This window comes from Sphingomonas sp. SDUR79 (genome assembly GCF_056821745.1).
Map to the genome: position 1 here is coordinate 1,969,483 of NZ_JBPDIN010000001.1, position 54,943 is coordinate 2,024,425.

Here is a 54,943-nt window from a genome sequence, read left to right on the forward strand (position 1 = left end):
CTTCAATTGCAGCCGCTGGCCAAGCGCGAACTCCGCGCCGGTTTCCTCACCGACCAGCCGTTGCCCGGCCTCGTCATAGCGGAAATATTCGCGGCCCAAATCGCGCGCCGGGACCAACCCGTCGCCGCCGATCCCATCGACCGTCGCGAAGAACCCGAACGACTGCACCCCGGTGATCCGCGCATCGAGCACCTCGCCGACATGGCTCGCCAGATATGCGGCGACATAGCGGTCGATCGTGTCGCGCTCCGCCTCCATCGCACGGCGCTCGAGCTTGCTGATCAGCTCGCCGGTCCGCTCCATGTCCTTGTCCGCCGGCAACTCGCCGCCCGGCCCGAGCTTGAACGCCTCGGTCAGCGCGCGGTGGACGATGAGATCGGCATAGCGGCGGATCGGCGAGGTGAAGTGCGCATAGCTGCCCAGCGCCAGCCCGAAATGCCCGGCATTTTGCGGACCATAATAGGCCTGGGTCTGCGTGCGCAGCACCTGGGTCATCACCTCGGCGTGAAAATCCGCCTCCTTGGTCCGCGCGATGACATGGTTGAATGTCTTGGGCCGGATCACCTGCCCAAGCGCGAATTCGACATCGAGCGTCTTGAGATACTCCTTGAGCGCAACCAGCTTTTCGCGGCTCGGCGGCTCGTGGATGCGGTACATCACCGGCGCCTTCTTCTTCTCCAGCGCCTTGGCCGCCGCGACGTTCGCGGCGATCATATAATCCTCGATCAGCTTGTGCGCGTCCAGCCGCTCACGCGGCGCAACCGACAGGATGCGCCCCTTTTCGTCGAGCACGATCCGCCGTTCGGGCAGGTCGAGGTCGAGCGGCTCGCGCTTCGCCCGCGCCTTGTTGAGCGCGGCCCAGCAGTCCCACAGGGGGAGGAGCGCGGGGAGCAAATCCCCCTCCCGCTTGCGGGAGGGGTTAGGGGAGGGCATGTCCAAATCGGATTCCGGTGAAGGTGACAGGCCCTCCCCCGACCCCTCCCGCTCTGCGGGCGGGGAGTCCGCGCCATCAATCGCCGCCTGCGCATCCTCATACGCAATGTTCGCCGCCAGCTTCACCACCGCGCGGCTGAACCGCCAGTCCTTGATCTCACCATCGGCGGAAATCCGCATATGGCAGGCGAGCGCCGCGCGCTCGACGCCTTCCTTCAGCGAACACACATCCGCCGACAGCACTTCCGGCAACATCGGCACCACCCGGTCGGGGAAATAGACGCTGTTGCCGCGTTTGCGCGCCTCACGGTCGAGCAAAGAACCGGGGCGAACATAGAAGCTGACATCGGCAATCGCGACGATCGCCTTCCACCCGCCTTCGTTGGTCGGATCATCGTCCGGCGTCGCCCAGACCGCATCGTCATGGTCGCGCGCATCTGCGGGATCGATCGCGACGATCGGCAGGTCGCGCAGGTCTTCGCGCCCCTCACCCAATGGCTGCTTCGCCACGCGCTCCGCCTCGGCCAGCAACTCTTCGGAGAAGATGTGCGGGATTTCATGCTTGTGGATCGCGATCAGTGAGAAGCTGCGCGGCGCGAAAGGGTCGCCGAGGATTTCGCTGACCTTGGCGAACAGCCGCGGCCCCTTGCCCGTAACCTCCGCCATCACCAGGTCGCCCGGCTCGGCACCGTTGCGGTCGGAGATGACGGGGCTGGTGCGCTCCTTCTTGTCGAGCCCCTGCAGATACAGCCGCCCGCCCTCTTCATGGACGACGCCCAGCACCGCTGCGTCACCCTTGGCGAGCTTCTTCATCGGGTGGGCGATCCAGCCCTTTCCGGCCTCTTCGGTGCGCGCAAGGATGCGGTCGCCGACACCCAGCGCGCCACCCGGCCCGCGCTTCTCCCGCACGCGCAGCCGCGGCACCGGAATGCCCTCCGCCTCCCAGCGCTCGGGCACGGCCCAGACCGTGTCGCCATCGGCCTCGACGATGCGCAGCACCGTCACCTTGGGCACGCCGCCCATCTTGTGAAAGGCACGACCGGGGGCGACGTCGATCAGCCCCTCGTCGCTCATGTCCTTGAGCAGCGCCTTGAGCGCGATCTTTTCCTGCGCCGACAGGCCAAAGGCGCGCGCGATTTCACGCTTGCCTGCCGCTTGCTCCGACGAAGTGATGAAATCGATGATCTGTTGGCGGGTCGGCAGGCCCGGAACGGGCTTCGACTTTGCGTTTTTCTGTTTTGCCATTGGCGGCCAACATAGTCCTTCGCCGCCGCAAAACCAAATGCGTCGCAGAAAATACCCGCCCGCCGCGACCTGCGCAGGCGCGGCGCTCCTATGATCGGATCAGTCCCTTTCCGCCCCCGGGAGCCATGCCGATGCGCCTCAATCGCCGCCATTTGTTCGCCGCTGTCGCCGCCGGCGGTGCTGCGCTTGCCACCCGCCCGCTGATCGCGTCCGAGGGCGGACATGCCGCGTCGACAGTCACCCCGGAAACCGCGCTCGCGACGCTCAAAAAGGGCAATCAGGCCTTCACCATGGGCCGCGCGTTCAACTACGGCCTCAATGACGGCCAGCGCCGCGCGTTCCTTGCCGGGCAGCGGCCCTTTGCGACGATCGTCTGCTGCTCCGACAGCCGCGCCGCGCCCGAACAGATTTTCGAGACCGGCGTCGGCCAGCTGTTCGTCGTGCGCAATGCGGGCAGCACCGTCGCCAACGCCCAGGCGATGGGCAGCATCGAATATTCGATCGTCCATCTCGGCGTGCCGCTGATCGTCGTGCTCGGCCATTCATCGTGCGGCGCGGTCAAGGCCGCGATCGAGGTGGTGGACAAGAACGCGAAATTGCCCGGCAGCCTCGGCGCAATGGTCGAACCGATCGTCCCGGCGGTCCATACCGCGCACAATGCCCCGGGCGATCTGGTCGAAAATTCGATCCGCGAGAATGTCCGCCACGTCGTGCACGACCTGCGCGCGCCAAGCCAGCGCCTGATCGCGGCACCGCGGCGCGACGGGAAGCTCAAGATCGTGGGCGCGGAATACCACCTGGCGTCGGGCATCGTCGAGTTTTTCGACGTCGAATAGGCGTCAGAAGCGCGGCGGCGGCCCGCCCGCCCGGTAACGGGCAAGCAGGCCGCGCACCCGCGTGGCGGCCTGCACCCGCCCTGCCGCCCGCAGTGCGGCCTGATGCTCCGCGCCCAGCGCCACCAGCCCCGCGTCGCCGCGCCAGCTCTGCACCACCAGCCGGTCTAGCAGCGCGCGCTGCATCGCAATGCCCTCGGCCAGCTTGGCCCCGCCCTGGGCGCTGAGTGCGCCGACAAGTCCACGGATCGCACGCACCTGCTGCGCCGTGGCAATCAGCGGGGTTCCCATCCGCGCCAGCAGCGCGCGGTACGCGGCTTCCGCCGCGAGCGCCTCGCCAGCGGCCAGCGCAGCATCGGCGGCGCGCCATTCCCGCTCGGGCACGAATGGCTCCTGCGCCGCGACAAAGCTCGCCCGAACGAACGCCAACGCCCGGCTGCGCTGCATCCTGAACCGCGCTATATCCTGCGCTTGCATGTCGCCTGCGCCGCGCGCGAACCGGAACGCCGTCGCGGTGCGATAGCTCGCCCGCGCCAGTTCCACCGCCTCGCTCCCCCGCCCCAGCGCCAGCAGCATTTCTGCGGTCGTATCGAGATAGCTCGTCCCGCCGCGCGCGGTCATCATCTCTGCGCCGCCGCCGTCGACCGCGATCGTCCGCCGTTGTCGGTCCACCGCAATCGCCCAGCGCTCCCGCACCAGCGCGTCGCTCGGCCCCGACTGGCGTTCGCGGATCGCGGCCATCGCATCGGCACCAAAGCGCAGCACCCCGCGCGCCTCATTGCCCATCGCACCCTCTTCCTGCAGCGCGGCCATCGCTTTGGCGATTTCCTCGATCCCCTCGCCCGCGCGCCCCTGCTTCTCCAGCACCTCGGCCAGTTCGACGGCACAAGTCACCCGGTCGAGGCTCAAACATTCGTAATCCGGATTGTCCGCCATCCGCGCGCGGATCGCCCGTTCCTGCGCGCGCAGGTCGTCGGGCACCTGCACGGGGGCGAGGGCGAGCAGGATCGACAGGCCAAATCCCATGCCGCCATCGTCTCTGCTCCAGCAGCGTGGGTCAACCGTCGAAACCGGTCGCCCCGCCGCACGCGAGCGATTAGGCTGGCGGGGTGACCCATGACCTCCTCATCATCGGCGGCGGCATCAACGGCTGTGCCATTGCGCGCGAGGCCGCGTTGCTCGGGCTGCGCGTACTGCTGGTCGAACGCGACAACCTCGCCGCGCATACGTCCTCCGCGTCGAGCAAGTTGATCCATGGCGGGCTGCGCTATCTCGAAACCTATGAGTTCCGCCTGGTGCGCGAGGCGCTGATCGAGCGCGAGCGGATGCTGGCGACGGCGCCGCATCTGATCCGCCCGATGGCGTTCGTCCTGCCGCATGCCCATGCCGTGCGCCCACGCTGGATGGTGCGGGCGGGGCTGTATCTCTACGACCTGCTCGGCCTCGGCTCCTCGCTCCCGCGCTCCCGGTCGTTGCGCCGCGACGACCCTCGCCTCGCCCCGCTGACCCCGGACAGCGACGGATTCCTCTATTGGGACGCGCAGGTCGACGACGCCGCTCTGGTCCGCGCCAATGCCAAGGATGCGGCTGCGAACGGGGCGGAGATCGTCACCGGCGTTACGGTGACCAGCGCGCAACGCGACGCCGAGGGCTGGACTGCCGCGCTCTCGGACGGGCGGACGTTCAACGCCCGCGCGATCGTCAACGCCGCCGGCCCATGGGTTCGCGACTTGCTCGACACGCTCGGCGTCGCCACGACCAGCGGCCTGCGCCTGATCAAGGGCAGCCATATCACCGTCCCGGCGCTGTGGGAGGGTGACCATGCCTATATCCTGCAACAGCCCGACCGCCGCGTGGTCTTCGCCGCGCCGTGGCGGGGGGAAACGATGATCGGCACTACCGATGTGCCCGTCGCGCATCCCGGCGATGCGGGCATCGACCCGGAGGAGATCGCCTATCTCTGCGCCGCTGCGAACCGCTATTTCCAGCGCCAGATCGCTCCCACAAAGGTGACCGGCACCTGGTCCGGCATCCGTGCGCTCTACGACAATGGCGCGGACGAGGCACGGACGGTGACCCGCGACTACCACCTCGACCTCGACACGCAGAGCGCCCCGATCCTGTCGGTGTTCGGCGGCAAGATCACCACCGCCCGCGCACTCGCCGAACATGCGCTACGGTTGCTCGCGCCGCAGTTCGGCATCGCGGCCCGCCCGGTGACGCGTGACCGACGCCTTCCCTGACCACGGACCTTTTCGGCGCTTGAAGCGCTTAATGTCAGTAACTTGGCAATCAGGAGACCGACAATGAGCATCGAAGGAAAAGCAAAGGAAGCCGCCGGCTACGTCAAGGAAGAGCTCAACGAGCATCGCGATTCGCCCGAGGGCCAGAAGGCAGCTCAGGAAGGCCGCGACCTGCGCAATGAAGGTCGGATGGAAGACGGCAAGCCGCCGAAGACGACCGAGCCCGGCACCGGCGCCGAATAAGCTTCAACTGCCCCCGCTCCGGCGGGGGCAGTCATTTCTGCCTCAATATGCCCGCGCGACCAGGATCCGCTCCACCGCAGGCTTGCCGGTGAACACGCATGCCCCGTCCGCCGGAGCCGCGCCCAGCGGCACGTTACGGAAGGTCAGCTTGAGCGCCTTGATCCGCTCGACCACCGCATCCAGCTCCGCGCCCTCGGGCTTGCTCCACTGCACCTCGACCCAGCCCGGATACTTCCCAGACCCCTCGAAATGCGCTTTGAGCGCGTCGAAGCTCTCGACGCCCCGCACGATGTTCGCATCCAGCCGCGCGCGCGCATCGGCGTGCAGCCCGGACTGGATTTCCTCCAGCAGCGCCGCCGCACCCGCGACGAACGCGTCCTTCGCGACCACCGCGCTGTCGAGCTTGCCGTCCTCGCGATACAGCCGGTCGCGGCGGATGACGGAGACATTGCCGCCCGCCATGTCACGCCCGCCGACCTCGATCACCACCGGCGCACCCTTCTTGACCCAGCCCCAGCGCTTGGTCGCCGCCTTGACCGCCTTGAGGTCGAGCAGCGCGCGCACCGGCTCGCCCAGCGCGCTCTGCTTGGCCAGCTCGGCCTGCAGCCCCTTGCAATAATCGATCAGCGCGGCGTCCTCGTCTGTGTCGCGCAGCATCGGCACGATCACGATCTGCCACGGCGCGATGCGCGGCGGTACGCGCAGGCCGTCATCGTCGCCATGCACCATGATCACGCCGCCGATCATGCGCGTCGACACGCCCCAGCTGGTCGTCTGCGCCAGCTCCTGCACGCCTTCGGCATTCTGATACTTGATACCCTGCGCGCTGGAGAAGGTGGTGCCGAGGAAGTGGCTGGTGCCGGCCTGCAGCGCCTTGCCGTCCTGCATCATCGCCTCGATGCTGTAGGTCGCAACCGCGCCGGGGAAGCGCTCATTCTCCGGCTTCTCGCCCGCGACGACCGGCATGGCGAGGCAGGTCTCGGCGAATTCGCGATAGACCTCCAGCATCTTCATCGTCTCTTCGCGCGCCTCGTCGACCGTGGCGTGGGCGGTATGCCCCTCCTGCCACAGGAACTCCGCGGTGCGCAGGAACATGCGGGTCCGCATTTCCCAGCGCACGACATTGGCCCACTGGTTGATCAGCACGGGCAGGTCGCGCCACGACTGGACCCAGCGCGCCATCGCGGCACCAATCACCGTTTCCGATGTCGGGCGGACGACCAGCGGCTCCTCCAGCTTCGCATCGGGATCGGGCACCAGCCGCCCGTCCTTCTGCACCAGCCGGTGATGCGTGACGACCGCCATCTCCTTGGCAAAGCCGTCGACATGCTCGGCCTCTTTCTCGAAATAGCTCAAGGGGATGAACAGCGGGAAATAGCAATTCTCGTGCCCCGTCGCCTTGATGCGATCGTCGAGCAGCCGCTGGATCCGCTCCCAGATGCCATAGCCCCATGGCCGGATGACCATGCACCCGCGCACGCCGCTTTCCTCGGCCATATCGGCTTCGGTGATAACGGCCTGATACCAGGCGGCGAAATCCGCTTCGCGGGTGACGTTGAGTGCGCGTTTGATCATGGCTGCGCGATTAGCGCGCGATTTGGGGCGCGTCACGCCCCTTCGCGCCTTGCCGCACCGCAACGTCGTCTCTAGGCAGGCGCGGTGCATCGTGATCGCGTCCTTACCGGCCTTGGCCTGCGCCTGCTCGCCATCCTGATGCTCTCGACCATGGGCGCGCTGATCAAGCTGGCGGAGCAAGGCGGCGCCAATCTGGCCGAGATCATGTTGTTTCGTCAGCTGTTCGCGATCCCGTTCATCCTCGCCTGGATCGCCGCCGGCCCCGGGATGCGGTCGATCCGCACGCGGCGGTTCGGGTTGCACATCAACCGCACCGTGATCGGGCTGACCGGCATGGTGTTCAATTTCGGCGCGGTGCTGCTGCTCCCGCTGGCCGAGGCGACGACCTTCTCCTTCACCGCTCCGATCTTTGCCACGATCCTCGGCGCGCTGGTGCTGCGTGAAACAACCGGGTGGCGGCGCTGGGCGGCGGTGATTGCGGGGTTCGTCGGCGTGGTGCTGGTCGCGCAGCCGGGCGACGGGCATATCCCGCTCACCGGCGCGCTGGTCGGGCTGACCGCGGCCTTCTTCGTCGCGCTGATCGCGATCCAGCTGCGCCAGATGGCCAAGACCGAACGGCCCGCGACGACCGTCTTCTGGTTCTCGACCCTGTCGGTGCCGCCGCTCGCGATCGCCTACCCCTTCTTCGCGCAGATGCACGACTGGCAGACCTTTGCGATCCTGATCGGCATCGGCCTGGTCGGCGGCGCGGGCCAGCTCGCGCTCACCGCCGCGCTGCGCTTCGCCCCGGTCTCGGCGGTGGTGCCGATGGATTATTCCAGCCTGATCTGGGCGACGCTCTATGGCTATGTGCTATTCGGCGTGCTGCCCAGCCAATGGACCTGGATCGGCGCCCCGATCATCGTCGCCAGCGGCCTCTACATCGCCTGGCGCGAGCAACGGCTGGGACTGGCGCGGCGGGCGGGGCCGGTTGAGGCGGTTGCAGATGTGGAGGACGACTGAAGGGCGCGCTGGCGCGGGGTATTGCGGCGTCTGATTTCGGGATTTCGAGGTCTGTTCGGTAGTGGCTGCAAATGGGTGGAAGCGGTCATTGCTGTATCCAGCCTATTCGGGCACACTCAGAACATGGCCGCAAATGTGAATATCGAGCATGTGCGATGGGCGCTTGAAGAGCTGTCCGACGAGCGTGAACAGGTCCGGCTATGGCTCTCGGATGGCAGCGCTGGAAAGGAAGTCTCGTCGTTCGTCGAAGCGCGGTGCATTCTTTTCGACGACAGCGGTCTTGGCTATGCCTTAGAAAGAAATTCGACCGGGCTTGGCGAGCAAATCGATAATCAACTCGTTTTGATCGGAACGTTGCTGCGCCGGATAGATTCCAGCAGAGCTCCGCAAGACATCATTGCTGACCCGCTCATGAGCCGTGTGCGGGCCGCGGCCGCAGAAGCTCTCCAAGCCTTGCAGTCCTGACGCTTCTATGTCCGCAATGGGTCGTTAGCCGAAAGGCAGCTAACGAACCGAACCCGCGCTAACCCGTAGCTGCGACCCGCAACGTTACCTTACGCGCCACCACCCCTGCGATACACCAACATCAGATTGTTCGCCGGCATCACCACCCGCCCGGTGCGCGCGAAGCCACAGTCCTCTGCAAGCCGGTCCAACTCCGCAACATCGCGCAGGCCCCACGCCGGATTGCGTGCCTTCAACGATTCATCGAACGCCAGATTGGACTCCGCCGTTTCCACCCCCGCCTCGCGATACGGGCCGTAGAGGATCAGCGGGCCGCCCGACGGCAACAGCGCGGCGCACGCGCGGAACAGCCCGACCGTCGCCGCCCACGGGCTGATATGCACCATGTTGATGCACAGCACCGCATCGGCGGCGGCGATCGGCCACTCCCCCGCCGCCGCATCGATCGCCAGCGGCGGGGCGACATTGGCTAGCCCTGCGCACCATGACGCGATCGACGCCCGCGCCGCCGCGTCGGGATCGCTGGGCACGAAGGTCAGCGCGGGGAAGCGCTCGGCAAAGAACGCGGCATGCTCCCCGCTGCCGCTCGCGACCTCCAGCACCGTGCCGTGCGCTGGCAACAGCACCGCCAGCTCCGCCGCAATCGCCTCCCGGTTGCGCAGCGTGGCGGGCGCATGCTTGCGCACCGCGCCGCTATCCTCCGCGACGATCCACGGCGTCGGATCGCTCATTTCGGCGCGCAGGCCGAGCGGTCGCCCGCCTTGCACCGCGCGACCTGTGCCTCCCACTCGGCCCGCACGCGCGCGGCTTCGGCCTCACGCCGCGCTACGTCGGCCCGCCACGCGGCCATCTTCGCCTCATGCTCGGCCTTTTGCCGCGCCAGATAGAGTTCGTAATCGGTCTTGCGCTCCAGCGTGATCCGGGCGATGCGATCCGCCTCGGCCTGATCGCGCTGGCGCTGGGCGTCATACATGCGCTGCGCTTCGATCCGGTCCGCGTCCTGCTCAGCCTGCGGGATGCGCGGATCCTGCACCGCCATTGCCGGTGCCGCCATCAACATTGCCACGATCAAAGCCATTGCGCCGCGCATCATCTTCGCCTCCCCAAAACCAAAACGGGCGGCGGCACGAAGCCGCCGCCCGCCCGGGAGCCGGGTTAGACCGAAATCCAACCCGGTTAAACAGACGAAAAATGTTACTCGGCCGCCTGGGCCTGGGCCGGCTCCTTCCACACCAGCACCGGCTTGCGCGCGGCCAGCGTCTCGTCGAGGCGGCGGCGCGGCGCGAAGTGCGGCGCGGTCTTGAGCGCAGCATCGCCCGCCTTGGCGCGCTGTGCGACCGAACGGAACGCGCCGATGAACTGATCCAGCGCCGCCTTGCTCTCGGTCTCGGTCGGCTCGACCAGCATCGCGCCATGGACGACCAGCGGGAAATAGACCGTCATCGGGTGGAAGCCCTCGTCGATCAGCCCCTTGGCGATGTCGAGCGTCGAGAAGCCCTCGGCCAAGCCACGGTCGCTGAAGATCGCCTCATGCATGCACGGCCCACTCGCGGCGAAGGGCGCGTCGAGCACATCCTCCAGGCTGCGCAGGACATAGTTGGCGTTGAGGACGCTGTCCTCCGCCACTTGGCGAAGCCCGTCCGCGCCGTGCGAGAGGATATAGGTCAGCGCGCGGGTGAACATGCCCATCTGACCGTGGAACGAGACCATGCGGCCAAAGCTGGAGCCGTGATGCTCGCCTGCGGTTTCCTCTTCAACCAGCACGAATCGGCCATCCTGTTCCTCGACGAACGGCAGCGGTGCGAACGGTGCCAGCGCCTCCGACAGCACCACCGGCCCCGAACCCGGCCCACCACCACCATGCGGGGTCGAGAAGGTCTTGTGCAGGTTGATGTGCATCGCATCGACGCCGAGGTCGCCCGGGCGCACCTTGCCGACGATCGCGTTGAAGTTCGCGCCGTCGCAATAGACGTAACCGCCCGCTGCGTGCACCGCGTCGCTGATCGTCTTCAGGTCACGCTCGAACAGGCCGCAGGTATTGGGGTTGGTGATCATCACCGCCGCCACGTCCGGTCCCAGCCGCGCGGTGAGCGCCGCGACATCGACGCGCCCGTCCGGGGTCGCCGGAATATCCTCGACCGTGAAGCCCGCAAACGCCGCCGTCGCCGGGTTGGTGCCGTGCGCGCTTTCGGGGACCAGCACCACGCGGCGATCCTCGCCCCGTGCTTCCAGCGCCGCCTTGATCGCCAGGATACCGCACAGCTCGCCATGCGCGCCCGCCTTGGGCGACATCGCCACGGCCTTCATGCCGGTCAGCGTGACCAGCCAGTGCGCCAGCTGGTCGATCACTTCCAGCGCGCCCTGCACCGTGTCGATCGGCTGGAGCGGATGGATGTCGGCAAAGCCGGGAAGCCGCGCCATCCGCTCATTCAGGCGCGGATTATGCTTCATCGTGCAGCTGCCCAGCGGGAAGAAGCCGAGGTCGATCCCATAGTTCTGGCGCGACAGGCGGGTGTAATGGCGGACCGCCTCCGGCTCGCTCAGGCCCGGCAGGCCGATGTCGCGATGCCGCTCCAGCCCGCCCAGTCGCGACGCCGCCTTGGGCGCTTCGGCAAAATCGACGCCGGTCGTGTCGAGCGAGCCGATCTCGAAGATCAGCGCCTCTTCGAGCATCAGCGCGCGGTTGCCGGTGAAGGTGGCGGCAGCCTCACCCTCGACCGCGTTCATCTGCGGACGCCAGCCGCTCTGGTTGATCGTGCTCATGCCAGCACCTCCTGAAGAGCGGCGGCAAGGGTTTCGACATCCTCCGCCGTGGTGGTTTCGGTGACCGCGACGACGAGGCCGTTCTCCAACGCCCCCTCGCCCGGATAGAGACGGCCGAGCGACACGCCGGCGAGGATGCCCTTGTCGGCGAGTTCGCGCACGACCGGGCGTGCTTCCTTGGGCAGCTTCAGCGTGAATTCGTTGAAGAAAGTCGGCGTCACCAGCTCGACGCCCGGCACCTGCGCCAGCCGGTCCGCCGCCGCGCTCGCGCCCGCATGGTTGAGCATCGCGAGCTGCCGCAGCCCCTTCTCACCCAGCAACGTCATGTGCACCGACCAGGCGAGCGCGCACAGCACCGAGCTGGTGCAGATGTTCGACGTCGCCTTTTCGCGGCGGATATGCTGCTCGCGCGTCGAGAGCGTCAGCACGAAGCCGCGCTTGCCCTCGGCATCCACCGTCTCACCCGTCAGGCGGCCGGGCATCTGTCGGACGTATTTTTCCTTGCAGCCGAACAGGCCGACATAGGGGCCGCCGAACTGCAGGCCGACGCCGATCGACTGGCCTTCGCCGACGACGATGTCCGCGCCCATCTCACCGGGCGACTTGATCGCCCCCAGCGCCACCGGCTCGGTCACCACCGCGACCAGCAGCGCCTTCTTCGCCTGGCACGCAGCAGCGAGGTCGGACAGGTCGGCAATGCGGCCGAGAATGTCGGGATATTGCACCACGACGCACGAGGTTTCGTCGTCGATCAAGTCGATCAGCTTCGCCGTGTCCGGCTCGGCCGTCAGCTCCGGCACCGCGGTGACCAGCGTGTCGCCGGTATATTTGGCCATGGTGTTGGCGACCGAGACATAATGCGGATGCAGCCCGCCCGACAGGATCGCCTTGGCGCGCTTGGTGATGCGCCGCGCCATGCCGATCGCCTCCCAGCACGCGGTCGACCCGTCATACATCGACGCATTGGCGACATCGGTGCCCAGCAGGCGCGCGACCTGGGTCTGGAACTCGAACATCACCTGCAGCGTGCCCTGCGCGATTTCCGGCTGATAGGGCGTGTAGGCGGTCAGAAACTCGCCGCGCTGGATGATGTGATCGACGCTCGCCGGGACATGGTGGCGATAGGCGCCACAGCCGAGGAAAAAGGGCGCGCTCCCCGCCGACAGGTTTTTCGCCGCCAGTTTCGACATGTGCCGCTCGACCGCCAGCTCGCTGGCATGCATCGGCAGGCCCGGCACCGGCCCAGACAGCCGCGCGCTTTCGGGGACGTCGGCGAACAGATCATCGATCGTCGCGGCATTGACCGCAGCGAGCATCGCCTGCCGGTCGGACGGGGTAAGGGGAAGGTAGCGCATTGGAATTCCCGTCGCCCCGGCGGAGGCCGGGGCCGCTATCGGTAAAGCGCATGCTCCGCCACGGAGCGGCCCCGGCCTCCGCCGGGGCGACGCGCGATTAGAGCTTGCTCACGAAATCCGCGTACGCGCTCTCGTTCATCAGCCCGTCGAGCTCGCTGGTGTCGCTCAGCGTCATCTTGAAGAACCAGCCATCGCCTTCGGGGTCTTCGTTGACCAGCGCGGGGCTGTCTTCCAGTGCCGGGTTGCCCTCGACCACCGTTCCGCTGACCGGCGCATAGACGTCGCTCGCCGCCTTGACGCTCTCGACCACTGCGGCGTCATCGCCCTTGGCGACTTCCTTGCCTTCCTCGGGCACCTCGACGAACACGATGTCGCCCAGCTGGCTCTGCGCATAGTCGGTGATGCCGACGGTCGCGATCTCGCCGTCGAGTTCGATCCATTCATGATCTTCGGTGAAGTAACGGCTCATGTTCAGGCTCCCTGTCGGACATAGCGGTGGGGGACGAAGGGCATTGGCACCACTTCGCCATGATGGATCTTGCCGCGCTGGCTCAGCGTTACGCGCGTGCCGATTTGCGCCATCGCGGTTGGGACGTAGGCCATCGCGATCGGCTTCTGCACGGTCGGGGCAAAGCCGCCGCTGGTGACGCGGCCGACTTCGTTGCCCTGTCCGTCCAGCACCAGCGCGCCTTCACGCACCGGCTGACGCCCCTCGACGATCAGGCCGACGCGGCGCTGGATCGGGCCATTCTCGCGCTCGTGCAGGATGCGTGTCGCACCGGGGAAATTGGCTTCCTCACGCCGCCGCTTGCTCGCCACCGCGAAGTTCAGCGCCGCCATGATCGGCGTCGTCTCGGGATCGAGGTCATGCCCATAGAGCGGCAAGTCCGCCTCGAGCCGCAGCGAATCGCGCGCGCCAAGGCCGATCGGCTTCACCTCAGGCTCGCCGCACAGCAGGTCGGCGACCTTCGCCGCCTGATCGGCGGGGATCGAGATTTCGAACCCATCCTCGCCGGTATAGCCCGAACGGCTGATATAGGCGGGAACCCCGGCGATCTCGAACTTGCCGCCCTTCATGAACACCAGCGCGTCAAGCGGGTATTCGCCCGTCGCATGGCGGTTCAGCGCATCGAACGCCTTCGGACCCTGCAGCGCCAGCAGTGCATGCTCGTCCATGTGATTGATCTCGATCGAATCGGGCAGATGCTCGCGCAGATGGGCGATATCGTCCCATTTGCACGCGCCGTTGACGACCATGTAGATGCCACCCGGCCAGCGGCTGAACATCAAATCGTCGAGGATGCCGCCATTCTCGGCCAGCAGCAGCGAATATTTCTGCTGCCCCACCGCGACGCCCGCGACATCGGCGGGGATCAGCTTCTCCAGCTCGGCGTCGAGGGCTTCGCCCGACAGCAACAGCTGGCCCATATGCGACACGTCGAACAGGCCGGCAGATTCGCGCACCCACAGATGCTCGGCCATGATGCCTTCATACTGGACCGGCATTTCATAGCCCGCGAACGGCACCATCCGTCCGCCGCGCGCCCGATGCCACGCGTCGAGCGGCAGCAGCATCAGTTCTTCGACGAATTCGGGCTCGCCCGTAAGGGAATCAGGGCTGTCGGTCACGCGCGTGCTCCAGAATTGACGACGGAATGCCGCACAGCGCGGCCATTCATCCGTCGCCCCCTCTGTCACGGGAACCTGAGAGCTTTGATCCCGGAGCGTGTCCGGGACTTACCCCTTCGGTGGCTCACACCTGACGGAGCGAGCGCTTTCCAGAGTGTCGTGGCCCGCGCGGTCCCTGGTGCCTGAGAGATTCCGGGGCGGTTGCTCCTTCGGCGTTCCGGGTCCGGGGACCCGCAAACTCTCCCGCGCGTGCCTTCACCGGTTGCCCGATGCCGACGCCATGGGAATGCTGCGCCGCACAGTCCGAGTCAATCGCGAAGTTGGGAATTCATCCGGGCCTGCCTTCAATCCTCCCCCGCCAGGGGGAGGTGGCACGCGCAGCGTGACGGAGGGGGAGGAAGGGGTTCGGTCTGAACCGAAGGGACACACCCGTCCTCCCCCTCCGTCGCCTTTGGCGACACCTCCCGCTGGCGGGGGAGGATTGGTTTGAGTCCGCCGTCTTAACGCGTCGCGTTATACTTCAGCTGCGCGTCGGTGAGCTGGAATCCGACCAGCGCCTCGAACGTAGCGCGCAACACGGCCTGGCGCACTTCGGGGCGCGCCAGCGGGTCGAGCGCCGCGGTCTCGTCCCCCGCCTTGCGCTTCGCCAGGATCTGGCGGCGGATATCGTCGGGCAGCGTCGCGGCAGCGCGAGAGACATAGGCGTTGGCAGTACCGCTCGCCTGCGCGCGCGCCTGACCCGGTTCGAATCGCAGCGTCACTTGCGCCACGCGCTTCGACACGACCGCGGTGCCGCCCTGAACGACGGTAACGAAATAGGGCAAGGTCACCTCGCGCGCGCCCTCGGTCGAGCGGCGGCTGGCCTGCACCTCGAACGCGATGTCGCTGCGGATCATCTCGCCGCTGTCGTCGCAACTCGACGTGACGTTGGTCATCGTCGCGGTCACGTCGATCGCGCTCGCCGCCGTGCTGTCGGCGGGATTGAACAGGGTGATGTCGCCGGTCCCGGCCGGCACGCCGACGCGTGGGCAGGCGGAGCGAACCGCGGTGATGCCGCCCTCGGCAATGTCGCCCTCACGGGAGCAGGCGGCAAGCGCCAGCGGAATCGATGCGGCAAGCGCGAGTTTGCGAACGTTCAACTGGGGCACCTTTCCCGAACAAGACATGCCCGCCTCCCCCATCTCTGGCGGACCCGGCGCGGCGGCGGGCACCATAGGCAGCGCTTTGCCTTCCCGCAACGGCCATCCCGCGCCTTTCCCGCCGCGCGCGGATCGCGTAAGGCGACTGCGATGACCGACACCCAAAAGCCCGTCCTCGAACTCCTCATCGCCGCGCCGCGCGGCTTTTGCGCCGGAGTCGACCGCGCGATCCAGATCGTCGAACGCGCGATCGAACTGCACGGTGCGCCGGTCTATGTCCGCCATGAAATCGTCCACAATAAATATGTCGTGGACACGCTGCGCGCGAAGGGCGCGATCTTCGTCGATGAGCTCGATCAGGTACCGGACGGGGTGCATGTCGTCTTCTCCGCACATGGCGTCCCCAAATCGGTCCCCGCCGCCGCGCAGGATCGCGGCCTGTCCTATTTCGATGCCACCTGCCCGCTGGTGTCCAAGGTGCATCGCCAGGCCGAACGGCTGGTCGCCGCCGGCCGCCACATCCTGTTCATCGGCCATACCGGTCACCCCGAGGTGATCGGCACCTTTGGTCAGGTGCCCGACGGCGCAATGACGCTGATCGAAACCGAAGAGGATGCCGAAACGATCGCGCCGGCCGAGCCGGGTAACCTCGCCTTCCTCACCCAGACGACATTGTCGGTCGACGACACCGCGTCGATCCTGGGCATTCTTCAGCGGCGCTTCCCCGATATCGTTGCGCCCAAGGCAGACGATATCTGCTACGCCACATCGAACCGGCAGGCGGCAGTGCGTGCCATCGCCGGGTCGTGCGATCTGGTGCTGGTGATCGGCGCGCCCAACTCGTCCAACTCGCTGCGCCTTGCCGAAGTGGCCGAGCGCGAGGGGACGACGTCGAAGCTGATCCAGCGCGCCGACGATCTCGATTTCGACTGGCTGGCGGGGATCGGCACGCTTGGCATTACTGCCGGCGCTTCGGCGCCCGAAGTGCTGGTGCGCGAAGTGATCGACCGCATCGCCACCCGCTATGCCGTGACCGAACGCATGGTCGAGACGGCGCAGGAAACGATCACGTTCAAGCTGCCCAAGGGGCTCGAGGCGGCGTAGTCCACCATCCGTTTGCCCTGAGCTTGTCGAAGGGCCGTCTTTTCCTTTAGCGGCACGGCACGCGCTTCGACAGGCTCAGCGCGAACGGAGGAATGGTGGCAGTCTACACACAGGTCCCGGCCGAATCGCTCGCCGCGTTCCTCGCCCGCTATGACGTCGGCGACCTGGTCTCGGCCAAGGGCATTGCCGAGGGCGTGGAGAACAGCAATTATCTGGTCGACACGACCAAGGGCCGCTTCATCCTGACGCTCTACGAAAAGCGCGTCGATGCGGGCGACCTGCCCTATTTCATGGACCTGCTCGCGCATCTCGATGCCAAGGGGCTGAAGGTGCCGCCCGCGATCCGCGACCGCGACGGCATGGCGATCCAGACGCTCGAAGGCCGCCCAGCGTGCTTGATCAAGTTCCTGTCGGGCGTGTCCGTGTCCCACCCGACCCCGGCTCAGGCGTTTGCGGCAGGCAGCGCGCTCGGACAGATGCACCGCGCAGTCGAGGATTTCCCCTTGGACCGGGTGAATTCGATGGGCGCGCAGACTTGGGCAGCCCTGTTCGAGCGATGCGGGCGCCACCTCGACCAGATCGAGCCAGGTCTCTACGATCGCGTAAGCGAGGCGCTGGAAAGCGTGCTGTCGCGCTGGCCCGAAAATTTGCCCACCAGCGCCATTCATGCGGATTTGTTTCCCGACAATGTGCTGATGCTGGGCGACGAGGTCACGGGTCTGATCGATTTCTATTTCGCGAGCACCGATATCCGCGCCTATGATCTGGCGGTCATGCATGGCGCTTGGGCATTCGACGCATCCGGCACGGAGTTCATGCCAGCAGTCGGCAAAGCGCTTATCGATGGTTACGACCGCTCGTTTGGATTGAGCGATGCCGAACGCGCCGCCCTGCCAGTTCTGGCGCAGGGTGCGGCACTCCGTTTTCTGTTAAGCCGCGCTTGGGACTGGCTGAATACACCCGCAGGGGCGATGGTCACGCGAAAGGACCCGCTCGCCTACCTAAAGCGCTACGACTATTATCGAACCTTTGACCCGGCTGTGACCTTCATCGTCGGCGAATCGAGCACAGCGGATCCCTTCTCAAAATGACCGAACTCCCCCTCGTCGAAATCGCCACCGATGGCGCGTGCAAGGGTAATCCCGGGCGCGGCGGTTGGGGCGTGCTGCTGCGCGCGGGGACGGTCGAGAAGGAATTGTCGGGCGGAGAGGCGCACACCACCAACAACCGCATGGAGCTGATGGCGGCGATTCAGGGGCTGAAGGCGCTCAACAAGCCATGCCGCGTCAAGCTGTCGACCGACAGCCGCTATGTGATGGACGGCCTGACCAAGTGGATCAAAGGCTGGCAGCGCAACGGCTGGAAGACCGCCGACCGCAAGCCGGTCAAGAACAGCGACCTGTGGATCGAACTGCTCGACGCCGCCAAACCGCACCGCATCGAATGGCTATGGGTCAAGGGCCATGCCGGCCACCCCGACAATGAACGCGCGGACCAGCTGGCGAGCGACGCGGCGCTGCGGGCCTGAGGCGCGCCGGTCAACCGAGTCCAGGAGCCCACCGCTGCCGCGTCATGCGGGCCAGCGACAACCAGAAGATCGCGAACAGCACCACGCTGAATCCGCCCGACCAGGCGAGCTTTTCCCAGCTTGGGTTCTTCAGATTGAAATAGCCGAGCTGGAAGATGTTGAGCGCGACGATGCCGCGCAGCATCCATTCGACGTTGAGCTTATGCAGGATGTAGCTGCCGAACGGCGCCATGAACAACACCACCGGATAGGCACACAGCCAGGTGCGTACCTGATAATCGTTGATGTCGCCGTCCCAGAAGAAGCGATAGGCGTAACCCAGGATGCTGATCGCCGCCATGACCATGATGCTCATGTGCGTCGCCACCTTCTCGTCCATGCGAAAGCGCGTGACCAGCATCGTGTACAGCACGATATCGGCCCCGGTCCCGAACAGGCTCGCGCACATGCCGCCCGCGATGAGGACGCCGACCAGCAGCGCATGATCGCCAACGCCGCTTGGCTGGAGCACCAGCCGGTCGCCGCGATGCGTGCTGGACACATAGGCCAGCGCGAAGGTCATGATCAGGCTGAGGAACAAGGCCTGGATGATGAACACCGGGATCGTCTGCAACAGCGCCATGCCGAGCACGAAGCCCAGGAAGCTGACTGGAATCATCCACAGCAAGGGGCGATAGGTCGCCAGCCGACGGCCCTTGCGCGACAGGATCCAGATGCTCGCGCTGGTCATCCCGACCGACTGGATCATCAGGCTGAAGTCGCGCGCCATTTCGCGCTTGATGTCGAAAAATACGCTGAGGACGGGGAACGCCACAGCGCCCCCGCCCTCCGGCGTCAGACCCGCGACAAAGGCGCCCAGCACCATGATCGCCGGATAATGCCAATGGTCAAGCAGGAACGGGATCGAGCTGAGCGTGGCGAACAATAGCAGCCACAACAACATCATGCCGGCATACCAGCCGCGGAATATCCGGCTTTCGAAAAACATCCCCGCCCCTTATGCCGCGCCAGCCATCGTATCGCGCTACATCACTGTCGCAGCATTATTCGGCCCGCAATGTCAGTCCTCGATCGGCGCGCCCGGACCGTTCTTCAGGATCGATTCGATCGCATTCTTCGCCGACGCCTTGCTCGAATAGCCCTCGGTCCAGAAGATGATCTCGTTGTTATACTTGAACTTGGCGACATATTCGCCGGCCTTGTTCTGCTCGATCACGAACTTGTGGGCCATCTTCTGCTCCTTCGTTGCGAAGTCCGAACGATAGCAAAGCCGCGCCGCCCGTCCAGCGATTCAGCCGCGAAACCGGCGGATCGAATAGCGTTCGGGGTCGAGATGCGCGACCATCGGGTCGAGCGCGCTACCCAGCAGCATCGCCGCCGCAAGCTTCGAGGCGGCGGGTGCGGTCTGGATGCCGAAACCGCCCTGCCCGGCGCACCAGAACAGCCCCGGCACGGCGGGATCAAAGCCATAGACCGGCTTGCGGTCGGGCGCGAAGGTGCGCAGGCCCGCCCAGCGCCGCTCCAGCGCCGCGACGCGCCAGTCCACCGCGCTGGCCAGCTTGTCGATCGCGATCGCAACATCGATCTCTTCCGGCGCGGCGTCGCACGGGTCGGTCGGGATTTCGTCGTGCGGCGACAGCCAGATGCGCCCGCCGGACTCGGGCTTGAAGTAAAACCGCTCATGCGCGTCACGCACCAGCGGCAGGTTCATCGGTGCGGGCGGATCGACGCGCAGCTGCACCATCGTGCGGCGCAGCGGGGCAATTCCCGTCGGCGGCGCGCCGGCCAGCAGCCCGATTGGCTCGGCCCAGGCCCCGGCGGCGTTGACCAGCACATCGGCGGCAAATACCCCCGCGCGCGTCTCGATGCGCCAGGCCCCGTCGCGCGACAGTGCGGTGACCGCAGCATCGCACACCAGTTCCGCCCCATCGCGCCGCGCCGCCGCGAGATAGGCACCGTGGAGTGCTGCCACATCGATGTCGCAACAGCTGACATCGTACAGCGCCTCGGTCCATTCGGGCCGGATGCCAGGGCAATATTGCGCGGGATCGACATCGTCGAGCACCACGCCCGCCTCGGCAAAGGCGGCAACGAAACCATCGAGGACGTGACGATCTTCCCGTCGCGCGATGAACAACTCGCCGCGCGGAGACAGGAAGCTGTGCGACCCCATCCGCTCCGGCGGATGGTGCAGGAAGTCGCCCGACGCCGTCACCAGCGGCTGGATATTCGGCCCGCCATAGGTTTCGGACCAGAATGCCGCCGACCGCCCGGTGGCGTGATAGCCGGGCTGTGCCTCCGCCTCGAGGATGAGGACGCTGGCGTGCGGTGCGATCTCGGCGGCAAGACCTGCCCCGGCGATGCCTGCGCCGACCACCGCCACATCATAATGCTTCATCCGCGCCGCGCCCGGGCTTCCAGGAACAGGTCGATCTCACCGATCGCGCGGTTCCGCACCTTGTCCGCCTCGCGCAGGATCTCATGCGCGCTTTCCTTGCCGAAACGCACCACCCGCGCGTCGGGCAGCTTGGCAACCTGCGCCAGCGCCGCCTTGGCATCGACCAGCCCGTCATGTTCGGCGATCAGCGCCAGCACCGGCACGTCCATCCGCTTGAGCGCCGGATTGGTGCGCAGTTCGCGCGTCGACCGGAACGCCTCGATCACCCATTTCCAGCTCGGCGGACCGGTGACGTTGCCGGGATTGGCCTGCTGCCACCAGATTTCGTCCTGATAGCGATCGGTGTCGTGGGTCAGCAGCGATTCGCGCGTGTCGGTGGTGTAGGGCCGCTCGTTCGATTTCCATGCAGGGCGCGCCGAATTCCCAACGCCGCCCAGCAATCGCGCCAGCCGCTCGCCCAGCGCCGCGCCGAACGGCCCCTTCAGCCCCAGCATCGGCGCGATCAGCACGGCGGCGTCGGGCCGCGCCGCGCCCTCGACCAGCCCGCGCAGCACCAGATGCCCGCCCATCGAATGGCCCATGATGACATGCGGCCCGGGCGTCGCCGCCATCCATTCGCTCACGAAATCGCGGAAATCGGCGATATATTGGGCGAAATCCTCGATATGCCCGCAATTGCCGGCATCGGTCAGCCGCCCCGATCCGCCCTGCCCGCGCCAGTCGAACGAGGTGATCGTCCAGCCGCGCTCCTGCCAATGGGCAAAACTCTCCAGATATTTCTCGAACACATCGCCGCGCCCGCCCTGGAATAGGATCGACCCGCGCGGCGTGCCGCTGGCTGGCCAGGCGAAGCAGCGCAGCACCCATCCGTCACGGGCGGTCCAGTTGGTGACGCTGGCGCCGGCGGGGATCCCGCGGCGATCGATCTGGGAAACGGTCATGGGCGCTGGTTACGGTTTGGAAAGCCCTCCCGTCTAGGACTGTAATTGCGATGGGGGAATTTGCGCCTGTAATTCTGCTGGGCCTGCTGGTCCTGATCCTGGTTTCGGCCGGGATCGAGGATGCACGCATCCGCGAAATCTCGAACTGGAAGAATGCGGCGATCGCGCTGCTGGCGCTGCCGTGGTGGTTCGCGATGGGGCTCAGCCCCTGGCCCGACATGGCGATCCAGCTGGGCGTTGCCCTCGGCGTGTTCGCGCTGTTCGCTGCGGCATTCCAGTTCGGCATGATGGGCGGTGGCGACGTCAAGATGATTGCCGCCATCGCTCTATGGTTCCCGTTCGACAAGCTGGTCAGCCTGATCGTGATCATGTCGCTGGCCGGGGGCGCGATCACATTGGTCATGCTGGTCGAAAAATGGATCCGCAGGCGCAGCGAACAACCCGAGATTCCGTATGGCATCGCCATCGCCATCGCCGCGCTGCTCACACTTCGCGAACCGATTTTTAACCCCTTCTTGTGATGCTTAACGCCGGTGCAACCCGGTCGGACATTGAAAAGGCCTGAGACGTCATGGATGGACGGAAGATCATATTGCTGGTCGGCGCGCTGATCGTCGCGGCGATCACCGCGTTCATGGCGCGCAGCCTGATGACGGGATCGCCCGCGCCGATCGCCGGTGCGGCACCTGTTCCGGGTCAGCCCGCGCCGGTCGACGCCGTCGAAGTGCTGGTGGCGACCAAGGCACTGCCCGTCGGCACCATCCTCGGCCCCGATTCGATTAAGTTCGTCGCCTGGCCCAAGGATCTGGTCGAGGGTGCCTATTTCAAGAAAGAGGACACCGACCTCGGCAAGCTTCAGGGCACCGTAGTCCGCTTCGCGATTCCCGCCGGTCAGCCGCTGACCCAGGGCGCGGTAGTCAAACCGGGCGACCGTGGTTTCCTCGCCGCCGCACTCGCACCGGGCATGCGCGCGGTGACCGTGCCGGTTTCGGCGCAGGCCGCCGTTGCCGGCTTCATTTTCCCGGGCGACCGGGTCGACCTCATCCTGACCCAGACGGTTGCAGGCGGCGGCGATGGCCCGCCACTCAAGGCGTCGGAAACGGTGCTGCGCAATCTGCGCGTGCTCGCCACCGACCAGCGCACCGACAAGCAGCAGGACGATCAGGGCAAGACCGTCGTCGCCACCTATTCGACCGTGACGGTCGAAGCGACGCCGCGGATCGCGGAAAAGATCGCGGTTGCACAGACGCTTGGCACGCTGTCGCTGTCGCTGCGCTCGATCGCGGACAATAGCAGCGAGCTGGAACAGGCAATCGCCTCGGGCGAGATCACGATGCCCGAAGGCAATGATCCCAAAGCGGAAAAGGCGATGATCGCGCGGCTCGCGTCGCGCCCGGCCGAGGGTGGATCGACCTTCTCGACCGGTGCCGATGTCTCGCGCTTCCAGCGCAGCACGGTGCCCGGAAAGGCGCGCGATGACGATGCGCTGCCGGGCGCACCCGCGCCTGTAGCAGGAGGCACCTATCCGGGCGCGGCAGCAGCCGGTCAGGGACCGGTGGTCAAGATTTCACGGGGCAATTCGGTCACGGTCGTCCCGGTTGGGGGGAAGAATTGAGATGCGTGTGAGGGGAAACAAGCTCGGCGGAGCGCTCGCGGCAGTTGCCGTGCTGGCGATGCCGGCGGCAACGCTTCCGGCGCCGGTGCTGGCGCAGACGGTCCATGCCGCACCGCGCGAGACGGTTCAGATCGCGACCGGCCGCGGGCGTCTGGTCACGCTCACCGCGCCCATGTCCGACATCTTCGTCGCCGACTCGAACGTCGCCGACGTTCAGGTGCGCTCGCCGACCCAGCTGTGGGTGTTCGGCAAAAAGGCGGGTGAGACGACCGTCTATGCGACGACCAAGACGGGCAAGGTGATCTATTCATCGACCATCCGCGTCGGCAACAATTTCGACAGCGTGCAGGGGATGCTCGAAACGGCAATGCCCGAATCGGACATCACCGCGACAACGATGAACGGCTTCGTGCTGCTCACCGGCACCGTCGCCGCGCCGCAGGACGCCGCCGAAGCCGAGCGGCTGGCGCAGGCCTTTGTCGGCGATGAAACCAAGGTGCTGTCGCGCCTCAAGACCGCAACCCCGCTGCAGGTGAACCTTCAGGTCCGCATTTCGGAAGTGAGCCGCAGCTTCGCCAAGAATATCGGCAGCAACTTCACCACGCTCGACGGGACGGGCGGGTTCAAGTTCGGCATCGGCAGCGGGCGTCAGCCCGCGACGACCTGGACTAACGATCCCCGCCTTCCGCTCGGTGTGGGAGGCACGGTCACCGGTTACACGATCGACCCGATCACCGGCACGCTAGTTCAGGCGCCGGGCACGGCGGTCACGCCGGGACCGGGACGCACCACGATCGGCGGGCTCGGCAAGCTGTTCGGGCTCGACATCCTCGGCGCGCTCGACCTTGGCGAAACCAATGGTCAGGTGTCGACGCTGGCCAATCCGAACCTGACCGCCCTGTCGGGCGAGACCGGATCGTTCCTCGCCGGCGGCGAAATCCCGATTCCGGTGAGCCAGGGGCTCGGCGCAGTCTCGGTCGAATATAAGCAATATGGCGTTAGCCTGGCTTACACCCCGACCGTGCTGGCCGATGGCCGCATCTCGCTGCGCGTCCGCCCGGAAGTGTCGCAGCTGTCGGCGGCAGGATCGGTGACCATCGGCGGGGTGCAGATCCCGGCGCTCACCACCCGCCGCGCGGAAACGACGGTCGAGCTGGGGTCGGGCCAGAGCCTGATGATCGCCGGCCTGCTCCAGAATTCGCACGACAATTCGATCGACCAGACCCCGGGGCTGGGCAACGTGCCCGTACTCGGCGCGCTGTTCCGCTCGAACGGGTTCAAGCGTAACGAGACCGAATTGGTGATCGTGATCACCCCCTATTTGGTCAAGCCGGTCGACGGCAATCAGATCGCGCTGCCGACCGACGGCTATAAAGCGCCCGACGATGCCGAACGCGTGTTGCTCGGCCGTCTCGGCGGATCGAACCGGGACGGCAAGCGCCCGACGCCGCAAATGGCCCCGCCGGTGGGTGCGGAGCCGGCGCTCGGAGCAACCACGCCCGTCCAGCCCGGCCCACAACCACGTCCGGAACCGGTCCAGCCGATCGCTACCCCGGCGCAGCAGCCGGCACCCAAGGGCGACAGCAAAGACAGCTCAAAAGATAGGCGCAAGCGTGGTGCGGCCCCCGCACCGGGTTTCGGATTCAATTGATCGCGGCGAGGAACGACCATGTCGAAGCGTAATACGATCCTCTTTCTGACCGCTGCGGCCAGCCTGTTGTCCGCATGCGGCGCAGGCAGCGCACCGGGCCTCGAATCGGCCAACCAGCCGGTCGTCGCCCGAACCGATTATGTGTTCGATGCGGCCACCGATGGCAGCTATCTGGCATCGGGTGAGCAGGCGCGGGTCGCCGGCTGGCTCGCTTCGCTGCGGCTTGGCTATGGCGACCGCGTCTATGTCGACGATCCCGGCAACACCGGTGCGTCGCGGCAGGTGGCGAGCGAAGCGGCGCGCTATGGCGTGCTGCTGTCCGGGCCCGCCCCGGTCACCGCCGGTGCGGTCCAGCCCGGCATGGTCCGCGTGATTGTCAGCCGAATGAAGGCCAGCGTCCCCGGCTGCCCCGATCGCCGCGACACCGGCGAAGGCAGCTTTGCGGGCAAGACCAGCTCGGGCTATGGCTGCGCGGTCAACGGCAACCTCGCCGCAATGGTCGCGCGGCCCGAGGATCTGGTGCGGGGTGAGCCCGGCTCTCCCACCGCCGATCCGGCCCAGATTACCAAATCGATCAAGGCACTGCGCGAGGCCGCTCCGACGGGCACCGGTGGTACCACGGTCAAATCCGAAGGCACGGGGGGAGGCGGACAGTGAACGCGCCCTTCAACCCCCAGCGCGCCGCCCATCGCGAGCCATTTGTCGCGTTCGTGTGCGACGAGACCACCGCCGAGGCGATCCGCCCGATCGCGATCGAACAGGGCTGGAACCCCGACAAGGTCAACAAGGGCGGCCTGCGCAACGCCGTGCAGACGCTGTCGGTCTCGGCCAGCCCGAACATCCTGTTCGTCGACCTGTCCGAAAGCGGCGATCCGCTCAACGACATCAACGCGCTTGCCGAAGTGTGCGAGCCGGGCACCGTCGTGATCGCGTCGGGCCAGGTCAATGACGTGCGCCTGTACCGCGACCTCGTCGCATCGGGCATTCAGGATTATCTGCTCAAGCCGCTCAACCCCGATGTGATGCGCGAAGCCTTCGTCCATGCGCAGGCGATGCTCAGCGCGCCAAAGCATGTCGATGCGTCGTCCGACCGTCCGCATTGCGCCGTCGCCGTGATCGGGACGCGCGGCGGCGTCGGTGCCTCCACATTGGCGACCTCGCTCGCCTGGTTGATGAGCGAGAAGAGCGACCGCACGACCGCGCTGCTCGACCTCGACGTGCATTTCGGCACCGGCGCACTGACGCTCGACCTGGAGCCCGGCCGCGGCCTGACCGACGCGATCGAAAACCCCAGCCGCATCGACGGACTGTTCATCGAACGCGCGATGGTCAAGGCGTCGGACAAGCTGTCGGTCCTGTCGGCCGAGGCCCCGATCAACTCGCCGGTGATGACCGATGGCGCGGCATTCTTCCAGTTGCAGGAAGAGATTCGCAGCGCGTTCGAATGCACGGTCGTCGATCTGCCGCGTTCGATGCTCGTCAACTACCCGCACCTCATCTCCGACGTGCAGGTGGCGGTGCTGGTGAGCGAACTGACCCTCGCCGCCGCGCGCGACGCGATCCGCATCATCAGCTGGTTCAAGTCGAACGCGCCGCACACGCAATTGATCATCGTCGCCAACCGCGTCCCCACGGGCGCGCTCGAGATCAGCCGCAAGGACTTTGAGGGCTCGATCGAGCGCAAGATCGACTATCTGATCCCGCTCGACACCAAGACCGCGGTGCAGGCCGCCAAGCTCGGCAAGCCGCTTGCTGAGGCGGGCAAGAACGTCAAGGCGCTCGCCCCGCTCGCCGAAATCGCCGCGCGCGTGATCGCAATCACCGACGCGGGTGAGGAAGGCCGCAGCGACAAGGCGAAGGGCAAGTCCAGCAAGGGCGGCTCGCTGCTCGGCAAGCTGACCAGTTCGATGAAGCTCGCCCGCAAGGCGAAGGCATAACCGGCGCCGGCTGCGGCCGGTGCCTAGTTCCGGAGGCGTAAAAGGGTGGAATTGCTCCCGATGATGATGCTGGCGGGCGGCACCTTCACGGTGCTGGCGCTGCTCATCCTCGCCTTTTCCGGGCCATCGGCAAAGAACGCCGGCGCGCGCCGGCTGACCTCGCTGCGCGACCGCCATGCCGGTGTCGTCGGCGCGGGCGCGGTCGAGGCGCAGCTGCGCCGCATCTCCACCGGTCGCGCGACCCGGATGGACAATGCGGCGGCGCGTCTGCTGCCCAACCCTGCCCAGCTCGGCAAACGACTGGCCATGACCGGCAAGAACTGGTCGGTCGGGCAATATGGGATGGCATCGGTTGGTATCGCCGTCGTGATCGCCGGTGCGCTGATGGTCCAGGGACTGCCCGTCGCACTCGCACTGCTGATCGGCGTCGTCGTCGGCGGCGGCGTCCCGCACATGGCAGTCGGCTTTCTGATCAGCCGCCGCATCGCCAAATTTACCGCCAAATTCCCCGACGCGATCGAACTGCTCGTGCGCGGCCTGCGCTCAGGCCTGCCGATCACCGAGACGATCGGCGTCGTCGGTGCCGAAGTCGATGGCCCGGTCGGCGAAGAATTCCGCTCGATCAGCGACAAGATGAAGATCGGCCGCACGCTCGATCAGGCGCTGCAGGAGACCGCCGATCGGCTCGGTACGCCCGAATTCCAGTTTTTCTGCATCACGATCGCGATCCAGCGTGAGACCGGCGGCAACCTCGCCGAAACGCTCGCCAACCTTGCCGAGGTGCTACGCAAGCGCAGCCAGATGAAGCTGAAGATCAAGGCGATGTCGTCCGAATCCAAGGCGTCGGCCTATATCATCGGCGCCCTGCCCTTCATCGTGTTCGGCATGATCTGGACGATCAATGACACCTATATGCAGGGCTTCTTCATCGATCCGCGGCTGATGGTCGCGGGTGGCGGCGGGATCATCTGGATGGGCATCGGGGCCTTCATCATGGCCAAGATGATCAATTTCGAGATCTGATGATATGATCACCACCCCCACCGGCCCCACTCTGCTCGGCGTCGACGTGTTCTACGTCGCGACGATCCTGGCCGGCATCGCCGCGTTCAGTGTGCTGCTCGCCATCTATGCTGCGGCATCGGTGCGCGACCCGATGGCCAAGCGCGTCAAGGCGCTCAACGAACGCCGCGAACAGTTAAAGGCCGGCATCACCGCGTCGACCAGCAAGCGCCGCGCCAAGCTGGTGCAGAAAAACGCGACGACCGACCGCATTCGCGACTTCCTGTCCTCGCTCAAGGTGCTGCAGGATTCGCAGGTCAAGACCGCACAGATCAAGCTGATGCAGGCCGGCATCCGGTCCAAGGACTATGCCGTCGCGGTCATTTTCGGCCGCCTGGTCCTGCCGATCGTGATCGGCGGGACGATGGTGTTCCTCGTCTACGGCACCGAAATGTTCTCGGACTGGACCCCGCTCAAGGCCTATGGCCTCGTCGCGGGCAGCGCGATCCTGAGCTACAAGGCGCCGGATATCTACCTCAAGAACAAGATCCAGAAGCGGTCCAGCGCGATTCGCAAGGGCATTCCGGACGCGCTCGACCTGCTGGTGATCTGTGCCGAAGCGGGACTCACCGTCGACGCCGCATTCGGCCGCGTCGCGCGCGAACTGGGCAAAGCCTATCCCGAACTTGGCGAGGAATTTTCGCTCACCGCGATCGAACTCGGCTTCCTCACCGATCGCCGCCAGGCCTTTGAAAATCTGGCGACGCGCATCGACCTCGATTCGGTCCGCGGGGTCGTCACGACGATGATCCAGACCGAGAAATACGGCACCCCGCTCGCCTCGGCGCTGCGCGTGCTGTCGGCGGAGTTCCGCAACGAACGCATGATGCGCGCCGAGGAAAAGGCCGCGCGCCTGCCCGCGATCATGACCGTGCCGCTGATTCTGTTCATTCTGCCGGTGCTGTTCGTCGTCATTCTGGGGCCCGCCGCCTGCTCGATCAACGACGCGTTGTTGACGGGTTGAACTTCCCGACGTCCGCCGATTCGGCGGGTGGCATTGAGCTTCCGCTTTGGTTAACCTGTTTCGAACGCGAAACGGGGAGACGCAACCATGTTGTTCACCACGCCCACGGAATGGGCGGCGCTCGGCTTTACGCTGATCGCCGGTTGGCTCTTTGGACTGGCCAGCAGTTCGGGCGGCAAGAAATGGAAACGCCAGCTTGAGGAAGCCGAGCTGAACTATGCCAGCGCACGCGACCGCGATGAGGGCGAATTGTGGAACGCCCAGATTCGCATCCGCGACCTTGAGCGCGAACTGCGCGACTCGCGGCCCGCGCCATCGGCTGCGCCGGTGGTCGCCGCCGCCGCCACAGCTGCCGCCGCGCCCACGCTGATCGAACGCGCGCACGAAGCCGCCGAGCAAAAGGCCGCCGCCGAACCCGCTCCCGCTCCGGAGCCCGAAGCCAGCTGGATCCCCGAAGGTCCGCCCCCGCCCCCGCTGCCGATGGGCACGGTCGAAGCGCAGCCGGTCGATCCCACCCCAGCGCCTGCCCCCGTGCAGGAGGAGGTCGCCCCGGCTTCACCCGTGGCCACCTTTCCAGCGGCAGAGAGCCCAGCGCCGGCAGCTGCGGGCGGAGCGGATTCAGCTGCGCCGGGAACGCATGATCAAGGCGAGCCAGCAGGAAGCGTGAGCGAAGCGCAGCCCAGCAATGACTGGCTGCCGCCGCATGTCCGGGCCGACCCGCGACCGCACGACTGAGGCGAAGGGTCAGTTTCCGCCCAGCAACACCTGCTGATAATGCTCGACCACGGCGGCGAGGGGGCGCCCCTCGCCGTCGAGGACGATGGCGCGATGGCGCAGGACGACGCCGCCTGGCGGCACCCGGCCGGGGCGCAGCTTCCAGGTCGAATAAGTCTCGCGCCGCGGCGATAATGGCAAAATCACGCGGCCGAACGGCACGTCGCTGCCATCGAGCGCCGCGTTCATCTCCGGCGTCAACCGGCTCGCGACATACCAATTGACCGCTTCCGACAGGACATGCGTCCCGCACATCAACCGCACGCGGCGATAGCCGAGCATCTCACCCTTGCCGACCTTCAGCCGCGTCCGCGCGGGCGAGGCGCTGGCGACCACGCGCCCGCGTTTCACCTCGGCCCGCACGCGCGGCGGATCGGCAAGGCCGAGCGCGGCGCAGCGCGCCTCCAGCACGCCGGTGGCAGTGCGGGCAGCCAACAGCTCGGCATTAAGGCGCTCGACCGGCGTCATCTGCGCGGCGGCGACGGCCTCGATCAGGATCGCGGCCAGCGCCATTGCACTCACCGCGCCCGCAACGCCGCCTGCGCCGCCGCCAGCCGCGCGATCGGCACGCGATAGGGCGAGGCGGAGACGTAATCGAGCCCGGTTTCCTCACAGAACGCAATCGAAGCGGGATCCCCGCCATGCTCGCCACAAATGCCGAGCTTGATATCTGGCCGGGTCGCCCGCCCACGTTCGGCGGCAATGCTGATCAGCTCGCCCACGCCCTCGACATCCAGGCTGACGAACGGATCGCGGGCGTAGATGCCCTTCTCCACATAAGTGGTCAGGAACCGCCCGGCATCGTCACGGCTGACGCCCAGCGTCGTTTGCGTAAGGTCATTGGTGCCGAAGCTGAAGAACTCACCGACCTCGGCAATGTCCCCGGCGCGCAATGCGGCGCGGGGCAGCTCGATCATCGTGCCGACGAGATAGTCGATCGTCCGCCCCTGTTCGGCGAACACCGCCTGCGCGGCGCGATCGACGACGGTCTTCATCAGCTCCAGCTCGCGCTTGGTGCCGACCAGCGGGATCATCACCTCCGGCACCGGTGCCGCGCCGGACTTCTCCGCGACGACGCACGCCGCCTCAAAGATCGCGCGCGCCTGCATCTCGTAGATTTCGGGATAGGTGACGCCGAGGCGACAGCCGCGATGGCCGAGCATCGGGTTGAACTCGTGCAGTTCGGCGGCGCGGCGGCGCAGCGTTTCGACATCGAGCCCGGCGGCCTTGGCCACTTCCTCGAACTCCGATTCCTCGTGCGGCAGGAATTCGTGCAGCGGCGGATCGAGCAGGCGGATGGTGCAGGGCAGCCCGACCATCACCTCGAAAATCTCTATGAAGTCGCTGCGCTGCTCGGGCAGCAATTTGTCGAGCGCGGCGCGGCGCCCGGCTTCGTCGCTCGCCAGGATCATCTGGCGCACTGCAGTGATGCGCGCCGCGTCGAAGAACATATGCTCCGTCCGGCACAGGCCAATGCCCTCCGCACCGAACTCACGCGCGGTGCGGCAGTCGAGCGGCGTTTCGGCGTTGGTGCGGACCTTCAGGCGACGGACCTCATCCGCCCACACCATCAGCGTGCCGAAATCCCCGGCCAGTTCGGGCTGGATCGTCGGGACGGCGCCCAGCATCACCTCGCCGGTCGAACCGTCGATCGTCAGCACCTCGCCCTCGCGCACCTCACGCGACCCGATGCGCATCACGCCCTCGGACGCCTTGATCGACAGCGTGCCAGCGCCGGAGACGCAGGGGCGGCCCATGCCGCGCGCGACCACCGCGGCATGGCTGGTCATGCCGCCACGCGCGGTCAGGATGCCCTTGGCCGCGTGCATGCCGTGAATGTCTTCCGGACTGGTCTCGACGCGGACGAGGATCACCGCCTCGCCATTGGCAGCGCGCTTCTCGGCCGTATCGCTGTCGAACACCGCGATGCCCGATGCTGCGCCGGGCGAAGCCGGAAGCCCCTTGGTCAGCACGTCGCGCGGCGCATTGGGGTCGAGCGTCGGGTGGAGCAACTGATCGAGCGCCGAGGGATCGACGCGCAGGATCGCCTCGTCACGGGTGATCAGCCCTTCATTGGCCATGTCGACCGCGATCTTCAGCGCCGCCTTCGCGGTGCGCTTGCCCGAGCGGGTCTGGAGCATCCACAATTTGCCGCGCTCGACCGTGAACTCGATATCCTGCATGTCGCGATAATGGCGCTCGAGCTGGTCGAACACGCGCGCCAGCTCGGCATAGGCCTCCGGCATCGCCTCTTCCATCGACAGCGGCTTGGCCCCGGCCCGCTCACGCGCCGCCCGTGTCAGATATTGCGGCGTACGGATGCCGGCGACGACGTCCTCGCCCTGCGCGTTGATCAGGAACTCGCCATAATAGGCGTTCTCGCCGGTCGCGGGGTCGCGGGTGAAGGCGACGCCGGTGGCCGAGGTGTCGCCCATATTGCCGAACACCATCGCCTGGACGTTGACCGCCGTGCCCCAGTCGCCGGGAATGTCGTTGAGGCGGCGATAGACCTTCGCGCGCTCCGACTGCCACGATCCGAACACCGCGCCGATCGCGCCCCATAGCTGGTCGTGCACATCCTGCGGGAACGGCTTGCCCCATAGTTCGACGACGATCGCCTTGTACTCCTCGACCAGCGTCTGCCAGTCGGCGGCGGTCATCTCGGTATCGAGGGTGTAGCCGCGATCCTCCTTGGCGATCTCCAGCGCTTCCTCGAACCGGCCATGATCGAGTTCGAGCACCACGTCGGAATACATCTGGATGAAGCGGCGATAGCTGTCCCACGCAAAGCGCGCGTCGCCGCTGATCGTCGCAAGGCCAACCACGGTGTCGTCATTGAGGCCAAGGTTGAGGACGGTGTCCATCATCCCCGGCATCGACACCCGCGCGCCCGAGCGGACCGAGACGAGCAGCGGGTCCGCCGCATCGCCGAAGATCTTGTCGGTCACCCCCTCGATATGGGTGATGCCGGTCGCGACCTCCGCCTTCAGGCTGTCGGGAAAGCTCTCGCCATTGTCGTAATAAAGCGCGCAGACCGGGGTCGAGATGGTGAAGCCGGGAGGGACCGGGAGGCCGATCGACGCCATCCCATCGAGGTTCGCGCCCTTGCCGCCGAGCAGGTTCTTGTCCCCCTGGCCGCCGTCGGAAACATTCCCGCCGAAGCGGTACACATAGCGAGTCATTCAAACCCCTTCCGTGACTTGGGCCGCGCCTACCGCAGGTGCGAACAAGGGGGAAGGGCTTGTCCCCCGTTGTCAGGGGGAAGAAATGCTACAGCGGTGTGAAATTTGCGGGTGGGGGGAGCGGAGTTTCGCAATCCTCCCCCGCCAGGGGGAGGTGGCACGCGCAGCGTGACGGAGGGGGAGGAAGGGTTGCCGCATGAGCGGAAAGGACGCAGCCGCCCTCCCCCTCCGTCGCCTTCGGCGCCACCTCCCCCTTGCGGGGGAGCATTATGTTGTCCCTACCCCTCGATCCTCCCGAAATCCGCCACGCGATGCACCGCATCCCGCATCCGCGCGAGCAACGCCAGCCGCGCGGTGCGCTTGTCGGGATCACTGTCGTTGACGGTCACATCGGTGAAGAACGCATCAATCGGCGCACGCAGCGTCGCGAGCGCCGCCATCGCGCCTGCAAACGCCTCCGCCTCGACCGCAGCCGCCGCCTTCGGCTCGGCAACGTCGAGCGCGGCGATCAGCGCAGCTTCGGCGGGTTCGGGCGTGTAGGACAGTGGAGCCGTCGCCCCGGCGAAGGCCGGGGCCGCCAGGGGCTCCTGCGTCGCGCCATTGCTGGCGGCCCCGGCCTGCGCCGGGGCGACGAAACCTTCCTTCTTCAGGATATTCGCCGCACGCTTGTACCCGGCGAGCAGGTTCGCCCCATCCTCGGTCGCCATGAACGCCTGCAGCGCATGGACGCGCGCGAGCAAGCGGACGAGGTCATCCTCCCCGCCCAGCGCGAACACTGCGTCGATCAGGTCGTGACGGACGCCGGCTTCGCGCTGCTGGACCTTGAGGCGGTCGGCGAGGAAGCTGAGCAACCCACTATACTGCACGTTTTGCTCGTCCGACAGTCGACCAGGTGAGAACGCTTTGAACAGCGAAAAGAATGGGAGACGAGCCGCGTTTTTGGAAAGCAAACCTAGCACAGCGATGCCCGCCCGTCGAAGCGCGAACGGATCCTTCGAGCCCGTCGGGAACTCTCCAATTTCGAAGAAGCTAACGATCGTATCCAGCTTATCCGCCAACGAGACCGCCACCGTGACCGGCGCGGTGGGCACTTGGTCGCCCTGCCCGACCGGCTTGTAATGGTCGCGGATCGCGGTGGCGACGGCCGGGTCTTCGCCCTGTGCGGCAGCGTAATAGCCGCCCATCAGGCCCTGCAGCTCGGGGAATTCGCCGACCATGCCGGTGACGAGGTCGGCCTTGGCCAGCCGCGCGGCGCGTTCGGCGAGGTCCGGGTCCGCCTTGACGATCCCTTCCTCGGCCAACCACCGCGCGAGTTTCGCGACGCGGTCGACCTTGTCGGCGACGGTGCCGAGCTTTTCATGGAAGACGATCTTTTCGAGCTTCGGATGCAGGTCATCCAGCTTCGTCTTGCGATCGGTTTCGTAGAAGAAGCGCGCATCGCTCAGCCGTGCGGCGAGCACCTTCTGGTTGCCCGCGACGATCCGCTCGCCACCATCTGCCGCGTCGATATTCGCGGTGCAGATGAAGGCGTTGGCGAGCTTGCCATCGGCATTTGTGCAGACAAAATATTTCTGGTTCACGCGCGCGGTGAGCTGGATCACCTCGGGCGGGACGTCGAGAAACGCTTCGTCGAAGCGGCCGAGCAGCGGCACCGGCCATTCGGTCAGGCCCGCATTCTCGATCAGCAGCCCTTCGTCCTCGACCAGGGTCAGGCCGGCCTTGTTCGCCGCCAGCTTTGCGCCGACCGCGATGGTCGCGCGGCGCTCATTCTGGTCGACGATGACGTATGCGTCGCGCAGCTGTTCGACATAGGTTGCGGCGCTGGTGATCGTGATCGCGTCGGGATGGTGGAAGCGGTGGCCGACGGTGACGGAACCGGACTGTACGCCCGCAACCTCACACGCCACCACGCTTTCGCCGAGCAGCGCGACGATGCCCTGCAGCGGGCGGACCCAGCGCAGACTCTCGGTGCTGAGCGACGCTTCGCCCCAGCGCATCGACTTGGGCCAGGGGAAGGCGCGCACGATTGCCGGGATCGCTTCTGCCAGCACGTCCGCCGTCGCGCGGCCCGGCTTGTCGATCACCGCGAACAAGGTCGCGCGGCCCTTGACGTCGCGCGTCTCCAGCGCGTCGCGGGTCAGCCCGGCCTTGCGCAGGAAGCCGTCGATGGCCGCATCGGGCGCGTCAGCGGGCGGGCCTTTCAGCTCCTCGCTCACCGCCGCGGTCTGCTCGGGCAGGTCGCGCGCGATCAGCGTCAGGCGGCGCGGCGTCGCATAGGTGACCAGCGCACCGGCTTTCAGGCCAGCCTTGTCCAGCTCGGCGGTGAACAGGCGGGCAAGATCCTCGCGCGCCTTGTCCTGCATCCGCGCGGGGATTTCTTCGGAGCGGAGTTCGAGGAGGAAGTCCGTCACAGCGACCACTCCGGATACTTGGCGCTCCAGTCGGGTTTCATATGTTCGATATACGCCTCGCAGCTGCCCTTCGCGAGATCGCGGACGCGGCCGATATAGGCCTGACGCTCGGCGACCGAGATGACGCCGCGCGCCTGGAGCAGGTTGAACAGATGGCTCGCCTCGATCGCCTGTTCATAGGCGGCGATGGGGACGTTGTTGGTCAGGCAATTCTCGCACTCGGCCATCGCCTTGCGGAAGCCTTCGAACAGCGTGTCGGTGTCGGCGACCTCGAAATTATACTTCGACATCTGGCGTTCGTTCTCGAGGAACACGTCGCCATAGGTGAACACTCCCCTCCCGCTTGCGGGAGGGGTCGGGGGAGGGCCTGTCACGGAAAGGGCGTCGCTTGTGGACAGGCCCTCCCCTAGCCCCTCCCGCGAGCGGGAGGGGGATTTTGGGGCATCGTTGAACGCCAGATCGTACACGCTGTCCTTGTTCTGGATGTACATTGCGAGGCGTTCGAGCCCGTAGGTCAGCTCGCCCGCGACCGGCTTGCAGTCGAAGCCGCCCATCTGCTGGAAATAGGTGAACTGCGTCACCTCCATCCCGTCGCACCACACTTCCCAGCCCAGGCCCCAGGCGCCGAGCGTCGGCGATTCCCAGTCATCCTCGACAAAGCGGATGTCGTGCTTGAGCGGATCGATGCCGATCGCGGTCAGGCTGCCCAGATACAGTTCCTGCAGGTCGGGCGGGCTGGGCTTCAGGATCACCTGATACTGGTAATAATGCTGCAGCCGGTTGGGGTTCTCGCCATAGCGGCCATCGGTCGGGCGGCGGCACGGCTGGACGAACGCGGCGTTCCACGGCTCCGGCCCGAGCGCGCGCAGCGTCGTCGCGGTGTGGAACGTGCCCGCACCCATGCGCATGTCATAGGGCTGAAGGATCAGGCAGCCGCGCTGGCTCCAATAATCATGGAGGCGCAGGATCATGCCCTGGAAGCTGAGCGGCGTGGTCATGGTGCCGGGCTTTGGCGAAAGGGCGAAGGGCGGTCAACTGCGGTTGACGCGGGCGGCGCGGACGGCTTTGGAGGGGCGATCATGTTAAAACGCCTGATCGCCCCCCTCGCCGCCCTGATGCTCTCCAGCTGTTCGCTGTTCGGCGAGGATGCCGACCCGGCCCTGTGGGTGGTCAAGGATGCGGACACGACCATCTACCTCTTCGGCACCGTCCACGTCCTCAAACCCCGGATGCACTGGTTCGACGAAGGCGTCCGCGAGGCATTCGACGCGAGCGACGAAGTGGTGCTGGAGATTGCGAAGCCCGACCCGCAGGCGATCGCCGCGCTGACCGCACAACTCGGCACGCGCGGCGGCCCGCCCTTCGCGCCGGAGGTCGATGCGGCGGCGCGTGACCTCGGCATGCCCGCCGGCGCGATCGACAAGCAGGAGCCGTGGCTGGCGGCGCTGACGCTGGCGCAGCTGGCGGTGAAGAAAGCGGGCTATGACAGCGGCAACGGGGTCGAGGCGACCTTGTCCGAGGCGGCTGAGGATGCGGGCAAGCCGATCAAGGCGCTGGAATCAGCGCGCGGGCAGCTGATGCTGTTCGACGGCCTGTCGGGCGCGGCACAGAGCGCGATGCTCGACGAGACGGTCAAGGCGCTCCCCGGCACCAAGGCACGGCTCGACAAATTCGTCGCCGCCTGGGCCAAGGGCGATGCCGAAAGCGTCGGGGCGGAAATGAATCGCGGCGCCCTGGCGTCGCCGGAGGTCGCCGAGGCGCTGATCGCGCGGCGCAATGCGCGCTTTGCCGACTGGGTCGCGGCGCGGATGGGACAGCCGGGGACAGTGTTCGTCGCGGTCGGCGCGGGGCATCTCGCCGGCAAGGGCAGCGTGCAGGCGCTGCTGGGCGAGCGGGGACTGAAGGTCGAGCGGGTGGTGTATTGATCGATCAGGGACGCAACGAGACGTAATCAACGCAGTAGCTCAGCGTCAAAGCTGCCTGACCGTAGCCAAGCGCCTGGACACTGATGACGCGGCCGGAGACTGTCCCGCACGTTCCCTTTTCGCGTTGGGTCATGACGAGTTGCCCGTCGACATGGATCCCCAGCCCGTTATTCGCGAAGCGATCACCCGTGTAACAGATCGTAACTGCCGCAAGTGCGCCAGGTCCCATTGAAACGATCGGCACAACGCGCAAATCCGCGCTCGTCGGGCGGCACCGGTCCTGCGCCATCGTCGGCACAGCGGCGCAAAGTCCGACAAGCAGCGCCGCCTTTTGCCAAAGCGTTCCGATTTTCATTCGCGCCTCCCCCGATTCGTGCTCACCGCAGGTCAACGTGAGGAGGGCCCCGCGTCAAGCAACAGTTGCACTTCCCCGCCCTCTTCCCTATAGGCGCGCGCTTCGGTCAGGGTCATCCCTGGAGGTCTGACCGATGAACGAAACACTTTAGCGCATTGGAACGACATATGAGCGACACGCTTACGCTGTCGGCCGAGACGCGCGACCGGGTTGGCAAGGGAGCCTCCCGGGCGCTGCGTCGTGAAGGCCGCGTCCCCGCCGTGATCTACGGCAACAATCAGGAACCGACCAGCATCCACCTGGATGAGCGCGCGCTGTACAAGGCGCTGCACACCGGCCACTTCATGAACTCGCTCGTGATGATCGAGGGTCTGGGCGGCAAGGTGATCCGTACGATTCCCAAGGACGTCGCTCTCGACGTGGTGACCGAACGTCCGGTCCATGTCGATTTCCTGCGCATCTCTGAACACGCCCAGATCACCGTCGCGGTGCCGGTCGTGTTCGCCGACGAAGAAGAGTCGCCCGGCCTGAAGAAGGGCGGCGTGCTCAACATCGTCCGTCACGAGCTGGAGCTGGTGTGCGACGCAGCCGAGATTCCCAGCGAAATCACGATCTCGCTCAAGGGCCTCGAGCTTGGCGATTCGCTGCACATCTCGGCCGTCACGCTGCCCAAGGGCGTGGCGAGCGCGATCGACGATCGCGACTTCACCATCGCAACCATCGCCACCCCGGCGGCGCTGAAGTCCGAAGGGGCTGAGGACGCGGAAGAGGCGGCAGAAGGCGAGTAAGCCTTTCGCGGCATCTGCCGATCGATTACGAGCGCCTCCGCACCCCATGTGCGGGGGCGCTCTTCGTTTGTGAAAAGGTAATGCGATGCAGCTCTGGGTTGGCCTCGGCAATCCCGGCCCCGATTATGCGATGAACCGGCACAATGTCGGCTTCATGGCGGCCGATGCCATCGCCCAAGTGCATGGCTTTTCCGCGCCCGCGAAGAAATTCCAGGGCTGGCTGCAGGAAGGGCGGATCGGCGGCGACAAGATCCTGCTGCTCAAGCCCGCGACCTATATGAACGAAAGCGGCCGGGCGATCCGCGCGGCGCTCGACTTCTACAAGCTGGAGCCGGAAGCGGTCACGGTGTTCCATGACGAGCTCGACCTTGCCCCGTTCCAGGTCAAGGTGAAGCGCGGCGGCGGCGCGGCGGGGCAGAATGGCATCCGCAGCGCCATCGCGCATATCGGCGCCGAGTTCCGCCGCGTCCGCATCGGCATCGGCCATCCGGGACACACGGACCGCGTCACCGGATATGTCCTCGGCAATTACGCCAAGGTGGAGATCGAGGATCTGAGCGACCTGCTCGGCGCGATTGCGGCGGAGGCCGAGTGGCTGGCCAAGGGCGACGATGCGCGGTTCATGAACGACATCGCGCTGCGATTGCAGCGCAGCTGAGCGGACACAAAAAAGGCCGGGTCGCCCCGGCCTTTTTCGTTCGATCGAGTCAGATCAGTTCTTCTTGGCAAGCACCACGCCCACCGCGCGGCTGTCGCCCGCAGCCACCGCACCGCTCAGCGCGAAGCTGATGCCGAGCTCGGCGGCCTGCGACCCGTACGCCACACCCTGGAAGGTGCCGCCAACCGTGCTGCCCGGGCCGAAGCTGCCGGTGAACTGCGTGCTGCCCACCGGAATCGCGCCGGTGCCGGTGAAGGTGCCATAAGCGACGTTGCCGCCCGCAGTGACGCGGCTGAGGTCCATCGTCACGGTCACGAGGCCGGTCGCATAGTTGACCGACACGGTCACCGTCCCGGTCAGCTTGTCGACCGAGCTGGCGCCTGCCGCGGGCGAGATCACCGCGCGACCCGCAACGGTCGTCGTGTAGGTCGCGGTGCCGGTGGTCGGCAGGTCGGTCGAAACCGTCGGATAGCCGAAGGTGCCATAGGTGACCCGCTTCGCACCGGCGGTGCTGTCACCGCGCCACCAGGCGGCGTAGCTCGACCGCGTGAACGTCGTCAGATACCCTGCCGGAGCGGTATCCGGGGTCGCAGGGTTGCGGATCGTGTTGTTGTAGAGCTCAAGCTGGGTGAAGGCCCCCGCCGTGGTCGGCGCAGTGCTCTCACGATAGACATATTCGGTGACCCCGGCCGCAGGCACGGTCAGCAGGTCGGCGCCGGTGAAGCGCGACTCTTCGGATGCTTCACGCACCACGGTTTCGGTGGTCGCAGCGGTCGTCGCCGTGCTCTGCAGCGCCAGGCGGACGCGGTTCGAGAAGCCGTCGGTACCCGCCGCGCCCAGCGTCACCGGACCGGCGGTGGCATCGCCGGTATAGCTCATCGCCGCGCTCACGGTGAAGAACTCGGCAGCTGCCGCGAGCGGCAGCGCCGCATAGGTCGGGGCGGCGGTCGGCGACGGCGACGGAGAAGCGGTCGACGTCGGCGTGGGGGTCGGCGTAGCGCCGTCATCGCCGCCACTGCAGCCGGCTACGACCAGAACAACTGCGGTGCTGGCAATCAGGATGGAACGGCGAATCATACTGCGACTCCTGTAACGTGGCCGTCTGGAAGGCGTTTCGCGCCTTTACCCGGGATGAACAGGCCGCGTTGCCACGACCACTCAATGTGCTGCGGTAGCGTGGCTGGCCGCGAAACGGAAGACCGCCGATACGGGATTCGCCGCATCGGCCGATAACCGCGTCAGTTGCCCAGCTGGCTGAGCAGGCCGCGCAGCTGCTGCACCTTGCCGAACCGCTCCGCCGGGTTCAGCTTCGCCATCGGTCCGACCCCGCCGAACTCCGCCCCGCTTTGCAGGCACGTCGTCACCTGTGCGTGCGCCTGAGCGCGGTCGCCCTTGGTGAAGTTGGTGTCGACCTGGTCCTTCACCGCCCAGTCGAGATAGGTATCGAGATTGGCCTTGGACAGTTCGGGCTTGGGCGGATCGGCGGGGATCACCTGATCGCCCAGCGTCTTTTCGATCATGCCGCGATAATAGGTCAGGAACGGCTCCGCGCCGCCCGCCATGCTCTTGGGCAACGGGCTGTCGAGCAGCCGCTGCTGCCACTTCACCGCCGCATAGCAACGCACATTGAGCGCCAGCTTGTCCTGCAGGTCACGCGCCTTGCGCTGTTCCTCGGCCTTCGCCTTGGCTTCGGCAGCTGCCTTTTCCTGGGCACCATTGTCGCCGCATCCGGCCAGCGCGATCATCGCCAGCGGTGCCAGGATTGCGAATGTCTTCATGGGGTTGATGTCCTACCCTGTTCGTCGATCGCGCGACTTTGACGCCGCGCCACGCCCTGTCAACCGTACTGGGTCGACCGCAGGCGCTTGCGCCGACCCCGCGTCCATGCTGTGCGGGCGGGATGACGATCAAGACGCTGTTCGCAACCCGCTTTTCGCAAACTGAGCTCGACGACGCCGCGTTGCTCGCCGAACTGGCCGATTCCTGCCGCGACCTTGCGGAACACGACCGTGCCGGACAGCGCTGGTCGAAGGACCATGGCTATCGCGGCTATACCAGCTACGCCTCGCTCAACGACCTGCCCGACCGCGACCCGCGCTTTGCCGACCTCGTCCGCCATCTCAACCGCCATGTCGCGCGCTTTGCCGATGCCTGCGCGCTGGACCTGTCGCGCAAGCTGAAGCTCGACAGCCTGTGGGTGAACGTCCTCAAGCCCGGCGGCACCCATTCGGGGCATATCCACCCGCATAGCGTCGTCTCGGGCACCATCTATGTCGAGGTGCCGCCGGGGGTAGGCGCGCTCAAGCTGGAGGATCCGCGCCTTCCGATGCTGATGGCCGCCCCGCCCCGCCGTCCCGACGCGCCGGAGGACCTTCAGACCTTCGTCTATGCCCAGCCCGCCCCCGGCAGCATCTTCCTGTGGGAAAGCTGGCTACGGCACGAAGTGACCCCGCATGCCGGCAAGAGCGAGCGGATCAGCGTCAGCTTCAACTATCGCTGAGCGCGTCGCGCGCTGCGTGCACGCGGAACCATTTCGCTCCTGAATCGATTGGGCTGCCTGTCCTTCTGGAGAATGACCATGCGTAAGAGCCTTTTCGCACTGTTGGCGCTGTCGCTCGCCGTGCCGAGCACCGCCCTGATGACCACGACGGCGTCGGCGCAGAGCTGGCAGGAGCGCGAGCGCGAACGGGACCGCGAGTATAACGAACGGCGCGACCGCCGTTACGGTGAGCGTCGCGATCGGCGCGCTGATTATCGCTGGCAGGGCGACCGCCGTGACCGCAACTGGGAACCCTCACGCGCCTATCGTCCGGGTCGCTACAGCGAGCGCCGCCTGAGCCGTCAGGACCGCATCTATCGCGGCCGTGACAATCGCTATTATTGCCGCCGCAGCGACGGCACCACCGGCCTGGTCGTCGGTGCGGCACTCGGCGGCATTCTGGGCGGCGCGATCGGCAATGGCGACGTGCTCGGCGTGATCCTGGGCGGCGCTGGCGGCGCGGTGCTGGGCCGGGAGATCGAGCGCGGCAACGTGCGCTGCCGTTGATCGCATGACAACATGAACAGGGCCCGCCGGTCGCGTTACCGGCGGGCCTTTTCATGGGCTGGTCTTTTCCCTGTCTCCGGCGTATCTGCGCGCCTTTCCCGGATCACAGGACCAAGAGACCCATGGGCTTTCGCTGCGGCATTGTCGGCCTTCCCAATGTCGGCAAATCGACGCTGTTCAACGCGCTGACGCAGACTGCGGCGGCACAGGCGGCCAACTATCCCTTCTGCACGATCGAGCCGAATGTCGGCAATGTCGCCGTGCCCGACGACCGGCTGGACGCGCTGGCAAAGATCGCCGGATCGGCCAAAATCATCGAAACCCAGCTCGGCTTTGTCGACATCGCCGGGCTCGTGCGCGGCGCGAGCAAGGGCGAAGGGCTCGGCAACCAGTTCCTCGGCAACATCCGTGAGGTGGACGCGATCGTCCACGTTCTGCGCTGTTTCGAGAATGACGACATCCAGCATGTCGACAACAAGGTCGATCCGATTGCCGACGCCGAGACGGTCGAGACCGAGCTGATGCTGTCGGACCTCGAAAGCCTCGAAAAGCGCGTGCCGAACCTTCAGAAAAAGGCGGCACAGGGCGACAAGGAAGCGAAGATCGCCGCGACCGTGCTGGGCAAGGCGCTCGACCTGCTGCGTGAGGGCAAGCCCGCCCGGCTGGTCGAACCCAATGACGTCGAAGAGGAACGCGTGCTCAAGCAGGCACAGCTGATCACCGCCAAGCCGGTGCTCTATGTCTGCAACGTCAACGAAGAACACGCCGCCGACGGCAATGACTATTCCGCGCGGGTATTCGAAAAGGCCAAGGCCGAGGGTGCGCAGGCCGTCGTCGTCTCCGCCGCGATTGAGGCCGAGATCGCGACCATGCCCGCCGAAGAGCGCGGCGAGTTCCTCGCCGAGCTGGGGCTGGAAGAAACCGGCCTGACCCGCGTGATCCGCGCCGGCTATTCGCTGCTGCACCTGCTGACCTTCTTCACCGTGGGGCCAAAGGAAGCGCGCGCTTGGACCACCCATGTCGGGGCGAAGGCTCCGCAGGCAGCGGGCGAAATCCACACCGATTTCGAACGCGGCTTCATCCGCGCCGAAACCATCGCGTTCGACGATTACGTCAAGTTCAACGGCGAAACCGGCGCGCGCGACAACGGCAAGCTGCGCTCGGAAGGCAAGGAATATGTCGTCCAGGACGGCGACGTGATGCTGTTCCGCTTCAACGTCTAAGAGTCGTTTTCGATCTGGCAGCTTCGCTGAAAACGACTCTAATCGATCGCGTCAGCCGAGATACCGCCTCCGCCGTTCGGCATTGGCCAGTGTCACGCTCAATGTCGCGATGACCAGCAGCCCCGCGACGATCGTCGCGGTGGCAATGTCGGGATCCGTCCGCCCGGCCTTTTCGTGGATCGCGAACAGCGCCCACAGGAAGGGTAGCGGATACCAGGGATTGCCGCCGGTGCCGATCAACGCCGCCGCGACGATGACGCCGCCGACGATCAGGATCGCCGCCGAGATCAGCGGCGCCGATGCGGGCAGCGCGATGCCGTGGAAGTTGAGCGCGGCGGCGATGTTGACGATCGTCGCGGCGGTCAGCCACCCCGCCAGCGCGCTGAGCGGCAACACGACCGCCAGCCGTTCGGCCAGGCTGAACGCCGGCGTGGCAGCGAAGATGCGCAGGATTGCCAGCAGGTTCACCAGCGTAAATACGATGATCAGCACCGACGGGAAGCTCAGGCTCCACAGCTGGGTATAGGTCACCCACAGCGCGTTCCCGAGCACCGCGAACGCAAAATGCCAGCCGATCCGGCGCACCAACTCGCTGTCGCGATGGCTCGGCAGCAGCTGATAGACGGCATAGACCAAGGTGCCGAAATAGAGCGGCCCCCAGATCGCGAACGCCCAACCCGCCGGGGTGATCAGCGTCTGCGTATCCGCCGACTGCTCGCCGACCGGGTTGCCGATGCCGATCGACGGCAGCAGCGGGGCGAGGATCTGGGCGAGCGCGAACACCAAAGCGGCGATGGCACGCACATGGCTGTTCCGGGCGGAAGCGGTCTGGGTCATGGTCGGACAACCTAACCGTCCTAAAACGGTTCCGCTAGTGAAACGCCCAGCGAAACGTCTTCGCAATCGCCAGCGTCGATCCGCGCACCAGCGGCAATGCGACCAGCGGTCGTTGAAGCCCGTGCATCGCGCGCGCCCAATCGGGCAGCAGGTCCACCGCTGCGGCAAAGATCGCCGTCTGCGCCGGTGCCATGGCCAGATTCGGCGCGGGATGGTTCAGCAGGAAGCGCGCGACCTCGCGGGTGCGGTCATCGGCCAGCAATTGCGGTCGCATCGCTGCAATCAGCTCCTCCGCCTCGAACCGGCTGCGCGGGACCGGGTCCGCGCCCAGCGCCTCGGCGACGCGCGCAGTCTCGGCAAAATAGATATCCTCCTCGGCGCGGCTGACCGGCACGCCGTAGCGCTGCCACGCCGCAAGGAAGCTCCACATCTCCGTCACATGCACCCAGGCCAGCAGTTGCGGGTCGTCGGCGCGATAGGGTGTGCCGTCCGGCAGCGTGCCGCCGATCCGCTCATGCACTTCACGCACCTTCGCGATCGATGCCTCGGCGATGGCGCGATCGGCATAGGTGGTTTCGGCGATGAAGCGCGCAGTGCGGCGCAGGCGACCGAGCATGTCCCTGCGGAAGGCGCTATGGTCCCACACGCCCGCCAGCACCGCCGGGTGGAGCATCTGCAGGAGCAGCGAGGCAACCCCGCCGACCATCATCGTGGTGACGTCGCCATGGACGCGCCAGGTGACGCTATCACGCGGAAACAGCGCCGTGTCGCTGCGCACGACCGGCGTCTCGCCCTTCTGTTGGTCGTTGAACGTGGTGCGAACCACGCCGATCAGGCGCTTGCGCAGTCCGAAGGTGAAGGGGGCGGAAGCCATGGGGCATCACGCTAGGGTGGATATGCCGCGCCGTGAAGGGCCGACCGAAATTGTCGCTTCCCGCAGCCCCGGCTCCGCCGCATGATGGATGGATGAACTTGCGCCCGTTCATCGGCTTGTGCCTGATCCTGACGCCGCTCGCCGTTCACGCCCAGGTTCGGCCCGACGATATCGGCATGGTTGCGGACCTGTTGCCGGACCCGGCCGACCCGGCACCCTTGCTCGAAACCGTGGTCGCGGCGCCTGCCGATGGGCGGACCCTGCCGTTCCTCGCATTCGCGCGGGCGCTCTATGCGGCTGGCTACTGGAACGCCGATGCCTTCGTTCCGCTGACCTGTGATGCGCGCTGCACCGCTGCCGGCATGGCAGATGTGCTCCAGTCCGATCGGCAGGCCATTTCGGGCGCGTCTGCGGCCTCGCCACAGGATGATGAGGCGATGGCGGAGTCATCCGAGCCGATCGCGCCGACGGCAACGCCGATCGCGCGCGCCCGCACGGCCGTCGCGCTGTTCAATGTTGGCGCCGGCCGCAGCAAATGGGGTGAGTTCACTGCTGTGGAACCGATGCAAACCGGTGCCTTTGCCACATTGCGGACGCGGCTGGCCGCAACCGATCCGCGGCTTGCGGCAATGAAGCTCGGCATTGCGCGTACCGCTTTCGGCCTCGGCCGCACCGCCGAAACAATCCTGCTTGCCGACGAGGTGCTGGCAACCGAAAGGCGTGCCGGTCGCGGGATCGGCCAGCTCAGCGCCAGTGCATTGACCCTGCGCGCACGTGCAGAACGCAAGCTGGGTCGGAGCGATGCCGCCAAGGCGAGCCTTACCGAAGCGATCCGCGTCGGGGCTGCAGATCGCGCGCGGCGGGGCTCGCTGCGATTGTCGGCTGCACAAATCGACGCGGCCGTCGCCGCGATCGGCGAAGCCGGGTTCGAGGCGGCGGGTGTGGAGGCCAGCGCGTTCATCCGGCTCAAGGAGGCGATCGCAAAGGGCGAGCGCGGGTTGCTGGATCAGGCGGAGGGAGAGCGCAAGGCGCTGCTCGCCCGGATCCTGCTGGATCGCGGTGAGAACCGGGCTGCAATCGTGCTCGCCCGCGAGGCGGTCGCACTGGCACCGGACAATCCGACCGCGGCGCTGGCGCTTGGTTTCGCCGAACTGCGTAGCGGCAGCGTCGATGTTGCCCGACTCGACGATATCGCCAACATTCTGGATCAGCAGGCCTGGGGTCCCGGCGCGGGGTCGGCCGACGTGATCGAGGCGCGGGCGCTGCTCGCGCGGCTCTATGGCAACGCGCAGATCGCGTCGGCATGGGTACAGGTGCGGCAGGGCGCGACTGGCGCGATCGAGCGTATTCTGGGCGATGAGAGCCGCAGCGATGTGGTGCAGGCGGCGGGTGCATTCAGAAACGTGTTCCGGCAAAAGGTCGGCACCGCCTGGTCCGCGGCACAAACACCGCCGCCGACCTGGCCGGACGATGCGCGCAGCTTTGCCATCTATTTCGACATCGATCGGTCCGACATCACCTCCAGCGCGATGCCCGCGCTGGAGCGGGCGGCGGCGACATGGCGCAGGGTCGGCGGCACGATCACCGTCAGCGGGCATGTCGACCAGATGGGCGGAACGCGGGACTATGCGATCGGGCTGTCCGGGCGACTGGCGGACTCGGCCAAACGCGCGCTCGAACATCTAGGCGTCCCACCGGGCGCAATCGTCACGATGGCGTTCGGCAAGGAACGCCCGCTGGTGCAACCGCGCGCCGACCGGCTGGCGGAACGGCGCAACCGGCGCGTCGATATCGTGATCGGTCCGGCGCGCTGATCCGCACGCTCTTCCTACCAGCCGATCGAACCGCTATGGGCGCGGGATGATCGCACGCCTGATCCTTGCCGTTGCGCTGTTGCTGGGCGCCCTGCCCGCCAGCGTGGCGATGCCGACGTGCCACGATGCGCCGATGGCCGCGAGCGATCATGCCGGGATGGCGATGCCGATGCCGATGGCGCAGCATGATATGCCGGAGCCTCCGCGGCCGGAAGGGTATGGCGATGCCATGTGCGTCGGCTGCATCGCGCCATCGACGCTGAAATTTGCTGCGGTCAACCCACCCCCTGCGCCGGTCGCGATCCATGGTGCTGCGGCCCCGGCGCGCGGTATCGTCGGCGCGCTGCTGACGCCCGAGCCACCCCCTCCGCGCGGGTGATCGATCGCGGGGCCTGACCCCCGCTTCCCGATCATTCACGGAGTTTATCACGATGACCTATCGAACGACGCTCGCCGCCCTGCTGGCGGCGACGGCGCTGCCCGTTACTGCAGCAGCGCAGGACCACGACCATGGCGAGCACGCGACGCCCGCGCCTGCGCCCGCGCAAACCGACCACGAGCATCATGGCGAACACGCCATGCCGGAGGACAAGGGGGCCAACCCCAACGCCCAGATCGCCTCGGGCACCGCCCTGCTCCCCGCCGCAGAGGGCGGTCAGCATGGCGGGCTGCACCTGACAACGGGCGACTGGATGCTGATGGCGCATGGCTATGCCTGGGGCGCGGTGACCAGCCAGGGCGGCCCGCGCGGCGACGACATGGCGTTTGTCCAGAGCGTGGGCATGGTCACCGCCAGCCGCCCGCTAAGCGATTCCACGCGGATCGAGCTGCGCGGCATGTTCAGCCTCGACCCGCTAATGGGCAAGCGCGGCTATCCGAACCTGTTCGCGGCGGGGGAGACCGCCAATGGCCGCGCGCTGGTCGACCGCCAGCATCCGCACGATCTGTTCATGGAGCTTGCCGCGCGGGTCGAGGTCGATGTCGCCCCCGGCGCGACCGCCTTCGTCTATGGCGGCCCGGTCGGTGAGCCGGCGCTCGGCCCGCCCGCCTTCATGCACCGCCGCTCCGCGCGCTATCAGACCATGTCGCCGATCGCGCATCACTGGTTCGATTCGACCCATATCACTTATGGCGTAGTCACGGCGGGCGTGCGCACGCGCCCGTTCCAGCTTGAAGCGTCGGTGTTCAAGGGCCGCGAGCCGGACGAGGAGCGCTGGGGCTTCGACCCCATCAAGCTCGACTCGTGGAGCCTGCGCGCGACCTTCACCCCCTCCCCCAATTGGGCGGTGCAGGTCAGCCACGGCCGCCTCGAAAGCCCTGAGGCGCTGCACGGCGGCAATGACGAGGGGCGGACCACCGCCAGCGTGCATTACGCGCGCGGTGGCCTGTCCGCGACGCTCGCCTGGTCGGCCAAGAACCGCATCCCCGGCGACACACTCAGCGCCTGGGTGGCGGAGGCGAACTGGGACATCGACGCGCGGCACAGCCTCTTCGGCCGCGCCGAACTGGTCCGCAACGACGAGCTGTTCCCGGAGCACAGCCATCCGCTGCACGACCAGCCGTTCCGCGTCGCGCGGTTCGAGGGGGGCTATGCGTATCGCATCCCGCTGGCCGACAAGGTAACGCTGGCGCTGGGCGGGTCGGTTGCGGCCTATGCCAAGCCCGCCGCGCTCGACCCCTATTATGGGAAAGGCCCGGTGAGCGGCACCGCATTCGCCAAGCTGACGCTCGGCGACTGACTCGATACCGTCATCCAAAGCCATTAGGGGCCGCCGTCATGGACTGGATCAGGACATTGGCGGCGGCCTCGATTGCCGGGCTGCTCTACGCCTGCACCACCCCGCCCGCGATCGCGCCCGCCCCGCCGGCGCCGCCGGTCGAGCAACGCGCGCCGGTGACGATCCTGATCGGAATCGACGGCTTTCACCCGGATTATCTCGACCGCGGCGTCACGCCAGTGCTGTCGCGGCTGGCGGCGCAGGGCGTGCGCGCGACGATGCGGCCGTCCTTCCCGACCAAGACCTTCCCGAATTTCTACACGCTGGTGACGGGCAAGCGCCCTGACCGCCACGGCATCGTCGGCAACCGGTTCGAGGATCCGGCGCGCGCCGGCGAGCGCTTCACGATGCAGTCGGAACAGCCTTATTGGTGGGACCAGGGCGAGCCGGTCTGGCACGCGGCCGAAAAGGCCGGGGTGCAGACCGCTGTCATGTTCTGGCCCGGCTCAGGCATCGAGATCGGCGGCATCCGCCCATATGACTGGCAGGCGTTCGGCATGGCGGTGAACGGCCGCCAGCGGGTCGATGCGATCATCGACTGGCTCCGCCGCCCCGCCGCGACCCGACCGAAGCTGCTTGGACTGTATTTCGACACGGTCGACACCGCCGGCCATCACTACGGCCCCGACGCGCCCGAAACCAACACAGCGATAGCGGAAATCGACGCGCTGATCGGGCGGCTGCTCGGCGGGCTTGCCAGCCTCGGCCAGCCGGCCGATCTCGTCTTCGTCGCCGATCACGGCATGGCGGCGGTGGAGGAAAGCCGCCGCATCCAGCTCGACACCATCGCCGCCGCCACCGACTTCCGCACACTCGAAGAAGGACCCTATGGCGCGATCGAGCCGCAGCCGGGCCGCGAAGCCGCCCTGGCCGCCGCGCTGCTGAAACCGCATGCCGCTATGGAATGCTGGCGCCGCGCGGACATCCCCGCCCGGCTCCATTATGGGCGCAACCCGCGCACCCCATCTTTCCTGTGCCTCGCCAAAACGGGCTGGACGATCACCACCCGCCCGGCGACCGAGCCGCTGCGTCCGGGCGGCGCGCATGGCTATGACCCTTCCGCGCCGGAGATGGCGGCATTGTTCCTTGCCCATGGTCCGGCCTTTGCGTCGGGCGTCACGCTGCCAGCGTTCGACAACATCCATGTTGCGCCGTTGCTGCGTCGGCTGGCCGGGGTCCCACCGGCGCAGGATGCCGATGGCGAACCCGCTGTGCTGGCGCCAGCGCTGAAGCGCTGATCCCCCTTGCCAAAAACCAGTTTCGGACCGAAACTGATCGCATGATCTATTTTGAAGACCTGACGGTCGGGGACAAGGCGAGCTTCGGCTCTTATCCGGTCACGCGCGACGAAGTGCTGGAGTTCGCGCGCAAATACGACCCCCAGCCCTTCCACATCTCCGACGAGGCGGCGGCACAGACGCATTTCGGGCGGCTCGCGGCGAGCGGCTGGCACACCGCCGCGATGACGATGGCGATGCTGGTCGAACAGATGAAGGTGCGTCCGACCGCCAGTCTCGGCGCGGCGGGGATCGACGAGTTGCGCTGGATCAAGCCGGTCTTCCCCGGCGACACGTTGCGCTGCGAAACCGAATTGCTCGAAAAGCGTGAATCGGAAAAGCGCCCGGAAATGGGCCGCACCCGCTCGCGCATGCTGGTATTCAACCAGCATGACGAGCCGGTGCTGAGCTTCATCGCCAACGCGATCGTCGCGCGGCGACCGATCGGCTAGCCTCAGCCGGGGCGGCGATCCCGGCGACGGTCGCGACGATCGTCGCGTCGGTCTTCACGGCGGTGATCGCGCCAGTTATCGCGCATCTGGCGACGGTCGCCACGCCACGCCTGGCGACGCTGCTCCCAATAAGCGCGCTGCGAGTCATTCCAGCGCGTCGGACGGCGATCGCGATCGTAAACGTAATATCCGGTGCCGGGATAATAATAGTCCCCACTCCAACCCCAATAGGGGTCGCCATAGGTTCCGTCATAGCTGCCGCCGCCGCCATAGCCGACCGACACGCCGGAGCGGCCATAGCCGTCGGTGCAGGCGGCAACGCCAAGCGCTGCCGCGCCGACCAGACCGAATTTCAGGATCGTGGAATTGAACATGTGACCTCTCCCGGGCGTCGCCTGGACGCCCTGTTCGTTTGAGAACAAGGGAGCGAGGCTGGAAGTTCCGTCAGTGACCGGGAAAGCCCACCAGCGCAGTCACGGCGATACCCTCGGCACGCAGCGCATCGGCGCCGCCCAGATCGGGCAGGTCGATGACGAACGCCGCCTGCGTCACCACCGCGCCCACCTTGCGCAGCAGCCGCACCGCCGCGCGCGCGGTCCCGCCGGTCGCGATCAGGTCGTCGATGAGCAACACGCGCGCGCCGGGCGCAACCGCATCGGCATGGATGGCGATGCGGTCGGTGCCATATTCCAGCGCATAATCCTCCGCCACGGTCGCGCCGGGCAGCTTGCCGTCCTTGCGCACCAACAGCGTCCCCGCCCCCAGCGCCAGCGCGACCGGTGCGGCAAAAATGAAGCCGCGCGCCTCGATTCCTGCAACCAGATCGACCGGGCCATCAACGGCATCGACGATCCGCTCCACCGCGCGCGCAAAGCCGGCGGCGTCGAGCAATAGCGTGGTGATGTCGCGGAACATGATGCCCGGTTTGGGGAAATCGGGAATGGTGCGGATCAGCGCGGCAAGATCGTCGTTGGTGGGGGTCACGGCATCGCTCCCAAGAAAACGGCCCGGGAATCGCTTCCCGGGCCGTCGGAGAAAAGGTTCAGGCGGACCTTAGTCCTTCACGTTCCGCCAGATCTGCTTCTTCGCGCCATAGGCCAGGAAGCAGAAGATCACGAGGAAGATCAGCGTCGCGAGGCCGGCGGTCTTGCGCGCTTCCATCTTCGGCTCCGCAGTCCAGGTCAGGAACGCGGCGACGTCGGCCGCATAGTTCTTGGCCGTTGCGGCGGTGCCGTCGGAATAGGTCACCTGACCATCCTTCAGCGGCGCGGCCATCGCGATGTTGAGCGTGTGGAAATAGGGGTTGTAGTGCAGCCCCTCCGGCGTCTTGGCTTCCGGATACTTCTTCAGCAACTCGGCGGGCTGGGCCTGATAGCCGGTCAACAGCGAGTAGATATAGTTGCTGCCGTCGGGACGCGCCTTGGCCATCAGCGACAGATCGGGCGGAATCGCGTTATTGTTCGCGGCGCGCGCGGCGATCTCGTTCGCATAGGGCGAAGGGAAGCGATCGGCGGGGATGCCGTCGCGGGTCGCCGGCTCACCCGTTTCGGGGTTGAGCGACGGGACCTGGAAGCCCTTGGCGATGGTCTTGATCTGACCTTCGCTATAGCCGAGCGCGGCGAGGTCGCGGAACGACACCAGACGCAGCGAGTGACAGGCGGCGCAAACCTCCTTGTACACCTGCATGCCGCGCTGGAGCTGGCGCTTGTCATAGGTGCCCAGCGGGCCGGTGAAGGTGAAGCCACCTTCCGGCTCATGCGCGTGCTTGTGGAATTCCGCCTCGACCGTCTTGGGCGTGGTCAGCCCGTTCGAGAAGGTGTCGATGATCCCAAGGAACAGGGCGAAGACGAACCCCAGCCCGACCAAAAATCCGCCGATGCGAACCATTTTCTATGCCCCTCTTATTCGGCAGCTGCGGTCTGGAGCGGCGAGGTGCCACCCTTGCCGGCGAGCACGGCCTCGGTGATCGAGTTCGGCAACGGGCGCGGACGCTCCATCGCCGAGACGATCGGCAGGATCACCAGGAAATGCAGGAAGTAATAGGCCGTCGCGAACTGACCGATCAGGATCACGCCCGGGGTCGGGGCCGCGCCGCCGACATAGCCCAGCACCAGCACGTCGACCAGCAGCACCAGCAGGAACCACTTGTAGGTCGGGCGATAATTGGCCGAGCGCACCGGCGACGAGTCGAGCCAGGGCAGGAAGAACAGCAGCAGGATCGAGCCGAACATCGCCAGCACGCCCCACAGCTTCGCCGACATGATGAAGTCGACCGTGAACGACTTCAAAATGGCGTAGAAGGGCAGGAAATACCATTCGGGCACGATGTGCGCCGGGGTCGAAAGCGGGTTGGCCGGGATATAATTGTCCGGATGGCCCAGCAGGTTCGGGGCGAAGAAGATCAGCGAGCAATAAACCAGCAGCGCCACGCCCACGCCTACGCCATCCTTGGCGGTGTAATAGGGGTGGAACGGGACCGTATCCTGCTCGCTCTTCACCTCGACGCCGGTCGGGTTGTTCGACCCGGGAATGTGCAGCGCCCAGATGTGGAGGATGACCACACCGGCGATCACGAACGGCAGGAGGTAGTGAAGCGAGAAGAAGCGGTTGAGCGCGGCATTGTCCGGCGCAAAGCCGCCGAGCAGCCACACGCGGATCGGCTCGCCAATGCCCGGGATCGCCGAGAAGAAGCCGGTGATCACCTGCGCGCCCCAGAAGCTCATCTGACCCCAGGGAAGGACATAGCCCATGAAGGCGGTCGCCATCATCAGCAGGAAGATTACCACGCCGAGCAGCCACACCATCTCACGCGGCGCCTTGTACGACCCGTACCACAGGCCTCGGGCGATATGGATGTACACCACCAGCAGGAACAGCGACGCGCCATTGGCGTGGGCGTAGCGGATGAACCAGCCGGCGTTCACGTCGCGCATGATATGCTCGACGCTGTCGAACGCGATGCCGGCATTGGCGGCATAGTGCATCGCCAGCACGACGCCGGTGACGATCTGGATCGCGAGGAACATGCCGGCGAGCACGCCGAAGTTCCAGAAATAGTTTAGGTTGCGCGGGACCGGATAGCCGGCACCGACGGCGTTGTACACGAAGCGCGGAAGCGGCAGCCGATCGTCCACCCACTTGGTCAGCGGGTTCTTCGGCTCATACTGCTTTGCCCAGGGAAAGCTCATTTCAGGTGCCCCCTCAGCCGACCCGGATCACGGTGTCGGAAATGAATGCATATTCCGGAACGACGAGGTTCGTCGGTGCCGGGCCGGTGCGGATGCGACCGGCAGTGTCGTAGGCCGAGCCGTGGCACGGGCAGAAATAGCCGCCGAACGGGCCCTTGTTCTCGCCCTCGCCCGCGCCCAGCGGCACGCAGCCGAGATGGGTGCAGACGCCCAGAGTGACGAGCCAGTTGGCCTTGCCCTCCTTGGTGCGCTCTGCCAGCGTCTGCGGATCGCGAAGCTCGCTGACCGGCGTCGCGTTCGCCTCTTCGATCTCTTTCGCCGTCAGGTTGCGCACGAACAAGGGCTGCTTGCGGAAGGTCGACTTGACCGACTGGCCCGGCTGGATCGCCGAGATGTCGAGTTCGGTGGTCGACAGCGCGAGCACGTCGGCCGACGGGCTCATCTGGGCCACGAGCGGAATCGCGACTACGCCCGCACCGACGCCCGCAAAGGCGACCGCGCCGATCGCGAGATAATCGCGGCGGCGGGGATCCTCGGGACCTCCGTTGGAAGGCTCAATCGGCCCACCCGGAGGCGTGCCGCCGTTCTCACTTGCCATGCATCAGCCCTTGCACTTCAAATTCCGGCGTTTTCACGCCCCTGTCCCGGATAGCGGAGCGCGCGAACGCCTCGCCAAACCCCCGGATTGCCCCCGGTGGCTGGCGGGCCTGATAGACGGCACGGGGCGGCTTTGCCAACCGCCTTTTTGACCGGCCGATGACATGTGAATGTTTCGGCACCGGCCCGCTCCCCCACCCGGCCACCCATATGATACTGCCGCTGGGTGGCCGGGTGGGGGAGCGGGCCGGTGCCGGACTTCAACAACAGCGCCTTGTGGGCGGCGCGCTCCCTGCACTATCGGAGCATGATGCGTGTTGCCCTGTTTCAGCCCTGTATTGCCGGAAATGTCGGCGCGGTTCTGCGCATCGGTGCGTGTTTCGATACACAGATCGACCTGATCGAGCCGATGGGATTCGCGTGGGACGACAAACGCGTCGCGCGGGCCGGCATGGATTATATCGAGCATGTCAGGGTGACGCGGCACCGCGACTGGGATGCGTTCCTGGCGACCGCAACCAGCCGGATCGTGCTGTTCACCACCAAGGGCGCGGGGCGGTTCGACGCGGCCGCATATCAGCCCGACGACATCTTGCTGTTCGGATCGGAGGATGCGGGCGTCCCCGACCATGTCCATGATCGCGCCGACCTGCGCGTGAAAATCCCGATGAAACCGGCGATGCGGTCCTTGAACCTCTCCGTCTCGGCGGGCATCGCGCTGTCCGAAGCGCTCCGGCAAACCAAAGGCTATCCGCAATGAACGAACTCGACCCCCAGCAGCAGCGCGCACGTGCGTGGTTCGAGGAATTGCGCGACGCGATCTGCGCCGAGTTCGAGGCGATCGAGCGCGAGGCGGGATCGGACGCGGCGTTCGACTATATCGCCTGGGACCGAACGGATCCGTCGGGCGAGCCGGGCGGTGGCGGCGTGCGCGGGGTGATGAAGGGCAAGGTCTTCGAAAAGGTCGGCGTCAACGTCTCGACCGTCGGCGGCACGTTCGAGGGCGATTTCGCCAAGTCGATCCATGGCGCGGGCGACGATCCCCGATTCTTCGCCACCGGCATCAGCCTGGTCGCGCATATGGCCAACCCGCACGTGCCCGCCGTGCACATGAACACGCGCTTCCTGGTAACGAGGAA

57 protein-coding genes and 1 riboswitch (2 of these 58 running past the window's edge) are annotated in these 54,943 nt (G+C 66.5%); of the genes, 29 read left to right on the plus strand and 28 right to left on the minus strand.

The genetic code is table 11. The features are described from left to right. On the minus strand, positions 1-2,178 hold the 5' portion of the coding sequence (locus ACRYLO_RS09705) for a ribonuclease R family protein (protein WP_482659961.1). 171 nt of this gene lie to the left of the window's left edge; the window shows 2,178 of its 2,349 coding nt (coding positions 1-2,178); its start codon is at positions 2,176-2,178; its stop codon lies off the left edge, out of view. 131 nt (positions 2,179-2,309) lie between these two features. Between ACRYLO_RS09705 and ACRYLO_RS09710 the strand changes: the two genes are divergently transcribed. Beyond that, entirely contained in the window at positions 2,310-3,014 is a 705-nt protein-coding gene (locus tag ACRYLO_RS09710; RefSeq protein ID WP_482659962.1) for a carbonic anhydrase, read from the plus strand. A 3-nt stretch (positions 3,015-3,017) separates the two neighbouring features. Here the strand turns inward: ACRYLO_RS09710 and ACRYLO_RS09715 are convergent, their stop codons facing one another. Next, complete coding sequence (locus ACRYLO_RS09715) at positions 3,018-4,037, minus strand: hypothetical protein (protein ID WP_482659963.1); 1,020 nt, start codon at positions 4,035-4,037, stop codon at positions 3,018-3,020. An 83-nt stretch (positions 4,038-4,120) separates the two neighbouring features. On the opposite strand from ACRYLO_RS09715, the gene glpD reads away from it, so the two are divergent. After that, positions 4,121-5,254 (plus strand): glycerol-3-phosphate dehydrogenase, encoded by a 1,134-nt coding sequence (gene glpD, locus ACRYLO_RS09720; RefSeq protein WP_482659964.1) that lies wholly within the window; start codon positions 4,121-4,123, stop codon positions 5,252-5,254. 63 nt (positions 5,255-5,317) lie between these two features. Then, on the plus strand, positions 5,318-5,497 hold the full coding sequence (locus tag ACRYLO_RS09725; protein ID WP_482659965.1) for a hypothetical protein: 180 nt from the start codon (positions 5,318-5,320) through the stop codon (positions 5,495-5,497). Positions 5,498-5,539: 42 nt separating this feature from the next. Here the strand turns inward: ACRYLO_RS09725 and ACRYLO_RS09730 are convergent, their stop codons facing one another. Beyond that, positions 5,540-7,072 carry an aminoacyl--tRNA ligase-related protein gene (locus tag ACRYLO_RS09730; protein ID WP_482659966.1) on the minus strand — a complete coding sequence of 511 codons (1,533 nt, stop codon included), beginning with the start codon at positions 7,070-7,072 and terminating at the stop codon, positions 5,540-5,542. Between the two features lie 84 nt (positions 7,073-7,156). Between ACRYLO_RS09730 and ACRYLO_RS09735 the strand changes: the two genes are divergently transcribed. Next, positions 7,157-8,074, plus strand: coding sequence for a DMT family transporter (locus ACRYLO_RS09735; protein WP_482659967.1), 918 nt, complete (start codon positions 7,157-7,159; stop codon positions 8,072-8,074). Between the two features lie 123 nt (positions 8,075-8,197). Further along, positions 8,198-8,539 carry a hypothetical protein gene (locus ACRYLO_RS09740; protein WP_482659968.1) on the plus strand — a complete coding sequence of 114 codons (342 nt, stop codon included), beginning with the start codon at positions 8,198-8,200 and terminating at the stop codon, positions 8,537-8,539. 89 nt (positions 8,540-8,628) lie between these two features. Here the strand turns inward: ACRYLO_RS09740 and ACRYLO_RS09745 are convergent, their stop codons facing one another. The 7 genes from ACRYLO_RS09745 to ACRYLO_RS09775 form a co-directional block, all read right to left on the minus strand. After that, on the minus strand, positions 8,629-9,270 hold the full coding sequence (locus ACRYLO_RS09745) for a DUF938 domain-containing protein (RefSeq protein ID WP_482659969.1): 642 nt from the start codon (positions 9,268-9,270) through the stop codon (positions 8,629-8,631). Further along, complete coding sequence (locus ACRYLO_RS09750) at positions 9,267-9,617, minus strand: hypothetical protein (protein WP_482659970.1); 351 nt, start codon at positions 9,615-9,617, stop codon at positions 9,267-9,269. Before ACRYLO_RS09750 ends, ACRYLO_RS09745 begins: the two co-directional genes overlap by 4 nt. Before the next feature lie 116 nt (positions 9,618-9,733). Continuing rightward, entirely contained in the window at positions 9,734-11,266 is a 1,533-nt protein-coding gene (gene gcvPB, locus ACRYLO_RS09755) for an aminomethyl-transferring glycine dehydrogenase subunit GcvPB (RefSeq protein WP_482661712.1), read from the minus strand. Between the two features lie 32 nt (positions 11,267-11,298). Next, positions 11,299-12,657 carry an aminomethyl-transferring glycine dehydrogenase subunit GcvPA gene (gcvPA, locus tag ACRYLO_RS09760; protein ID WP_482659971.1) on the minus strand — a complete coding sequence of 453 codons (1,359 nt, stop codon included), beginning with the start codon at positions 12,655-12,657 and terminating at the stop codon, positions 11,299-11,301. A gap of 97 nt (positions 12,658-12,754) precedes the next feature. Continuing rightward, positions 12,755-13,126, minus strand: coding sequence for a glycine cleavage system protein GcvH (gcvH, locus tag ACRYLO_RS09765; RefSeq protein ID WP_482659972.1), 372 nt, complete (start codon positions 13,124-13,126; stop codon positions 12,755-12,757). Between the two features lie 2 nt (positions 13,127-13,128). Further along, positions 13,129-14,232 (minus strand): glycine cleavage system aminomethyltransferase GcvT, encoded by a 1,104-nt coding sequence (gene gcvT, locus ACRYLO_RS09770; protein ID WP_482661713.1) that lies wholly within the window; start codon positions 14,230-14,232, stop codon positions 13,129-13,131. Positions 14,233-14,445: 213 nt separating this feature from the next. After that, a riboswitch (glycine riboswitch) is annotated at positions 14,446-14,542 on the minus strand. A 244-nt stretch (positions 14,543-14,786) separates the two neighbouring features. Beyond that, positions 14,787-15,467 (minus strand): hypothetical protein, encoded by a 681-nt coding sequence (locus ACRYLO_RS09775; protein ID WP_482661714.1) that lies wholly within the window; start codon positions 15,465-15,467, stop codon positions 14,787-14,789. A 108-nt stretch (positions 15,468-15,575) separates the two neighbouring features. Here ACRYLO_RS09775 and ispH point away from each other — a divergent pair, with 108 nt between their 5' ends. From ispH to rnhA, 3 genes are all read left to right on the plus strand, one after another. Then, positions 15,576-16,529 (plus strand): 4-hydroxy-3-methylbut-2-enyl diphosphate reductase, encoded by a 954-nt coding sequence (gene ispH, locus ACRYLO_RS09780; RefSeq protein ID WP_482659973.1) that lies wholly within the window; start codon positions 15,576-15,578, stop codon positions 16,527-16,529. A gap of 95 nt (positions 16,530-16,624) precedes the next feature. Next, positions 16,625-17,620, plus strand: coding sequence for a homoserine kinase (gene thrB / locus ACRYLO_RS09785; protein WP_482659974.1), 996 nt, complete (start codon positions 16,625-16,627; stop codon positions 17,618-17,620). Continuing rightward, a complete protein-coding gene (gene rnhA / locus ACRYLO_RS09790; RefSeq protein ID WP_482659975.1) occupies positions 17,617-18,057 on the plus strand; it encodes a ribonuclease HI in 441 nt (146 codons plus the stop codon). The genes thrB and rnhA overlap by 4 nt, the downstream gene beginning before the upstream one ends. A gap of 10 nt (positions 18,058-18,067) precedes the next feature. On the opposite strand, the gene ACRYLO_RS09795 is transcribed toward rnhA, so the two are convergent. From ACRYLO_RS09795 to ACRYLO_RS09810, 4 genes are all read right to left on the minus strand, one after another. Further along, the gene (locus tag ACRYLO_RS09795) at positions 18,068-19,045 is read right to left on the minus strand and encodes a sulfite exporter TauE/SafE family protein (RefSeq protein WP_482659976.1); all 978 of its coding nucleotides are present in this window, start codon (positions 19,043-19,045) and stop codon (positions 18,068-18,070) included. A gap of 72 nt (positions 19,046-19,117) precedes the next feature. Further along, the gene (locus tag ACRYLO_RS09800; protein ID WP_482659977.1) at positions 19,118-19,288 is read right to left on the minus strand and encodes a YegP family protein; all 171 of its coding nucleotides are present in this window, start codon (positions 19,286-19,288) and stop codon (positions 19,118-19,120) included. Positions 19,289-19,348: 60 nt separating this feature from the next. Continuing rightward, positions 19,349-20,455: an NAD(P)/FAD-dependent oxidoreductase gene (locus tag ACRYLO_RS09805; RefSeq protein WP_482659978.1), complete on the minus strand. Its 1,107-nt coding sequence runs from the start codon at positions 20,453-20,455 to the stop codon at positions 19,349-19,351. After that, positions 20,452-21,396: an alpha/beta fold hydrolase gene (locus tag ACRYLO_RS09810; protein WP_482659979.1), complete on the minus strand. Its 945-nt coding sequence runs from the start codon at positions 21,394-21,396 to the stop codon at positions 20,452-20,454. The genes ACRYLO_RS09805 and ACRYLO_RS09810 overlap by 4 nt, the downstream gene beginning before the upstream one ends. A 50-nt stretch (positions 21,397-21,446) precedes the next feature. Between ACRYLO_RS09810 and ACRYLO_RS09815 the strand changes: the two genes are divergently transcribed. From ACRYLO_RS09815 to ACRYLO_RS09850, 8 genes are all read left to right on the plus strand, one after another. Beyond that, a complete protein-coding gene (locus tag ACRYLO_RS09815; RefSeq protein WP_482659980.1) occupies positions 21,447-21,917 on the plus strand; it encodes an A24 family peptidase in 471 nt (156 codons plus the stop codon). Between the two features lie 50 nt (positions 21,918-21,967). Then, positions 21,968-23,011 carry a Flp pilus assembly protein CpaB gene (gene cpaB, locus ACRYLO_RS09820; protein ID WP_294018014.1) on the plus strand — a complete coding sequence of 348 codons (1,044 nt, stop codon included), beginning with the start codon at positions 21,968-21,970 and terminating at the stop codon, positions 23,009-23,011. A gap of 1 nt (position 23,012) precedes the next feature. After that, the gene (locus ACRYLO_RS09825) at positions 23,013-24,662 is read left to right on the plus strand and encodes a type II and III secretion system protein family protein (protein ID WP_482659981.1); all 1,650 of its coding nucleotides are present in this window, start codon (positions 23,013-23,015) and stop codon (positions 24,660-24,662) included. Between the two features lie 18 nt (positions 24,663-24,680). Then, positions 24,681-25,319, plus strand: a complete 639-nt coding sequence (locus ACRYLO_RS09830) for a CpaD family pilus assembly protein (RefSeq protein WP_482659982.1) — start codon at positions 24,681-24,683, stop codon at positions 25,317-25,319. Further along, entirely contained in the window at positions 25,316-26,599 is a 1,284-nt protein-coding gene (locus ACRYLO_RS09835; RefSeq protein ID WP_482659983.1) for a CpaE/TadZ family protein, read from the plus strand. The genes ACRYLO_RS09830 and ACRYLO_RS09835 overlap by 4 nt, the downstream gene beginning before the upstream one ends. A gap of 45 nt (positions 26,600-26,644) precedes the next feature. Further along, the gene (locus tag ACRYLO_RS09840) at positions 26,645-27,622 is read left to right on the plus strand and encodes a type II secretion system F family protein (RefSeq protein ID WP_482659984.1); all 978 of its coding nucleotides are present in this window, start codon (positions 26,645-26,647) and stop codon (positions 27,620-27,622) included. 4 nt (positions 27,623-27,626) lie between these two features. After that, entirely contained in the window at positions 27,627-28,625 is a 999-nt protein-coding gene (locus tag ACRYLO_RS09845; RefSeq protein WP_294018008.1) for a type II secretion system F family protein, read from the plus strand. A gap of 87 nt (positions 28,626-28,712) precedes the next feature. Next, positions 28,713-29,360, plus strand: coding sequence for a hypothetical protein (locus ACRYLO_RS09850; protein ID WP_482659985.1), 648 nt, complete (start codon positions 28,713-28,715; stop codon positions 29,358-29,360). Positions 29,361-29,369: 9 nt separating this feature from the next. On the opposite strand, the gene ACRYLO_RS09855 is transcribed toward ACRYLO_RS09850, so the two are convergent. The 4 genes from ACRYLO_RS09855 to ACRYLO_RS09870 all read right to left on the minus strand — a co-directional run bounded on the left by ACRYLO_RS09855 (position 29,370) and on the right by ACRYLO_RS09870 (position 35,990). Beyond that, positions 29,370-29,912, minus strand: coding sequence for a chorismate--pyruvate lyase family protein (locus tag ACRYLO_RS09855; RefSeq protein WP_482661715.1), 543 nt, complete (start codon positions 29,910-29,912; stop codon positions 29,370-29,372). A 5-nt stretch (positions 29,913-29,917) separates the two neighbouring features. Then, entirely contained in the window at positions 29,918-32,581 is a 2,664-nt protein-coding gene (ppdK, locus tag ACRYLO_RS09860) for a pyruvate, phosphate dikinase (protein ID WP_482659986.1), read from the minus strand. Between the two features lie 278 nt (positions 32,582-32,859). After that, on the minus strand, positions 32,860-34,992 hold the full coding sequence (gene glyS, locus ACRYLO_RS09865) for a glycine--tRNA ligase subunit beta (RefSeq protein ID WP_482659987.1): 2,133 nt from the start codon (positions 34,990-34,992) through the stop codon (positions 32,860-32,862). Next, the gene (locus tag ACRYLO_RS09870; protein ID WP_482659988.1) at positions 34,989-35,990 is read right to left on the minus strand and encodes a glycine--tRNA ligase subunit alpha; all 1,002 of its coding nucleotides are present in this window, start codon (positions 35,988-35,990) and stop codon (positions 34,989-34,991) included. The genes glyS and ACRYLO_RS09870 overlap by 4 nt, the downstream gene beginning before the upstream one ends. Positions 35,991-36,071: 81 nt before the next feature. On the opposite strand from ACRYLO_RS09870, the gene ACRYLO_RS09875 reads away from it, so the two are divergent. Then, complete coding sequence (locus tag ACRYLO_RS09875) at positions 36,072-36,917, plus strand: TraB/GumN family protein (protein WP_482659989.1); 846 nt, start codon at positions 36,072-36,074, stop codon at positions 36,915-36,917. A 4-nt stretch (positions 36,918-36,921) separates the two neighbouring features. Here the strand turns inward: ACRYLO_RS09875 and ACRYLO_RS09880 are convergent, their stop codons facing one another. Continuing rightward, complete coding sequence (locus ACRYLO_RS09880; RefSeq protein WP_482659990.1) at positions 36,922-37,272, minus strand: hypothetical protein; 351 nt, start codon at positions 37,270-37,272, stop codon at positions 36,922-36,924. Positions 37,273-37,439: 167 nt separating this feature from the next. Here ACRYLO_RS09880 and ACRYLO_RS09885 point away from each other — a divergent pair, with 167 nt between their 5' ends. Further along, positions 37,440-38,060: a 50S ribosomal protein L25/general stress protein Ctc gene (locus ACRYLO_RS09885; protein WP_482659991.1), complete on the plus strand. Its 621-nt coding sequence runs from the start codon at positions 37,440-37,442 to the stop codon at positions 38,058-38,060. Between the two features lie 85 nt (positions 38,061-38,145). Beyond that, positions 38,146-38,718, plus strand: a complete 573-nt coding sequence (gene pth / locus ACRYLO_RS09890; RefSeq protein WP_482659992.1) for an aminoacyl-tRNA hydrolase — start codon at positions 38,146-38,148, stop codon at positions 38,716-38,718. A gap of 54 nt (positions 38,719-38,772) precedes the next feature. On the opposite strand, the gene ACRYLO_RS09895 is transcribed toward pth, so the two are convergent. Together ACRYLO_RS09895 and ACRYLO_RS09900 are read right to left on the minus strand one after the other, a co-directional pair. Further along, entirely contained in the window at positions 38,773-39,795 is a 1,023-nt protein-coding gene (locus ACRYLO_RS09895; protein WP_482659993.1) for a transferrin-binding protein-like solute binding protein, read from the minus strand. A gap of 161 nt (positions 39,796-39,956) precedes the next feature. Beyond that, positions 39,957-40,496 carry a hypothetical protein gene (locus ACRYLO_RS09900; protein ID WP_482659994.1) on the minus strand — a complete coding sequence of 180 codons (540 nt, stop codon included), beginning with the start codon at positions 40,494-40,496 and terminating at the stop codon, positions 39,957-39,959. A 122-nt stretch (positions 40,497-40,618) separates the two neighbouring features. On the opposite strand from ACRYLO_RS09900, the gene ACRYLO_RS09905 reads away from it, so the two are divergent. From ACRYLO_RS09905 to ychF, 3 genes are all read left to right on the plus strand, one after another. After that, a complete protein-coding gene (locus ACRYLO_RS09905; RefSeq protein WP_482659995.1) occupies positions 40,619-41,218 on the plus strand; it encodes a TIGR02466 family protein in 600 nt (199 codons plus the stop codon). Positions 41,219-41,296: 78 nt separating this feature from the next. Further along, a complete protein-coding gene (locus ACRYLO_RS09910; protein ID WP_294017996.1) occupies positions 41,297-41,764 on the plus strand; it encodes a glycine zipper 2TM domain-containing protein in 468 nt (155 codons plus the stop codon). Positions 41,765-41,886: 122 nt separating this feature from the next. Next, entirely contained in the window at positions 41,887-42,987 is a 1,101-nt protein-coding gene (gene ychF / locus ACRYLO_RS09915) for a redox-regulated ATPase YchF (protein ID WP_482659996.1), read from the plus strand. Between the two features lie 51 nt (positions 42,988-43,038). Here ychF and ACRYLO_RS09920 read toward each other — a convergent pair whose 3' ends face one another. Both ACRYLO_RS09920 and ACRYLO_RS09925 read right to left on the minus strand, forming a co-directional pair. Continuing rightward, on the minus strand, positions 43,039-43,824 hold the full coding sequence (locus ACRYLO_RS09920; RefSeq protein ID WP_482659997.1) for a hypothetical protein: 786 nt from the start codon (positions 43,822-43,824) through the stop codon (positions 43,039-43,041). Between the two features lie 34 nt (positions 43,825-43,858). After that, the gene (locus ACRYLO_RS09925) at positions 43,859-44,698 is read right to left on the minus strand and encodes an oxygenase MpaB family protein (protein WP_482659998.1); all 840 of its coding nucleotides are present in this window, start codon (positions 44,696-44,698) and stop codon (positions 43,859-43,861) included. Positions 44,699-44,790: 92 nt separating this feature from the next. Here ACRYLO_RS09925 and ACRYLO_RS09930 point away from each other — a divergent pair, with 92 nt between their 5' ends. Genes ACRYLO_RS09930 through ACRYLO_RS09950 form a run of 5 tightly spaced genes read left to right on the plus strand, consistent with a single transcriptional unit; the run spans position 44,791 to position 50,019 of the window. Then, entirely contained in the window at positions 44,791-46,512 is a 1,722-nt protein-coding gene (locus ACRYLO_RS09930; RefSeq protein WP_482659999.1) for an OmpA family protein, read from the plus strand. Positions 46,513-46,558: 46 nt separating this feature from the next. Further along, complete coding sequence (locus tag ACRYLO_RS09935) at positions 46,559-46,891, plus strand: hypothetical protein (protein WP_482660000.1); 333 nt, start codon at positions 46,559-46,561, stop codon at positions 46,889-46,891. Between the two features lie 52 nt (positions 46,892-46,943). Beyond that, complete coding sequence (locus tag ACRYLO_RS09940; RefSeq protein WP_482660001.1) at positions 46,944-48,251, plus strand: hypothetical protein; 1,308 nt, start codon at positions 46,944-46,946, stop codon at positions 48,249-48,251. Positions 48,252-48,289: 38 nt separating this feature from the next. After that, entirely contained in the window at positions 48,290-49,528 is a 1,239-nt protein-coding gene (locus ACRYLO_RS09945) for an alkaline phosphatase family protein (protein ID WP_482660002.1), read from the plus strand. A 41-nt stretch (positions 49,529-49,569) separates the two neighbouring features. Beyond that, positions 49,570-50,019, plus strand: coding sequence for a MaoC family dehydratase (locus ACRYLO_RS09950; RefSeq protein ID WP_482660003.1), 450 nt, complete (start codon positions 49,570-49,572; stop codon positions 50,017-50,019). Between the two features lie 2 nt (positions 50,020-50,021). On the opposite strand, the gene ACRYLO_RS09955 is transcribed toward ACRYLO_RS09950, so the two are convergent. From ACRYLO_RS09955 to petA, 5 genes are all read right to left on the minus strand, one after another. Next, positions 50,022-50,393, minus strand: a complete 372-nt coding sequence (locus ACRYLO_RS09955; RefSeq protein WP_482660004.1) for a hypothetical protein — start codon at positions 50,391-50,393, stop codon at positions 50,022-50,024. Positions 50,394-50,463: 70 nt separating this feature from the next. After that, on the minus strand, positions 50,464-51,003 hold the full coding sequence (locus tag ACRYLO_RS09960) for an adenine phosphoribosyltransferase (RefSeq protein ID WP_482660005.1): 540 nt from the start codon (positions 51,001-51,003) through the stop codon (positions 50,464-50,466). A 69-nt stretch (positions 51,004-51,072) separates the two neighbouring features. Next, on the minus strand, positions 51,073-51,906 hold the full coding sequence (locus ACRYLO_RS09965; protein WP_482660006.1) for a cytochrome c1: 834 nt from the start codon (positions 51,904-51,906) through the stop codon (positions 51,073-51,075). A 14-nt stretch (positions 51,907-51,920) separates the two neighbouring features. Beyond that, a complete protein-coding gene (locus ACRYLO_RS09970) occupies positions 51,921-53,207 on the minus strand; it encodes a cytochrome b (protein WP_482660007.1) in 1,287 nt (428 codons plus the stop codon). 13 nt (positions 53,208-53,220) lie between these two features. Continuing rightward, positions 53,221-53,805 carry a ubiquinol-cytochrome c reductase iron-sulfur subunit gene (gene petA, locus ACRYLO_RS09975; protein WP_294017981.1) on the minus strand — a complete coding sequence of 195 codons (585 nt, stop codon included), beginning with the start codon at positions 53,803-53,805 and terminating at the stop codon, positions 53,221-53,223. Positions 53,806-54,114: 309 nt separating this feature from the next. Here petA and ACRYLO_RS09980 point away from each other — a divergent pair, with 309 nt between their 5' ends. After that, positions 54,115-54,564 carry a tRNA (cytidine(34)-2'-O)-methyltransferase gene (locus ACRYLO_RS09980; RefSeq protein WP_482660008.1) on the plus strand — a complete coding sequence of 150 codons (450 nt, stop codon included), beginning with the start codon at positions 54,115-54,117 and terminating at the stop codon, positions 54,562-54,564. Continuing rightward, a protein-coding gene (gene hemF, locus ACRYLO_RS09985; RefSeq protein WP_482660009.1) for an oxygen-dependent coproporphyrinogen oxidase crosses the window boundary here: on the plus strand, positions 54,561-54,943 show its 5' portion. It continues 472 nt past the right edge of the window; only the first 383 of its 855 coding nucleotides appear in the window; the start codon lies at positions 54,561-54,563; its stop codon lies off the right edge, out of view. The genes ACRYLO_RS09980 and hemF overlap by 4 nt, the downstream gene beginning before the upstream one ends.

Excerpts from the sequence above, each read along its gene's own strand:
- ACRYLO_RS09710 (WP_482659962.1), top strand. The coding sequence starts at position 2,310 with ATGCGCCTCAATCGCCGCCATTTGTTCGCCGCTGTCGCCGCCGGCGGT.
- ACRYLO_RS09715 (WP_482659963.1), bottom strand. The coding sequence starts at position 4,037 with ATGGGATTTGGCCTGTCGATCCTGCTCGCCCTCGCCCCCGTGCAGGTG.
- ACRYLO_RS09725 (WP_482659965.1), top strand. The coding sequence starts at position 5,318 with ATGAGCATCGAAGGAAAAGCAAAGGAAGCCGCCGGCTACGTCAAGGAA.
- ACRYLO_RS09730 (WP_482659966.1), bottom strand. The coding sequence starts at position 7,072 with ATGATCAAACGCGCACTCAACGTCACCCGCGAAGCGGATTTCGCCGCC.
- ACRYLO_RS09740 (WP_482659968.1), top strand. The coding sequence starts at position 8,198 with ATGGCCGCAAATGTGAATATCGAGCATGTGCGATGGGCGCTTGAAGAG.
- ACRYLO_RS09745 (WP_482659969.1), bottom strand. The coding sequence starts at position 9,270 with ATGAGCGATCCGACGCCGTGGATCGTCGCGGAGGATAGCGGCGCGGTG.
- ACRYLO_RS09750 (WP_482659970.1), bottom strand. The coding sequence starts at position 9,617 with ATGGCTTTGATCGTGGCAATGTTGATGGCGGCACCGGCAATGGCGGTG.
- gcvPB (WP_482661712.1), bottom strand. The coding sequence starts at position 11,266 with ATGAACGCGGTCGAGGGTGAGGCTGCCGCCACCTTCACCGGCAACCGC.
- gcvPA (WP_482659971.1), bottom strand. The coding sequence starts at position 12,657 with ATGCGCTACCTTCCCCTTACCCCGTCCGACCGGCAGGCGATGCTCGCT.
- gcvH (WP_482659972.1), bottom strand. The coding sequence starts at position 13,126 with ATGAGCCGTTACTTCACCGAAGATCATGAATGGATCGAACTCGACGGC.
- gcvT (WP_482661713.1), bottom strand. The coding sequence starts at position 14,232 with ATGCTGCTGCCGCTCGACGCGTGGCATCGGGCGCGCGGCGGACGGATG.
- ACRYLO_RS09775 (WP_482661714.1), bottom strand. The coding sequence starts at position 15,467 with ATGGGGGAGGCGGGCATGTCTTGTTCGGGAAAGGTGCCCCAGTTGAAC.
- ispH (WP_482659973.1), top strand. The coding sequence starts at position 15,576 with ATGACCGACACCCAAAAGCCCGTCCTCGAACTCCTCATCGCCGCGCCG.
- rnhA (WP_482659975.1), top strand. The coding sequence starts at position 17,617 with ATGACCGAACTCCCCCTCGTCGAAATCGCCACCGATGGCGCGTGCAAG.
- ACRYLO_RS09795 (WP_482659976.1), bottom strand. The coding sequence starts at position 19,045 with ATGTTTTTCGAAAGCCGGATATTCCGCGGCTGGTATGCCGGCATGATG.
- ACRYLO_RS09800 (WP_482659977.1), bottom strand. The coding sequence starts at position 19,288 with ATGGCCCACAAGTTCGTGATCGAGCAGAACAAGGCCGGCGAATATGTC.
- ACRYLO_RS09805 (WP_482659978.1), bottom strand. The coding sequence starts at position 20,455 with ATGAAGCATTATGATGTGGCGGTGGTCGGCGCAGGCATCGCCGGGGCA.
- ACRYLO_RS09810 (WP_482659979.1), bottom strand. The coding sequence starts at position 21,396 with ATGACCGTTTCCCAGATCGATCGCCGCGGGATCCCCGCCGGCGCCAGC.
- ACRYLO_RS09815 (WP_482659980.1), top strand. The coding sequence starts at position 21,447 with ATGGGGGAATTTGCGCCTGTAATTCTGCTGGGCCTGCTGGTCCTGATC.
- cpaB (WP_294018014.1), top strand. The coding sequence starts at position 21,968 with ATGGATGGACGGAAGATCATATTGCTGGTCGGCGCGCTGATCGTCGCG.
- ACRYLO_RS09825 (WP_482659981.1), top strand. The coding sequence starts at position 23,013 with ATGCGTGTGAGGGGAAACAAGCTCGGCGGAGCGCTCGCGGCAGTTGCC.
- ACRYLO_RS09830 (WP_482659982.1), top strand. The coding sequence starts at position 24,681 with ATGTCGAAGCGTAATACGATCCTCTTTCTGACCGCTGCGGCCAGCCTG.
- ACRYLO_RS09845 (WP_294018008.1), top strand. The coding sequence starts at position 27,627 with ATGATCACCACCCCCACCGGCCCCACTCTGCTCGGCGTCGACGTGTTC.
- ACRYLO_RS09850 (WP_482659985.1), top strand. The coding sequence starts at position 28,713 with ATGTTGTTCACCACGCCCACGGAATGGGCGGCGCTCGGCTTTACGCTG.
- ACRYLO_RS09855 (WP_482661715.1), bottom strand. The coding sequence starts at position 29,912 with ATGGCGCTGGCCGCGATCCTGATCGAGGCCGTCGCCGCCGCGCAGATG.
- ppdK (WP_482659986.1), bottom strand. The coding sequence starts at position 32,581 with ATGACTCGCTATGTGTACCGCTTCGGCGGGAATGTTTCCGACGGCGGC.
- ACRYLO_RS09870 (WP_482659988.1), bottom strand. The coding sequence starts at position 35,990 with ATGACCACGCCGCTCAGCTTCCAGGGCATGATCCTGCGCCTCCATGAT.
- ACRYLO_RS09875 (WP_482659989.1), top strand. The coding sequence starts at position 36,072 with ATGTTAAAACGCCTGATCGCCCCCCTCGCCGCCCTGATGCTCTCCAGC.
- ACRYLO_RS09880 (WP_482659990.1), bottom strand. The coding sequence starts at position 37,272 with ATGAAAATCGGAACGCTTTGGCAAAAGGCGGCGCTGCTTGTCGGACTT.
- ACRYLO_RS09885 (WP_482659991.1), top strand. The coding sequence starts at position 37,440 with ATGAGCGACACGCTTACGCTGTCGGCCGAGACGCGCGACCGGGTTGGC.
- pth (WP_482659992.1), top strand. The coding sequence starts at position 38,146 with ATGCAGCTCTGGGTTGGCCTCGGCAATCCCGGCCCCGATTATGCGATG.
- ACRYLO_RS09895 (WP_482659993.1), bottom strand. The coding sequence starts at position 39,795 with ATGATTCGCCGTTCCATCCTGATTGCCAGCACCGCAGTTGTTCTGGTC.
- ACRYLO_RS09900 (WP_482659994.1), bottom strand. The coding sequence starts at position 40,496 with ATGAAGACATTCGCAATCCTGGCACCGCTGGCGATGATCGCGCTGGCC.
- ACRYLO_RS09905 (WP_482659995.1), top strand. The coding sequence starts at position 40,619 with ATGACGATCAAGACGCTGTTCGCAACCCGCTTTTCGCAAACTGAGCTC.
- ACRYLO_RS09910 (WP_294017996.1), top strand. The coding sequence starts at position 41,297 with ATGCGTAAGAGCCTTTTCGCACTGTTGGCGCTGTCGCTCGCCGTGCCG.
- ychF (WP_482659996.1), top strand. The coding sequence starts at position 41,887 with ATGGGCTTTCGCTGCGGCATTGTCGGCCTTCCCAATGTCGGCAAATCG.
- ACRYLO_RS09920 (WP_482659997.1), bottom strand. The coding sequence starts at position 43,824 with ATGACCCAGACCGCTTCCGCCCGGAACAGCCATGTGCGTGCCATCGCC.
- ACRYLO_RS09925 (WP_482659998.1), bottom strand. The coding sequence starts at position 44,698 with ATGGCTTCCGCCCCCTTCACCTTCGGACTGCGCAAGCGCCTGATCGGC.
- ACRYLO_RS09930 (WP_482659999.1), top strand. The coding sequence starts at position 44,791 with ATGAACTTGCGCCCGTTCATCGGCTTGTGCCTGATCCTGACGCCGCTC.
- ACRYLO_RS09935 (WP_482660000.1), top strand. The coding sequence starts at position 46,559 with ATGATCGCACGCCTGATCCTTGCCGTTGCGCTGTTGCTGGGCGCCCTG.
- ACRYLO_RS09940 (WP_482660001.1), top strand. The coding sequence starts at position 46,944 with ATGACCTATCGAACGACGCTCGCCGCCCTGCTGGCGGCGACGGCGCTG.
- ACRYLO_RS09945 (WP_482660002.1), top strand. The coding sequence starts at position 48,290 with ATGGACTGGATCAGGACATTGGCGGCGGCCTCGATTGCCGGGCTGCTC.
- ACRYLO_RS09950 (WP_482660003.1), top strand. The coding sequence starts at position 49,570 with ATGATCTATTTTGAAGACCTGACGGTCGGGGACAAGGCGAGCTTCGGC.
- ACRYLO_RS09955 (WP_482660004.1), bottom strand. The coding sequence starts at position 50,393 with ATGTTCAATTCCACGATCCTGAAATTCGGTCTGGTCGGCGCGGCAGCG.
- ACRYLO_RS09965 (WP_482660006.1), bottom strand. The coding sequence starts at position 51,906 with ATGGTTCGCATCGGCGGATTTTTGGTCGGGCTGGGGTTCGTCTTCGCC.
- ACRYLO_RS09970 (WP_482660007.1), bottom strand. The coding sequence starts at position 53,207 with ATGAGCTTTCCCTGGGCAAAGCAGTATGAGCCGAAGAACCCGCTGACC.
- petA (WP_294017981.1), bottom strand. The coding sequence starts at position 53,805 with ATGGCAAGTGAGAACGGCGGCACGCCTCCGGGTGGGCCGATTGAGCCT.
- ACRYLO_RS09980 (WP_482660008.1), top strand. The coding sequence starts at position 54,115 with ATGCGTGTTGCCCTGTTTCAGCCCTGTATTGCCGGAAATGTCGGCGCG.